This window comes from Blautia sp. BIOML-A1, from assembly GCF_009883055.1.
Classification (GTDB): Bacteria; Bacillota; Clostridia; order Lachnospirales; family Lachnospiraceae; genus Blautia_A.
On the sequence record NZ_WWVR01000034.1, the window covers coordinates 1 to 57,671 of the forward strand.

Below are 57,671 nucleotides of genomic sequence, written 5' to 3' on the forward strand. Positions count from 1 at the left end.
AGCAGCATTCCTCTTCCTCCTTCATACACTCTTACGGATGGAAATTTATAATCCACCTTGAATTAATACGACTTGCTCTGATGCTCAATATAACGTCGAATATTTTCCTCAGATACAGATCCGATTGTTTCCACATAATAGGAATGGTTCCACAGCTCTCCTTTCCACAGCTGGCTTCTTATTTCTGGAAAACGTTCAAACAGTTTTCTGCCGGTGATCCCCTTCAGATACTTGACAATTGCTGTTATGGACAGCTTTGGTGGAGCTGATACAAAACAGTGGACATGATCACCTTCACCACATTCAAATAAGTGAACAGTAAAACCCTTATCCTCTGCAATCTACTGCACCAGTTTCTGAAGATATTCCTCAATTTCTTGGTTTAATATTTTCCGCCGGTATTTCACCGACCATACCATATGGTAGTTGATATTACACACACAAGTTCTATAATGTATTAGATTTTCTTTCATACATATAGTATAACATGATGAATGGAAATGTGCAACAAAACCCCAAACATATTTTCGATTGTTTGTATGCCGGTTACGGCACTAATATCAGGGTGGGGGAGGAATTATTATATTTTTTCAATGTGCAGATATGCACAATCCTGCGCTTTCATCTCGGTAATTGAATTGCCGAGGATTCCCGCTTATTATCCTAAGATTTATATCACGAAAAAGAGAACAGTCTCCTGACTTTTTGACACGCGGCATTTCCGGATTCTTCCCGCGCATCTATCGATGACTGCTTTTGCAAACTCGCACCTGAAGGTGCTCAGACAGTGCAACGCAGTCATCATTAGCGCAGTCAGAATCTGCGGAAATTTGCTAAGTCAAATTTGTCAGGAGGCTGTTTCTTTTTCTGTATAGATGTCATTTAAAAGTATACTATACGCCTTTTCTTCTGCTGTATATATGTATCCTGCCCTCGTCTGGCATGGTATCATCTTTGTGGTGCCACCACGCCCCGGGGGAATCGCCGCGGCCTGCGGCCGTGATCCAATAAGGTGCTCCCGATTACGGAAAACAATGAACTAACCAGCAAACGGGGCACACATCCCGTTGCGTCATTTAATCTCATTGTTTATCTTATTCATGAGTTCCACCAGCTCGCTGTATTTCCCGGTTACATATCCATAATTCTTTGCTTTATGTGGCAGCTGGCAGTTCGTGCAGTCCTTGATCCCCTTTTCGGTAATTCTGAAATTTCCGCCGCATTTATCGCCGAGAGCATATAACGGGCAATAACAGAACAGGCAATTAAAATTCTCCGGATCCGCACCCTTATGGCACGGAAAATACTCACATTCTTTGTTGCTGAAAAAAGCGTAATGCTTTCCTTCCCAGTATGGTTTTTCCATCATTAATATCTCCTTTGGCTATATCAGATGGGAGTATCGACTCCCACCACTGATACTGATTTGTTGCTCGCTACCTAGAGATGTGGGAGTCATCTCACATCTGATATAATATAAAGTAAAAAAAAGCAGCTATGATATAAATCATGCTGTCAGTTCAGATTCTTATTTAAGAGGATTGCGATGCTACTCCGGGGTAGACAATGAATCCGTTCAAATATGCGGAGGGAACGAATGCATCCGGAGTAGTATCGCCTGCCATTTAATCATACCCTTAAAGGGCTACATGCTCTGCGGTGGCCAACGCAACAAAAGCATGCTGGTATAATTCATACGAACAGGCGAATTCCATAAAAAAATGCCTGCTTCCAATTAAGCAGACAACGCTTCGAGACTGCGGATATCTCTCAGTTGGTTGTTACACTTTACACGGAAGTTTAACCTCGCCATACAAAGCAGGTTTCCTGACTTCAGGATCATCGCTTCCTCTCCCCTTCTCATACAACGGTCGTACAATGGGATAAATGAAAGGTCGCTCCTCTGTTACAGTGACCGGATCGCTCAGGATTCTCACCTGATTCCCTCTTCTGACTGCTACGCGGAAACAGCCAGCACTTCATATGTTCAATATGGAATTATACTGACATTATAATAACATAAGTGTTGTTTATTGTCAACTGTGCCTGATACTTTTTTCACAATTTTATGAACCGGATGTTACTTCACCGGTAATATTCCGCGAGGCGTTTTGCCATGACATAATTTATTTTTTCGTCTGTTCTTGCATTTTTTCAGTCTCCGTCCTATACTTATTTATATTTTTTACTCAGGCAGGAACAAAGCGGACAAGTCCGTTTCAAACTCCCTGAATCCCTCAATCTTTGAGGGACTTGTTACGCTTAAAGTAAAAAAAATACAAAAGTATTTTCAGGAGGAGTTTTATTATGATACAGGATATCGCACCACATGTTTACCACAATGAATACAAGCCGGTTCCACCAACGGCAGACAGCTTTATTCTTTCCTTTGAAGATAAGAAAATACTGTTTCATCAGGCCGGTCCGGAGACGGAAATTTCCTTTCTGCGTTTTCGGGAACTGGAAGGAAAGCTTCCTTCTCTTTATGAGAATTATATTTACCTGTTCTCTATAGATGACAATCATTTTTATCTGATTCCAAATCTGGATATCAGCCTGGCTGACAATTATGAACTGCACAGCATACGGGAACTCCGCACCGCCGCGCCGCGTCATCTTGCCTTTGCCGGCATCACCGGACACCAGATTTTCCAGTGGTACCAGAGCCGTCGATTCTGCGGCTGCTGCGGAACACCGATGAAGCACGACACAAAGGAGCGAATGATGCTCTGCCCTTCCTGTGGCCGTCATGAATATCCGGTTCTGATGCCCGCAGTTATCGTGGGAGTCATCAACGGAGATAAACTTCTCCTCTCTAAATATGAAGGAAGAAATTTCAAGCTTCATGCTCTGATCGCCGGATTCGCAGAGATTGGCGAAACCATTGAAGAAACCGTCCACCGGGAAGTCATGGAAGAAGTCGGTCTGAAGGTCAGAAACCTGCGCTACTACAAGAGTCAGCCATGGTCTTTCTCCGGTACACTGCTCTTCGGATTTTTCTGTGATGTAGACGGTGATGATACACTCACCGTTGACCACGAAGAACTTTCTATGGCCCAATGGTTTGACCGTGATAAGATCACCGGACAGGGAAATGACATCAGCCTTACCAATGAGATGATGATGCTATTTGCCGCCGGAAAAGAGCCAAGATAATATGCAGCAAAGCTCTCTGTCATGCAGATTCGTGTGTGGCAGAGGGTTTTGTTATTTGTACCGTATTTTCCCTGTGTCAATTCTTTATTTTTTGGTATATGGAACATATCTTTTTATGATTATCCATGCTATAGTAACATCATCAAAGCTGTTCAGTTATTGCTTACTCCAAACACAGTAGGTAATTCCTCTAAATTGTTTTTTATATCTCGTTTACCAGCTGAACAGCTTTTTATCATTACCACAGGGGGTTTTAGTTTATGAAAGTTGTTGTTGCAGTTGATTCCTTTAAGGGAAGCATGACTTCCATGGAAGCCGGCATGGCCGTCAAAGCAGGTGTACTTGCCGCGCATAAAGATGCTGAAGTAATCGTTAAGCCACTGGCAGACGGCGGTGAAGGAACCACCGATGCCCTGATCGAAGGCCTGAACGGAGAACGTATTGATGTCACTGTTACCGGTCCGTATCATGAATCTGTCAATGCTTATTATGGTTATCTCAAGGATACCAATACCGCTATCATGGAAATGGCTTCGGCTGCCGGGATCACGATTTCCGATCAGAAAGATCCTATGACTGCCACTACTTTTGGTGTAGGAGAAATGATTCTTGACGCTATCGGCAGAGGAATCCGCAATTTCATTATCGGAATCGGCGGAAGTGCTACCAATGACGGTGGAATCGGAATGCTCCGTGCCCTTGGTTTCACCTTCCTTGATAAAGACGGAAATGAAACCGGCGAAGGCGGACAGGCACTTGCTAAAGTCGCTTCTGTGAAACTTTCTGACAAAACAGAGCTTCTTTCCCAGTGCAATTTCAAAATTGCCTGTGATGTCACCAATCCGCTCTGTGGTTTCCAGGGCGCAACTTATATTTACGGTCCACAAAAAGGTGTTACCTCCGAAATGCTTCCGGTTCTGGATGCAGGAATGGAAAACTATGCAAAAATTACTGCTGATGTGATTGGCAGAGACAATATGAATGCCTCCGGTGCAGGTGCAGCAGGTGGACTTGGGTTTGCATTCTTAAGCTACTTAAACGGAGAACTGACTCCTGGAATCCAGCTGATCCTGAATGCGGTTCATCTGGAGGATGAAATGAAAAATGCTGATGTTGTCGTAACCGGAGAAGGCCGTCTGGATCATCAGACTGCCATGGGCAAGGCTCCTGTCGGTGTTGCAAAACTCGGCAAAAAATATGGTGCAAAAACGATTGCTTTTGCAGGAAGTGTTACAAAAGAAGCCGTTGCCTGCAATGAAGCCGGTATTGATGCTTTCTTCCCGATTGTTCGTGGAATCTCTACTCTTGAAGAAGCCATGAATCCTGCTACTGCAAAGGCAAATATGACTGCTTCCGCTGAGCAGGTATTCCGTCTGTTTTAATTTAACCAGCCCTTTTCCTTTTTTACCCGTTGGTCTTCTCGTAACTGTTCACAGTAACGTCTTCTCCCTGACCAGCGGGTTTTTTGTATACAAGAACCCGCTGGTATTTTGTCCCAGGATTCGTTATAATGTTGCCAATGGGTTTATTTATTGATGCAGACCAGAAGATGTACTCTGCAAAGAAAGCACGCAAGGCAGCACGGAAAACTGCTGCCTATTGACCAGGAGGAACGCAAATGACGCCTTATATCACCAGAGCCCTTGCACAGCAGATCGTAGATACCGTCCGGGATCTCTGCGGACAGAACGTTAATTTTATAGATTGTTCCGGGACAATTTTTGCAAGCACAGATGAAAGCCGGATAGGAACCTTTCATGAGATCGGACGGGAAGCTGCTGCAAGCGGCAGTGTGATCGAAGTCCGTGAAAATGACCATTTCACCGGCACACAGCAGGGGGTCAATCTTCCCATCTATCACAATCACAAGATCATCGCTGTCATCGGGATCACCGGAAATCCCGATGATGTGCAAAAATATGCCAGGCTGGCTGAACGTATCACCCGGCTTCTGATCCGCGAGAAGGAACTGGATGCCTTCAACCGTACAGAATCCGAAAAGAAAAGTTATATTCTCCGTGGTCTTATCGATCATGAGGACATCCATCCTGAGTATCTTCGTGAAAATCTTTCCAGATGGAATATCGATGAAAAAAAATCCTGCCAGCTTCTTCGCCTGAAAATCCATTCTGACAACAGACCTGTACTCTCCGCTTCTCTGGACAATGCTGTCTCACAGCTTTTTAAACAGCTGGACTGCCAGCTTTTTACCTTTGTCTATCCGGATGAATATCTTGCAGTGATTGAAGAGGCTGTTTTCCAACGGAAACAACAGTTTTTGATGGATTTTGCACAGAAATACAAAGACGCATTGTGGATTGCTGTGGGAAACCCTGCTTTTATCCACGAGATTTATGATTCCGCTTTTTCTGCCGAGATTGCTCTGAAATCCATGCCCGCCGGATGCAGCTATGTTGAGGCCGCCTCACTGGATCTGGAGCTGATCCTCGCCTCCATAAATTCCCGCAGCAAAAAGGCCTTCCTTGCGAAAACTCTGGATAAGCTTTCTTCGGAAGACCTTAAATTGCTTCATATTTATTTTTCCTGTGACATGTCCCTCAAAAAGACCTGCGAGGAAACATTTCTCCACAAAAATACTGTCCAGTACAGACTGAACCAGATTTATAAAAAATGCGGCTGCAATCCCAGGGAATTTCGGGATGCCGTGCGATTATATCTGGCATTGAAGATGTAACAATTCTATGCCAGCTGACTGATCAGTTTAAGAATCCTGCCTGCACAGGAACGGATTTCTTCTTCTGTAAGATCTCCGTTTCTGTATGCTTTACGAATACTCTCGGCATCTTCTGTATTTCCAGGCATGATAATGTCATTTCCTGCCGCAGCACATTTCCATGCAACACTTCCATCTTCCGGTACGGTTGTATTCCAGTCAGACATGATAACTCCATCAAATCCCCACTCTTTCCGGGCAATTCTGGTACACAGATCTTTGCTGTTCGCCGCATGCACTCCATTGACAAGATTGTAAGAAGACATGATTGCTGTCGGCTGCCCCTCTTTCACTGCAATTTCAAATCCACGAAGATAAATTTCTCTGAGCGTCCTCTCTGAAATCTTTACATCCACCCCCATACGGTTATCTTCCTGATTATTGCATGCAAAATGCTTAATTGTAACGCCGCATCCCTTATGGCACTGCACACCTTTTGTTACAGATGCTGCCAGCGTTCCTGAGAGGAACGGATCTTCTGAATAATACTCAAAATTTCGTCCACAAAGAGGATTTCTGTGGATATTCAGACCCGGTGCCAGCCACAGATTGACGTGAAATGCTTCCATCTCAAGTGCAACCGCTTCTCCAAATCTCTGCATCAGATCTCTGTTCCAGGTCTGAGCCATTACAGTTCCTACTGGGAATGCAGTGCAGTACTGATAATACTGGTCAGCACCCTCATGCTCTTCTCTGTCTACCAGGAAGCCGTTCTCCAGAGCCCCCAGTACACCGATTCCATAAACGGTATCTGTTGCCCTGTCCACTTCATAGTGCTGCTGCAATCGGATACCTGCCGGTCCGTCTGCCATGATCAGCGATGGAATACCATACTTGTCAAGAAGTCCTTCTGTTGTCTCACCTGCGGTTCCCGGAACGCGGATTCCTGCTGCCCCCAGAGTACTTGTTGTTTCTGCAATATTTCCGTAGAGAAGAGGAATCAGATCTTCTGCCATCTGTTCCGTGGCATAAGCTGATCTGTATATTTTTTTCTCTTCTGGATGCGGTGTAAAAACAATACAATGGCTGTTATCTGCCGTTGTTTTTCTGCATTCGTACGTTTTCCACAGTTCTTCTTCTATCTCTGCTGTGTTTTCCAGGACACAGGTATCCTCCAACGATACACTTTGCTCTACTTTCACAGTGCTACTGTATTCGAGAGATACAGAACTGTTTCCGGTCCAGATACCATAGTTTCCTTTTTCTACGATCCACTGATGTTTTTCCTCAGAAAAATATGCCAGTTCTTTCTGTCCAACTGTGATCTTCAATGTTTCAGCTTCTCCCGGCTGCAAAAGCTTTGTTTTTGCATACCCAACGAGACGGCGATATTCTTTCTTTACCTCTGTCTGAGGAAGAGATGCATAAATCTGCACAACTTCTTTTCCTGCATAAGTATCTCCGATATTAGTAACTTTCATTTCAACTGTAAGTTCTTTCTCCGAAGTCTCAATCCCTTTGAATTCTATTTTAAACTCTGTATAGGACAGTCCGAATCCAAACGGAAACAGTGGCTTTTTGCCAAAGCTGTCAAAATAACGGTATCCGACAAAAATCCCTTCTTTGTACTCTTCAGTATCCAGATTTCCATTCAGATAACTGTAATCCTCTGCAAAGGGGCAGTCTTCATATCTTCTCGCCCAGGTTGTCGTCAGTTTCGCACTTGGTACACAGTTTCCCAGCAGGATGTCTGCAACCGCATATCCACTCTCCTGCCCCGGCTGGGAAATATTAAGGATTGCCTTTATGTTCTCTGTATTTTCCAGAATGTCAGTCAGTTCGATCGGACCACCCGCATTCAGAAGCAGGATGACCGGAATCTTTTTTTCATTCAGGAAAAAAAGATCTGCTGCTTCTCTTTCACTCAGATAATAGTCTCCTTTTACCCTGCGGCGGTCTTTACCCTCTCCGGAAATACGGCTGAGCACATACACAGCTGCTTTTGCATCTGCGATATCCCTTGCTTCAACAGCCCGTCCTTCCGGAAGAATAAAAGGGTTGTTTGCGTATGCATCAAATGGATTATCTACGTGCTTTGCATCCTCAAGGATTTTTTCTTTCCAGACATTTCGTGCGTTTTTATAACGTTCTTCATAATCCTCCAGCCAGTCCTCGCTGGTAATAGTCACACCTGCTTCTTTCATTCCCTGATAAATGGAAATATTTTCTCTGTTATTTACATCACCGGAACCAATTCCGCCTTTAATAGTCTTTTCTGCCCCACTTCCAAGCAGTGCAATAGCTGAAGCTGTGGAAAGAGGAAGTACTCCTTCGTTTTTCAGAAGTACAATACCTTCCACCGCCGCTTCTCTTGCCAGAGTCCGGTGCCTGATTTCAAGTTCAGACAGACTCTGATCCATACTTCCACTGTGTCCCCATACATCTTTCATATATAATCCTCCTGCTAACGTTTGAATTTATTTTATACAACAAAAGAACGACAGCATTCTTTATCCTTTATGCAAGAATATCCTGCCGCGTTCTTCTGACTGATGATAACTTTTATTTTTTACTCTTTTACGCCACCCAGCGTAACACCTGCGATGATATATTTTGACAGAAGCAGATAAACAATAATGATCGGTACGATAGCAACAGTGATCATCATGTAAATCTTACCCATATCAAAGTTCATGTAATCAGCACCTCGTAATGTTGCAATCAGGATCGGAACCGTCATCTTGTTCTTGGACTGGATAACCAATGCCGGTACGAAGTAGTTGTTCCATGATCCAACAAAGGTAAAGATTGCCTGAACTGCGATCGCCGGTTTCATGATTGGAAGTACAATACGGTTGAATGTATGGAACTCTCCAGATCCGTCAATTCTGGCAGCTTCCACCAGTGACAGCGGAAGAGAAGATTGTAAATAACTGTACATAAAGTAAAATACTGCCGGTGAAGCAATGGACGGAATAATCAGCGGAAGAAGTGAATCATACATTCCCATCTTTGTGATCAGTCTCAGGAATCCCATTGCAGTTACCTGTGTCGGCATAACAAGGATTGCCATTATAAAAGTAAAAGCAACTTTCTTTCCCTTGAAATCATAAGCATAAATGCCATATGCAGTCAGGGAAGAAAAGTATGTACATAATGCTGCAGAGCATCCGGACACGATCACACTGTTAATGATTCCTCTGAACATTGGAAAGCTTCCATCATTTGCCACACTTCTCAGGTTATCCAGAAAATGTTTACCCGGAATGATAGAAAAGCCTTTCTGCAGTTCTGCATGTGAATGCGTTGCATTGATAAGCAGAATCGCAAAGAAAAACAGACACATAAAAGATAAGAGAATGAGTACAATATGTGCGAAAATGCTCATCACACGTTTTCCTGAATTTGTTTTCATGATCTTGCTCTTCTCCTTTCTTCTTTTGCACGTTTCTTAGCTGCCTTTTTTGAACCATCTGGATCGTTGTCATTGGTCATTCTGTAAACAAAGAAGCAGAGGATACCACTGATGATGAACAGGTAAACAGATAATGCACCTGCCATTCCATAATTCTTGCTCTTCAGATGACTGTTCAGGAACATGATCAGTGTCATGGATGTTCTGTCCGGGTTACCCTGTCCGTTTGTCAGAATCTGAGGAACATCAAACATCTGAAGACCACCGATGATAGATGTGATCAGTGTGTATGCAAGGATCGGACGGATCATTGGCAGTGTAATATAGAAAAATCTCTGAATTCCATTGCATCCATCCAGATCAGCAGCCTCATAGACCTCCACACTTACACCCATAACTGCCGCCATCAGCATGATCGTTGTATTTCCAAACCACATCATAAAGTTCATAAATCCGATCAGTCCTCTTGTTCCCAGAACAGAACCCAGGAAATCAATCGGTGCTTTCAGAACGCCCAGAGACAGCAGAATAGAGTTGACCGGACCATTGGTAGAGAACATCGTAAAGAATAATAAGGCAAATGCAGACGCCATGATCAGGTTCGGCAGATAAATAACTACTTTAAAGAACTGTTTGCCGTGGATCTTCATTCGAAGATCTGTAAACCAGCAGGCAAGTACAAGTGCAACCACGATCTGCGGAACAAAACCGATCAGCCACAGGATCAATGTGTTTTTTCCATACAGGAACATATCTGATTTCAAAAGACTGATGTAGTTTTTCATGCCGACAAAATTCGGACCTACTACCTTGATACCCGAACGATAATATTCGAAAAAGCTGTATCTTACAGTATCGATCAAAGGAATAAGAGAAAATATCAGATACGCGATAAAAAATGGAAGAATAAATAACAAGCCCCATTTTCCGTAATCAATATTTTTTTTCTTTTTTTTCATAAATGCCTTTCCTTTCCAATAAACAGCAGGGCACTCTGTACCCTGCTGATCTGATCATTTATTCCGGCCACTGTACTTCTGTGATTTCCGGATAACGTTCCATGATTGCTGTTTCAAAGTTTGATTTTGCTTTGTCAAACTCAACATTTCCCTGGAAATAATCGCTGAAAGCATTCTGGATCAGCTCTACACAGCCCTGATCATAAGGGGAAAGCGGGGCAATTTTGATGTTTTCTGCAACCGGTGCAAAATATTCAAATGGATTCTGTCCACCGAGGAAATCAGAAGCGAATGCATCGTCAGAAGCAGCCTCCTGCATACCGGATTTTGTATTTGTAAAGTCAGCATAGTCTTTGGAAATCTTTAACAGGTTGTCTTTGTTTCCAGTCAGAGCAAGGATAATATCTTTTGCATGTTCCGTGTTGTCTGTTCCTGTTGCTACATGGATATAAGATCCGCCCCAGTTGTATTCCTGCGGTGGGTTTGTAACAGCCCAGGCACCGTCTTCGCCATCCCAGTTTGGTTTCAGGGTAAAGTCAATTCCCCATGCCGGGAACAGAAATGCGAATACTTTGGAGTCAGAGCTCATAGCTTTGTTCCAGTCATCGTTCCACTGACCTTTTACAGTTTTGTTCAGATATCCTGCATCCAGCCATTCTTTTGAATCACTTATCCAATCCATGATCTTCTGGTCAACTTTGATCGTTGTGCTTCCCGGCTCTACCCATGAACTTTCGATGCTGTTTCCATACAGACGGAATGTATCTGCATAAGAAGAAAATGTGTAGTATCCTTTTGCTTTCAGTTCTTCTGCTGTTGCTTTTGTTGTATCCCAGTCCTTTAATTTCTCGCCTACTGCTTCCGGATCATCTGTTCCAAATACATCTTTTGCGATGTCACGACGATATACCAGAGTTCCCGGGCAGCACTGCCATGTAGAACCTCTCTGTACTCCATCAGTGTCAGATGCTGTTGTTTTTGTAAAATCATACTGATCTGCAAGATCTTTGTCAGGATCAATTCCGAGGTCTTTAAGCGGAATTGCCACATCTGCATCTTTGTCTGTATATTTATTTACATAGTCTGTCTCTGACAGGAAAATATCTACTTTGTCATCGTCTGCCGCATCCGCCTGGTTCATCAATGCTTCATCCAGTTTTTGCTGGTAAACGCCATCCTGATTCGGGTTAATGACCCAGTGGATCTCTGTTCCATCTTTCAGTGTTGTAACTGTTCCATCCTTTGATGTAGATTCTACTTCCGGATATACAGCTTCCAATCTCTGACGAAATTCATCATTCCAGGAATAAATATTAATCACTTTTCCTTCTCCGGAATCCGCACTTACTACAGTTGCTGCTGAGAGTGTTCCTGCAACAACTGCTGCTGTCAGGATTACAGATACAAATTTTCTTTTCATTAAAAATTCCTCCTTGTTCAAAGCATTTTTCACTGTTTTCTCTTTGATGATGATACTATATCATTTTTGACATTCAAAATATATTATTAATCTTAACAAAATGTCAGATTCATGTCATAATATAAAAAATCAACACATTAAGGAGTGATGTTTATGGCAATTTCAAAAGACTGGTACCACACTGAAATGAAAAACGATGATATGGAGATCCTGCACCGTTCTCCCTCCGTAGAATACTCTTTTTATAATGCAGTCCGAAGCGGAGACATGGAGACTGTCACTGCAAACTGCAAAAACGATTCCTTTCTTCATCTCGAAGGAACTGGTGTCCTTTCAAGAAATCCTCTGACCAATATCAAATATCATTTTGTGGTAACTACCGCCATGCTGACCCGTTATTGCATTGACGGAGGACTGGAACCGGAGCAGGCCTATCGCCTCAGCGACTTCTATATCTTAAAAATGGATTCCTGCACTTCAGTCCGTGAAGTTGCAGACCTCCACCATATTATGGCAAAAGATTTTACCGGAAAAATGCTTCTTCATAAAAAAAGTTCTGTTCTGTCCAAACCTGTCATTGAATGCATCAACTATATCTACAGTCACATAAAAGAAAGAATCACCATTCAGGATCTGGCTGAACATACAGGGCTGTCCTGCAATTATCTTTCCCGTATATTCAAGCAGAATCTTGGTGTATCGATCAGTGACTACATCCGTGAACAGAAAATAGAAAAAGCCACTCATCTTCTCAGATATTCTGATCAGTCTATCGTGGATATTGCGGCGTATCTTTCCTTTTCCTCACAGAGTCACTTTATACAGATTTTTGAAGGCTATATAGGATTGACACCAAAGAAATACCGCGACAAATACTACAAATCCATGTGGTAAACCAGCAGACATGCCTCTGTCTCTCCCCGGCACTGAGAAAAGCAGAAAACAACCCGGCATTATGTCATTTTACTACATAATGTCGGGTTGTTTTTATTGTAATACTATAGTAATATTATGTGTCTCATCTGAAGACAACTGTTCAATCGTCTCTTTTTTCATACAGGCACTTCCGTCTGCTCTTTTTTCTATTTCTTTTTCGTCACAGTACGCCTGAACGATCTGATATTCTCCATACTCCTTTTTGTCTGGATTGGAAATGCAAACCTCAAATTTCTTTCCTGCAAATTCCAGATAGAGTGATGCATTTCCTTCTTTATCAAACTGTTCTGCCATAAGTGCTGGTGCGATCACAAGATTGCCAATCTCTCCTCTTACTCCAAAAGCTTCTGTGATCATGGTCAGCATATACCAGCTTGCTGCACCGGTAAGATATGCATACAGCCCTCTTCCATCACTGTCAAAATATTCAGGAAGTCCTGGATACATATAGCTGCTTTCAAAGTTCATTGCCGCATGAAGAAGTGTATTGAGCACTTTATATCCTTCTTTTACAAATCCCTGACTGTACAGAGCATTTGCATACATGACTGCCATGTGAGAGAAAACAGCTCCGTTTTCTTTTTCACCATAGGCAAAGCCGAACATTCTGCCGAGATCAAATTTCTCTTCTCTGAAATTTGTATTCAGTCGATAACCGCCTGCTTTCTCATCGAACAGATATTTATCTGCACTTCTGCTGATCGCGGCAGTCTGCTCTTTTGTTGCAGTTCCGCTCATGATTGCGAATACCTGGCTGGTCAGCATCATGCGTACACGATCTTTTTCGCAGCACTCTACCGGATTCTTGTGGTCATCATAATAACCATTGAACCATCCGTCTCCACCATCTGTGATCCATTCATTCTTTCGGATATTTTCCATCATCCATTCTGCTTTTTCACGCAGATTTCTGACTATCTCATCAATTCTGACAATCACTGTGTCGCCGCTGATGTTATGTGCACACTTTTTGGTGTAAGAACCCAGCAGTTTTCTTTTTTTGTCTGCATTCTCATATAGATCTCTTCCACAGGAAAACAGACATTCCATTTCACTGGCAATCTCAACCCGGTTAATTCCGCTTATGCGTTCCAGGTTTTCCAGGCAGTCTGCAATGTTATTCATATTTCCTGCATAGGCACAGGTAAACGCCACACTCTCACCATTGTCCCACGCCATATCCATGGCATCGTTCCAGTCGGCTCCATGGAGTTTCATTTCATTATGCTCACCTACATCATAAAAAGCAGTTAAATTCTGCAGAAGAATATGCTCCAGAATTGTTCCGAAATAAATATCTCCGCTCTCTACTTTCTGCTGTTTTCCGTAAGCTGTATTCCATTCTTCATCGTGTGTTGTTCCTCTTCCTGACTGAAGATCTTTGAAATATGGAACTTTTTCAAACAGAATATCCATATCGCCGGTCTGGTCGATATACAGCTTCGTCGTTCCAAACGGCCAGAATGCATGATCCATCCAGACACGGGCAATATTATTTCTGTCCGCGATAAATTCTCCCTGTTTATTTCCAATAATCGTGGCATTTGTTCCGTCAATGCGGACACCGCCATAGTTGGCAACAATCATCTGACGCACTACAGCCGGATTCATGATCAGGAGTGCAAGACAGTCCTGCCAGAGATCTCTCCAGCCCCGTCCGCCTTTTCCATAGTCGTGGTATGGGAGAAAAGAACAGCCATAGATTCTTCGCAGTACCGGCTGAAAGCTGATCCATTTCATATAGTTATCAGCATCTGCATCACCGGTTTCATAAGATACATTTACTTTTTTCTGCCAGTAGGATTTCACCTCTTCAAGAACGTTCTCCACCTGCTCTTCTGTTCTGTATTTTACGACAGTTTTGGCAATACTCTCTTTCTTCTCTGTCAGTCCTGCCAGTATGATAAAACCTGCTGTTTCCTGCGGCTTTAGCTCAACATCCGCAAAGCGGATGCCTCCCATTGCCTCTTTTCCCTCAGCTCTGCTTCCTGCCATTCTGCCTGGCTTGTTCTTTCTTACTGCTTCTGGATTCAGATAAGTACCGCCCTCTCCTATAAACTCCTGCACAGTAGGATAAAACGCCTCCGGCGCATCGCCTTTTTCTGAATATCCATATACAAAATAGGTGGTATGATTCTTCTGATGACCTCTTTCATCAAAAGACAGAACCGGTGTGACTTCCACACCATATTCTGTTGTATTGATTCTGTGAAGAAGCGATGTCACATGACGATGATCTCGAATATTGTCCGCGCTTCTTCCATAAAGTGGTATTGCAGCGATCGGAGTTATTTTTGTCACTTCTTCAGATATATTTTTTATTCTGACCAGTTCAATCTCTGCTGCTCCGTCCACATCAACAAAAGAAGTGATTTCTGACTGAAGACCATATTTTGCAGAAGTTCTGGTCACTTTCTGCCACATAAAACCGGCTTCCAGAATGCTTTTATCCTGAGCTTCTGTAAATTTCTGTAATTCCTGCTCTGCTGAAATTCCCGTTGCAGACCAGCATCCCTTACCTTCTATACGACACCAGAAATTTCTGGTACTGCGATTATTGTGAAGATTTTCAATACTTACCGGTTCCAAAAGAAAATGGTTCTGATCTGTCTTGCTGTCTCCTCCAAGGTTCGGAGTGATACTGGATTTCAGTCCTCCATCACCCGCCAGCGGAAAATACAGACCACTGTAGTTTTCCGGACTCTGAATGGTAAACGTTCCTTTTTTATCCTGAAATTTTATATATTTCATGCTGTCTCCTTTTTATGACATGAACAGTTCTACTTCTGTAATCTCTGTAAGCTTTTCCTGAGGAATATAATTTTCTCCCAGTTCTTCTCCATTGACGATCATCTTCTTGAAACCAGATTCCACATGTCCCGGATTATGGACTGTAATATGAAGTTTACATCCGCGGAAATCTTTATCAATTTCAAATTTATCCCATTCTTTCGGAACAGATGGTGCAATTCGCAGTCCGCCAAAGTCAGGACGCATACCAAGAATACCTTCTACACACCCTACCATAACGGTAGATGCTGTTCCTGTCAGCCAATGTACATGAGAGCGTCCGAAATTCGGGCTTGCTTTTCCCTCTGTAAACTGTCCATAGCAGTATGGTTCCAGCCTTCGGATCTCTGCCCTGTCATTCTGTGCCGCAGGCGCATTTTCCATAAAGTAGCCAAAAGCTCTCTCTCCATGTCCTCTCAGAGCTTCTGCAAGAATGATCCAGCCCTGTGACTGTGAGAAAATCCCTGCATTTTCCTTGGTTCCCGCATTATAGATCACAGCCAGTGCACCCTCGAATGCATGAGCATGATATGGAGGATCCATCAGGATTGCTCCATATTCCGTATTCAGTCTCTTATAAACCATATCCAGTGCAAGATCTGCCTGTGCATCGTCTGCAAGACCACTGATCACCGCCCAGCTCTGCGGATTCAGCCACATGTTCGCTTCCGGATCTGTGCGCTTTCCAATCACAGCTCCATCTTCTGTAAATCCACGGATAAAGCGGTCTTCATTCCAGCAGAGATCCTGGATCAGTTTTCCAAGTTTCTTCTGACTTTCGTTAAGATATTCAATATATTCTTTATCCTCTTTGTAGTCTGCAAATTCTCTGAGGATCGTCATTGCATAATAATACTGCAGTGCTACAAAAGTTGACTCTCCATCTTTTCCAAGTCTGAGACAGTCATTCCAGTCTGCATAAAGACCTGCCGGCATTCCATGTTTTCCAAGATGGTTTTCAGAAAATGCAATTGCACGTTTCAGATGTTCATATACGGTTGCCTCACCTTTGTTTGCAAACGGAATCACTTCATCCATGAATGCCACATTGCCTGTTTCTGAAACATATTTATAGACTGTAGGGAAAAGCCACAGTGCATCATCTGCACGATAAGCCGGATGTCCTGTTTCCTGTACATAGGAAGCATCGTCCGGAGTATCTTCATGTCCCGGGTTATGTGTGAATTTTACAAGCGGAAGTCCACCGCCGTTATCCACCTGTGCTGAAAGCATGAATCGGATTTTTTCCACCGCCATCTCCGGTGCCAGATGAATCACTCCCTGAATATCCTGAACTGTATCGCGATATCCATATCCATTGCGGAGTCCACAATAGGTAAAAGAAGCTGCCCGTGACCAGATAAAGGTCATAAAACAGTTGTATGCATTCCATGTATTGATCATGGTATTAAATTCCGGACTTGGGGTTCTGATCTGGAAGTGAGAAAGCTGACCATGCCAGTATTCGATCAGTTCTTCCAGTTCTCTTTTACATACATCCTGGCAGTTTTTGTAATGCTCCACGATCTCGCCCGCTTCTGCATCACCTTTCATTCCAACAAGAAAAGTGATTTCTTTTGTTTCCCCCGGAGCAAGGCTTAAAACTGTTGAAAGTGCTCCACAGCTATTCTCATTATAATTTCCCTTATTGCTGAGTTTTCCCGTGATCACGCCCTCTGGATTGTTATATCCGTGATATCTTCCAAGAAAGCTTTCTTTGTCTCCGCACCAGGAATTCACGTCAGCTCCTGCCAGTCCGAAGAATCTGTTGAATACATTTTTGTTATCAATGTTTTCACCTTCTTCCAGACGATCCAGGTTTGCGTGGATCATCTGACGTACACGGTTCCCTCTGAAAACCGTCTGTGTGATATACTGAGAATACTGAAGATTTACCTGATCCTGTTCATAGTTACTGTTGTTGGTAAATTCCGCATATCCCGTTACTGTAAGTTCACGTTTTTTCTCAGAATAATTTGTTACTGCCAGACTCCATACTTCATAAGACCGCTCCAGCGGCACATAATATCTTACTTCTGAGTGAATTTCACTGTAATCTGCCATCATTTTTGTGTATGCTGTTCCATGATGACATTCACTTTTGTACGTCTCCAGATCTTTGCCTACCGGCTGCCAGGATGCAGACCAGTAATCTTTACTTTCATTATCGCGAAGGTAAATATACCGTCCCGGCTGATCAAACTGATTGAAAATATATCTCAGGATTCTTCCATTTGCTCCGGATTTTGCAAAACTGTATCCTCCTGCATTATTTGAAACGATTGCCCCATACTCTGGTGAGCCAAGATAGTTTACCCACGGTGCCGGTGTATCCGGACGTGTGATCACATATTCCTTTTTTGCTTCATCAAAATATCCATATCTCATATCTCTCATCTCCTGTTCCAGCTATTCTTCGCCTGATTTTTCTTACACTATACCCTATATCATATTTTGAATATACAAAATACAAGCTGAAAATATCAGATTCGTGACATGAAAGTCTTTGTTATAGTCAAAATTGCGGAATATTACCTGTAAACAGTTACTCCGGTCACAAATTTCTTCGTGACCGGAGTTCTTTATTTTTCCAGAGTTTCTATTCTCATTTTTACATCTGTCTCTATTTCTTTGCCCAGATCATACACGGTATTGGAAATTACCGCTTCACCGTCATTTACAAAGACTTCAATCAGGTTCGGGTTTACATATACTTCAAGCTCAAATCCTTCTTTTAATTCAGGTGTTGTAAATTGTACTCTGTGATTCGTAAATTTTCTGTAGAGGCTGCTTCTGTCAGTACAAATCCTGCTGCCTTCTCTGTAAATAATGTATCCGCCAATGTTTACCTTTTCACCATCTTCCAGTGAAAATCTTACACGATATCCGCTTTCATCTGCTTCATACGGTGCGGAGATTTCTCTTGTATATGCTGCCTGAATATTCGGATGGATACGAAAATAAATGTGATTCTCTTTCGCTTCTACAACTCTTGGAATACACATCATTCCCTGCCATTTCCCATCCACCGGCTCCGGCATGCGAAGCCACGCAGTCAGGATTCTTCTTCCCTCCTCATCGAGGGTGCTCTGTGGTGCATAAAGATCCATTCCATAGTCCATAAGCTGGTACTCATCCGGAAGTTCCATCTGACATGTTTTCTCATCAAATTTCACCTGCATACAGACCGCCTGTGCATCATCTGCTTTTCCGTCTTTCAGAAATCCCATTGGTGAAAAGATTACTATCTGTTTTCCGTCCACTTCAAAGTAATCCGGGCATTCCCACATCCAGCCGAAATTCTCTTTGCTGACAGAATTTTTAAAATTCCACTTTTCTCCGTCATCGCTGGTAAAAAACAGAAGTCTTCCCTGTCTGTCACCTATCGTACTTCCAAGCATCATATACCATCTGTCGCCATTTTTCCAGACCTTCGGATCTCGGGTATGTCTCGCATCACCGGTTTTTGCATCATGGATGACCGGAAGAACTGTTTTCTTATCCCCAATGTTATCAAAATCAAATCCATTCTCAGAAGTGATCATCAGCTGTGCGGATACAAACTGCTCATCTACACAGTGATTGATATTCTCAGGATTTTCAACCAGATAATTTACTCCGGTAAAATACAGCTGCATCTTCCCATCATTTTCAACAGCTGTTCCAGAAAAACACCCACTTCTGTCATCTGTTTTACTTGGATACAGCGCTATTCCCTGATCTTCCCAGCTTACAAGATCTTTGCTGACAACATGACCCCAGTGCATTCTTCCCCACTGCGGTGCATAAGGAAAGCACTGATAGAACAAATGATACAGACCTTTGAAATAAATAAAACCATTCGGGTCATTCATCCAGCAGTCTTTTGGTTTTACATATATTTTCTGCATTATCACATTCTCTTTCCTATTCTTCAGTATATTTACGAATTATCTGCAGAGCTTTTTCTGCTTCGGCTCCCTGTGCATGAATTCTTACATTGACCGGTTTGGACAGATCTGTACTGAAAATTCCCATGATAGATTTTGCATCGATCACATATCTTCCAGAAACAATATCCACATCGCATTCCAGATGACTCACTTCATTCACAAAATTTTTGACTCTCTCAATCGTACCCAAAAATATCCTGATTTCTTCCATTACTGTCACTCCTATAAATAATTTACCTCAGTTTCCTTATCAAAGAAATGAATTTTGGACGGCATAAATACAAACTCAATTTCATCTCCGACCTGGCTGATCTCATACTTTGAAACTCTCGCAACTGCCTGGCAGCCTCCAAACTGGAAATACAGGTTATTTTCATTTCCCATAACTTCCGTATCTGTGATCACAGCTCTCATTTTATTTTCTTTATATAATTCCAGATTCTGTGCATCCATCTTGAGATCCTCACCACGGATTCCAAGTGTCATTTCACCTTCTCTGCCGTTCAGTTTATTGATGATAGCTTCCGGAAGTGTAAGTTTATTTCCGTCCTTAAATGTAACTTCCTTTCCTTTTACTGTCACGTCAAAGAAGTTCATCTGCGGAGATCCGATAAATCCAGCTACAAATTTATTTACCGGATGATCATAAAGCTCCATTGGTTTTCCAACCTGCTGGATCACGCCCTCTTTCATGATGACGATACGATCTGCCATTGTCATTGCCTCAACCTGATCATGTGTAACATAAATTGTAGTTGCTCCCATCTCACGATGAAGTCTGCTGATCTCTGTTCTCATACTGACACGGAGTTTCGCATCCAGGTTGGAAAGAGGCTCATCCATCAGGAATACTTTCTGATTTTTTACGATGGCACGACCAAGTGCAACCCTCTGTCTCTGTCCACCGGAAAGATTCTTCGGTTTTCTGTAACGAAATTCCTGCAGTCCCAGAATATCAATCGCCCAGTCTACTTTTTTCTTGATCTGATCTGCCGGCATTTTCATATTCTTCAGACCATATCCGATATTTTTCTCTACTGTCATATGCGGGTACAGTGCGTAGTTCTGGAATACCATTGCAATACCTCGGTCTCTCGGAGCAGTTTCGTTTACTTTTTTTCCATCAATATACAGATCACCTTCTGTAATCTCCTCAAATCCGGCTACCATACGAAGTGTTGTTGATTTTCCACATCCAGATGGTCCGACAAATGCAATAAATTCTTTTTCATTGATTTCCAGGTTGAAATCACTTACGGAGTTCTTATCTGCTCCTGCATATTTTTTTCCGATATGTTTAAATTCTATAAAACTCATAATTCATTAACCCTCCTTGGAACCGGTTGAAGTTACACCTTCTACAATCTGTTTTGAGAACAGTGCATAAATGATAATAACAGGAATTGTGATCAGGGTGATCACTGCAAGTGTCTGACCCATTGTTGTATTGTCATTGGATGTGATTGAGTTCAGACCGATCTGTGCGGTCAGAAGATCACTGGATGTGAATACAAGTGACGGCCAGAGATAATCATTCCATACTCCGAGGAATGTAAAAACACTTACTGTTGCAACAACTGTCTTTGACATCGGCAGCACCATTGTGAAGAAGTATTTTACCGGGCTGCAGAAATCAAGCTGAGCTGCCTCGTAAACGTCATCCGGAAGGCTTACAAACACCTGACGGAAAAGGAAAATATTAAATGGATTCACAATCATTGGAAGTACATATCCGATAACTGTATTCAGAAGACCTGCTTTTGCAATGATCAGAAAGTGAATCGTGATAACTGTTTCTGTTGGTACGATCAGAAGCATCATAATAATCAGAAGCCACTGGTCACGAAATGGAAAATTAATCTTTGCCAGTGCATAACCGGCAAGCCCGTTGACGATCACGCCGAGTACGATCAAAAGTGCCGCATATCCTAAAGTATTAAGCATATAACGGAGGAAATTGGTGTCCGTAAGAATCGTAATATAGTTTTCAAAATAATTTCCGTTTAAAGCAGGCGGAATAAATGCTGCCACAGAATTCATATCCGCTGTGATCGCTGCATCCGGTTTAAAAGAGTTTGCAAGCATCCAGATTACCGGAAACAGGAAGAATATGGAGAGCAGCAGAAGAAAAACTGCCAGAACCCAGTTAAATGTTTTTTGCTTTTTTGTTAACATGTTTTTTCTCCTCCTTTCCCTTAGTCAGTACATTCTGTATGATAGTCAGTACAACAACAAAGACTGTAAAGACAATTGCCATGGTAGATGCAAGTCCCATCTCCCAGTTCATTGTACCAGTTTCATAAATATCATATACCAAAGTGTAGGTTGAATGGTCCGGACCACCGCCGGTCATTACCATCGGCTGTACTAACATACGAAATGCTCCGATTGTAACTGTGATAAATACGAAAACGCAAAGAGGTTTCAGTTCCGGAAGTGTGATGTCTTTAAATTTCTGCCATCCACTTGCATGATCCATCTCTGCTGCCTCATAAAGTGCCGGATTGATATTCTGAAGTCCGCCAAGGAAGATAATCATCTGATATCCGACACCCTGCCATACACTCATAACTGCGATGGACGGAAGTGCCTGCTTTGCACTGTGGATAAAAGGCTGTGCACTGATTCCAAGGTGTGCAAGCATTGTATTCAGGATTCCCTCAGGGCTGTAAATATCCATCCAGAGTGTGGATACAACCGCCAGAGACATGACAACAGGGATAAAAAATGCTACTTTAAAATATTTCTTGCAATGCGTAACTTTGTTGATTGCAAGTGCCAGAACAAGTGCTCCGATGCACTGGCAGGGAACGATGATAATTACAAATTTTACCGTGTTAAAAAATGATTTTACAAATAATTCGTCTTTAAAAATATTTATGTAGTTTTCCAGGCCTACAAAATGTGTCATATCCGGATTCAGTGCAAAGTAATCGGTAAAACTGAACACCAGTGTCAACACCATCGGCAGAAATAAAAACAGTATAAGAAGTACCAGTGCCGGGCCAAAGAAAGCCATTCCTAAGATTGATTCTTTTTTCTTCATTATTCTCTCGTATAACGTTCCAGTTTCGCGTTAATCCTTTCTACAGATTTATCCAGTTCTGTCTGTGCATCCTTGCCGCCAAGTCCGACACTTTCAAGTGCCTGCTGGAAGGATGTACTTACCTGTGGATATACAGGAGTTTTTGGTCTTGGGTGTCCGTATTTACTCAGCTGCTCGTACAGTGCTTTGTAATTTTCGTCTGTCTGGAATATATCGATCTGATCAAATGCCTTATATGTTGATGGGAGTGATTTTGCTTCATTCCAGATTCTGACACCACTTTCCACACCACTCATCCATTTGACCAACTCTGTTGCTCCTTCAATATTATCTGTCGCAGAAGAAGCCGCAAATGCCCAGGATCCTGTCGGTGTATATCTCTCACCATCCCAGTCATCACCAACCACATAAGGTGCAACTCCAAGATTTATATCCGGATAGTTCTCATATATGGTATTGACTTCCCATGCACCATCAAATTTGAAGGCTGCTCTTCCGCTTTCAAAAAGCTTTTCGACCGGAGCTTCTGACATATATTTGTTCTCTACAATCTGATGGAAATAATTCATAACCTCAACGTTTTTCTCTGAATTAAAATATCCATCTACAGTCATTCCATCATCACTTACCAGATTGCCGCCATTTGCCCAGATAAATGGTGCATAATAATAAATACTTGCTTCACCTACCGGGAAAGTCATATCAATCGGATATCCCTTCTTCTCATCCATTATTGGCTTCAGTTTTGCCAGAATATCCATAAATTCCGTTCTTGTCCATGGATGGTCGGCATCCGGCACTTCAATCCCGGCCTCCTCAAGAATATCTTTATTGTAATAAAGGCCTACACTGGATTCCATGACTCCAAGTGCATAGAGCTTGTCATCATAAGTTCCCTGCTCCAGAATGGATTCCAGATACTCGCCCCTCTCCTCCTCTGTCAGGTCTGCCAGAGGCTGGATGATACCGTTCTCTGCATATGCAGCAACATTCGGTCCGTCCAGTGTAAGAACATCCGGAAGGCCTCCTGAGAGCACCGATGAATTTACCTTATCCGAATAGCCGCCGCCGCTGTCATTTCTCGGAATAAATTCAATATCTGCAAAATATTTGCCATTATATTTCTCGTTAAAACTGTCTACAGATTCTCTGTACACCTGTCCTTCCGGAGTGTCTTCAATACTATGTACCCAGATTGAAAGATACTGCTCTCCTTCATCATAACCTGCCACATCGCCAGGCTTCACTTCTTTTTTCTGACATCCCGTCAGACTGACTGCCATTGCCAGGCCGGCAAGAAGAATCAGTTTTGTTTTTTTCATGTTCTCCTCCTTTTCTATCTCTCCGTTCTTAGCAACCGGTAAAGTAACCGGTTACTTCATAAGATAATAATATCATACACTCATTTATTCGTCAAGTATCCTATTGTTTTTCATTAATTTTAACAATTTTTATATTTCCATTTTGTAGAACTCGTGTGAAACCGGTTACTTAACCACTTCTGTTACTGGTTATCCTTGTTCTGTTTTTCTTTTTCTGTTATACTGATAACATCTATATTACAGACTTTATCGAAAGGACACTAATATGGGCAAAAAAAATATAACCTTCAGCGATATTGCCAAATATACAGGTTTCTCCAAAACAACCATTTCCAGATATTTCAACAACCCAGATTATCTGACACTGGAAAATCAGCAGATTATCTCGGACGCACTTGATAAACTGAACTATCAGGAGAACAAAGTAGCCCGGATCCTGGCAAACGGCAAAACGGAATTTATCGGGATCGTCATCCCAAACCTCTATTTACATTACTATTCTGAAATGTTAAACCAGATACTGAAAACTTATGATACATATGGCTACAAATTTCTTGTTTTTACCGGTGATGACCATGAAACAACTGAACGAAAATATATTCAAGAACTTCTGTCTTATAAGATAGAAGGAATGATTATTTTAAGTCATACCATTCCTTCCAGAGAACTCGCTTCCTACAATCTTCCAATTGTGACGATCGAGCGTGAAGATCAGTTTGTAAGCAGTGTCAATACTGACAACTATATGGGTGCGGTGCAGGCAACCAGCCTTCTTGCCAAGACAGGAGCAGATGTCCTGATCCATATCAATGCCGAATTATCTCCACAGATTCCATCCTATGGCCGTATAAAAGGCTTCTCTGATATCTGCGAGGAATATCAGATTCCACATGAGCTTATTCTTACAGCTACCGGAAGCAGTTATGAGGCAAGCTCTCAGATTCTCAAAGATTTGCTGGAAACAATTGATTCTAAATATCAGGGCAAAACAAAGGGAATTTTTCTTCCAAACGATACATTTGCCAACATAATGCTCAATCATCTGATTCAAAAGTATGGACAGTTTCCAGATGACTACAAGATCATAGGTTTTGATGATTCTCCTGTTTCCAGGGAAGCTATTGTTCCCATCAGTACTGTCGGACAGCAGATTGACAGAATTGCCGCATCCGCTATGGAAATCCTGCATGAGCAGATTACAGAACGACATAAAAGAAAACCGGCTCTGTCTTCTGAGCCGGTTCACAAAATTATTCCGCCGATTCTGATCAAGCGAGAAACGACATAAAACTATTAGAAGATTCTTTCTTTCACACTTTCCAGATCCGAGGCTTCCGTCAGTTCTTTAAATTTCTGCGGGTCCGTATCCGCATCGAACTGTCGGATCACCTCCATCAGGTCATCACAGCTGTACGCATTTTCATAAATTCCTGTCGCATAACCATACAGTTCAATATATTCTTCTTCTGATTTTGCAGTCCAGAGATCCTGGTACAGACGCACTGCCTCTCCATCCTCTTTTACTGCATCTGCACTTCCTGTGATGGCATTATAGATCATCGCAAATGCAGGACCTGCCATGGAAGCATATTTGCCGCGTACATAGTCAATCGGTGCATTTCCAAAAGAGTCTTTTTCTTTGAAGATTTCAAAATTCTGCTCAGAAAAACTGTCGATCGCACCCACCATGATATTACTGTTCTGTTCTTTTTCTTTGGCTGAAATCTTATCAAGATATGTGGATACATGGAATGCACTCATAAGAGTGTTGCAGTTTCCAGAGGACAATACCGCTTCAAGATTCTTAAGACCGTTCCCGCCTTCTGTATATCCCGGACAGATCGTAACATGTACCATTCCATCTTTATCTGTGAGTTCTGTGGTCTTATCTGTTTTTGAAAGTTCTTCTGCCGATTCCGGAAGTACAAGTCCTGCTTTTTCTTCCAGCGTGTTGAGCATTCCCCAGGTTCTGACCTGATGAAGACGATTTCCAACGGATGCACCACCAGACATGATCACAATATTTCCGGCACCTTTGTCCAGGAAAAATTCCGTCATATCGCATCCGGCTTCATAAACCGCCTCAAGATCCGGTCCGACACTTCCCATATACCAGGGATTATCCCTGATCACTTCGTAGTTTTCATCACTCACGCTGTTAGAGCCGAGTGCATAGTAGATTTCATCTTTTTCACAGGTTTTTATGACATCCTGAAGTCCATCCGCAAATCCGGCAAAAGAAATGATTCCCTCTGCTCCGTTTGCTTTCGCTTCATCAATAAAATCACACTCTGTCTGTGTATCTGCGATCTTTCCGGAAAAGATAAATTTCACCGGAAAACCTGCTTCAATATAATCCCGGTAATAACTTGCAAACATTTCCATCTCTGCTGAATCCGGATCATACATTGCCACACCAATCGTATGAATTTCTCCTTCACTGTAGGTCTCTGCCGAAGCCCATGCCATCTCCTGTGTTCCATTCAGAAGTGCCGCACACAGTATCAGACTGAGTATTTTTTTCTTCATATTATTTGCTTCCTCCCGTCTGTTTTTTTGCTTTTTCTACATAAAAACAGGCTGCTTCATGACCCTTTGAGATTTCTTTCAGTTCCGGCATTTTTTTCTTACATATTTCCATACAGTGCTCACAGCGGTTCTGGAACGGACATCCTGTCGGCACGTCCAGCGGACTTGGTGCCTCGCTTTCAATGCTTTCAAGCTTTTTGGATGGATCCATATGAACAGAAAACTGTGCTCCGACCAAAGCTCTGGTATACGGATGCACTGCATTACCGGAAACATCTTCCCCCGGAAGTATTTCTACAATATGTCCCAGATACATGACTGCAATCTGATGTGCAAAGGATCGGATCAGTGCCAGATCATGACAGATAAAGATCATACAAATATTTTTTTCTTTCTGCAGACGTACCAAAAGTTCAATGACGGACTCCTGTACAGAAACATCCAGTGCAGAGGTTGCCTCATCACAGACCAGTATCTCCGGTTCCAGAGAAAGAGCTCTTGCAATGCTGATCCTCTGTCTCTGTCCACCACTCATATTGTGCGGATAACGGTCAACAAAGTCTTCCGGAAGCTCTACCATACGGAGAAGCTCCTTTGCTTTTGCAGTTCTCTCACTTCTTTTGATTCTTTTATAATTCATCAGAGGCTCTGTCAGGATATCTCTGATCTTCATCTTTGGGTTAAAAGATGCAAGCGGATCCTGAAAAACCATCTGCAGATTCTGACGGTTTTCCCAGGTTTCCTTCTTTGAAAGTCCCGTGATATTTTTGCCATGATAAAGGATTTCTCCACTCGTTGGCTGATCCAGAGAAATCACCATACGGACAAAGGTTGACTTTCCGCATCCGCTTTCTCCTACAATCCCCAGAGTCCGTCCCTTATACATGGTAAGGTTGACATCATTGCAGGCAGTCAGGGTTCTGCCGTGGGAAGCAGGGAACTGTTTTACAATATGCTTGGCCTGCATGATGATCTCATGATTTTCAGACATATCGTTTTCCCTCCATTTCCGGAACTGACTCCAGAAGTTTCTTTGTGTAATCACTGGTCGGGTGGTTCAGAACTTCTTCTCTGGTTCCATGATCAACTACTTTTCCATGACGCATGACGATCAGCTGATCTGCCATATAGGCAGCCACACCGATGTTGTGCGTAACAATGATAATACCTGTTCCAAAATCATCCCGAAGCTCCATCATCTGACGGACGATCTGTGCCTGTGTGGTGACATCCAGCGCGCTTGTCGGTTCGTCCGCCAGAAGAAGCTCCGGATTAAATGTCATTGCCATGGCAATGCCGACACGCTGACGCATACCACCGGACAGCTGATAAGGATAGCTGTTCATGATATTCTCCGCATCCGGAAGACGCATTTTGGAAAGCATGGAAACCGCCTTCTGCCATGCCTCTTTTTTTGCCATAGGCTCATGTGTACAGATATATTCTACATACTGACTGCCAATCTTACGAATGGGATTCAGAGTTCCTCCACAGTCCTGAAAGATCATGGAAATCTTGCTTCCGCGAAGTTTTCTCCAGTCACTTTGGGAGTTTTTAAGGAGGGATTTGCCGTGAAAGAGAATATCTCCGCTGGCAACCCTGCCCGCTCCGGGGAGAGCTCCCAGAACGGCACGGATCACTGTCGTCTTTCCACTTCCACTCTCTCCTACGATGCTGATGATCTCACCCTTTTTCATGGAAAGATCAAAGTGTTCAATCGTAGGAATCTGATTTCCATACTGTACAGCCAGATCTTTAATTTCCAGCATACATAGACTCCTTTATTACTCAGCCATCTTCATATCAGCAGTTACCCAGTAGTAATCCATCGGATACATTACCAGTCCTTCTACTGTTGATTTGGAGATAAGGAAGGTATTTTCATATCCGAAGAATACAGTAGCTGCATCGTCCATGATCGCCTGCTGGATCTTCGCGATCAGTTCTTTTCTTGCATCTGTGTCAATAGTTTCTGCCAGTTCATCCAGCCATGCGTCTACATCTTTGTTTGCATAACCTGAAGTGTTGTTTGCAGATGTACTGTACCAGTTCTCACGAAGATAGTTTTCCGGATCTCCTGTATTGGCAACAAGCACGTTCCAGATCAGCAGGTCATACTGTGAAGAATCACGACGGTCAAGAAGTGTCTCGTAGGATACACAGTCAAGCTTGATGTTGATGCCGATCTCTTTGAGACTTGCCTGAGCTGCCTGTGCATATACACCAAGCTCTGCACGGCTGTCATAGTATACGAAGGTAAGCTCCAGCGGCTCTCCGTCCGGAGTTTCAACATAGCCATCACCGTCGGTATCTTTGTATCCTGCATCTTCAAGAATCTTCTTTGCTCCATCTGGATCATAGGAGTTCTCATCGTTCAGATCATCATATCCATAATCCAGTGTCGGAGGTACCGGTGCTTTTCCAGGTGTTGCGCCGCCTTCAAGCAGAACACTTGTATAGGTTTCTTTGTCAAGTCCGCGGAGAAGCGCCTGACGAAGCGCCTGATCTCCAAGTGCACCGTTTTCATTCATAAATGCATAAGTGGAACGAAGGGATTCCAGGGACTGGATAGTGTAGTTATCATTTCCTTCAAATTCAAATACGTTTTCTGTCTTTAAGTTATAAGCCACATCGATCTCACCGGACTGCAGAGCCATGGAACGAGTGGTCTGATCACCGATGATACGCAGTGTCACGCTGTCATTCGGAACCTCTCCGTCCCAGTAGTATTCATTGCGGACAACGACGGTATCTCCGTCCGGATCAAAGGACTGGAATGCGTACGGACCTGTACATACCGGACCTTCTGTCGCAATGTTGGAATTATCAATGCTTGTATCCATGATCAGAAACAGCGGATCAGCCAGACAGCCTGCCATATTCGCGTTTGCTCTGTTCAGATTGAAGATGACATTCTGACCATCAACATCAATACCTGCAATGTCAAAGAACTCCGGTACACGGTTTGACATCTCAATCGTACGTTCCAGAGAAGCTTTTACCAGCTCCGGTGTAAGATCATTGCCATTTGAGAATTTTACACCGTCACGGATGGTAAAGGTCCAGGTCTTTCCGTCTTCACTGTTTGTCCACTCTGTTGCAAGACATGGTACCATGTTTCCTTCTTCATCAAATCTGGTAAGTCCCTGTCCGACACCATAACGTGAAATGACCCAGCTGAAATACTGCTCTGTAGGCTCCAGCGTATCTGCAAAGCTTGTTACACCGATCGTCATTGTCTTTGCATCTGCTGCCCATACCGGAGCTGTTGATGTGAGTGAGATTGTCATAAGTGCTGCCATTGCTGCTGCGGCAAGTTTTTTTGCGATTCTGTTTTTCATATATTTTCTCCTTTATCTCTCTTGTCTCGGGTCCAGAATATCACGGATACTGTCACCAAGCATATTAAATACAATTACTACGATTACGATGGCAATACCAGGTGCGATCATCAGCCATGGTGCCTTTGCCATATAGGTTCTTCCTTCATTCAGCATCAGTCCCCATTCCGGTGTCGGTGCAACTGCACCAAATCCCAGGAAAGAGAGAGATGCCAGTTCCAGCATCATGGTTCCCATATCTGCCGCTGCCGTTACCGTCATGGTCGTCAGCATATTCGGAAGAATGTGTTTCCAGAGAATTTTTAATGTACTGGTACCGTTTACAACTGCAGCTTCCACATACAGGTTTCGTTTTACTTTCAAAACCATACTTCTTGCCAGACGGGCGTATTTTGTCCAGCTTACCGCAGTGATGGCGATAACTCCGTTTCGAAGGCTTGGTCCGAGCATACCTGCAATCGCGATCGCCAGGATCATTCCCGGAAAGGAGATCATCATATCTGCGATTCTCATGATCACCTGATCGATCCAGCCGCCAAAATATCCTGCGATGATTCCAAGTAAGGTTCCCACAACAAAGATCGTCGCTACAAGGATCAGAGTGGAAACCAGAGAAGTTCTGGTGCCATAGATCACACGGGAAAGCAGATCCCGCCCCAGTTTGTCAGCACCGAGCGGGTATTCTGCACAGGGTGCTTTCAAAGAGTCCAGCATCACGGCTTCCAACGGATCCTTCGGTGCAACCCATGGTGCAAAAACAGCCACGCCGACAATGACAAGTGCAAGAATAAAGAATAAGGTAAACTGTTTATGAGCCAGGAAAAAATTCTGCTTCTTCACTTTATTTGACCTCCTTTATTCTTGGATCCAGATAAGTATAGGATAAATCAACAATGATGTTGATGACCATATACATAACTGCGATCATAAGTACATATGCCTGCACCATCGGATAATCTCGACAGGCAATCGCCTTGATCGCCATACTTCCCATTCCCGGCCAGTTGTAGATGATCTCAACAACAGCCGTTCCTCCAAGCAGCGATCCCAGCGAAAGTCCAAGAAGGGTAACGATCGGAAGCATTGCGTTTGGAAGTACATGTCTCCAGAGGATCACGCTCTCTTTGATACCTCGCATTCTGGCTCCGATGACATAGTCCTGACGAAGTTCCTCCAGAACTGCATTCCTTACCTGTCTGGTATATTTTGCCGACATGGACAGAGCCAGTGTCACAGCCGGCAGGATCATTGCCTTGAAATCCGTCGTACCTCCGGCTACATTGATCCAGCGAAGCTGGACTCCAAAGATACTCAGAAGAATCAGACCGATCCAGAAGCTTGGGACAGATACTCCGAAAAAAGTAATCCCACGGATCAGATAATCCGGCCACTTATTCTGATACACTGCCGAAAGAATTCCACAGGGTATGGAAAATAAGATCATCAGCAGAAGCGCGAACAGTGACATCTGAAGCGTTGGCCAGAAACACTTCATCAGTTTTTCAGTTACAGGAACTTTAAACGCATACGAAGTTCCCATGTCTCCGGTAAGTACTCCTTTTACCCAGGATCCGTACTGTACCAGAAACGGCTGGTCAAGGCCCAGTTCATGTCTCGTCTGTTCGAGGAGTTCCGGTGTCGGCAGATTACCACACTCAGTCAGCATGATCTCTGCGGGATCTCCCGGTGAAAGATAAGTAAGCCCGAATGTAAAAAAACTTACACCGATAAGAACGATCAGAATCTGCAGGAGCCTTTTTCCGATTTGTTTTTTTGACATTGTTTCTCCTTCCTACATTAGTAGAGGTTTTTTGTTACTGTTCACTCCGTTCGCAGTAACTTGGTCAAAATGCATTCCAAATCACCTTCGGTGATGGCATTTTGCCCCGTATGTCTCGGGATTTTGCCATATTCATGGCAAAACACCTCGCGGGATATTACCTGTGAACAGTTACGGTTTTTTACCAGATGCGATTCAAAAAGGGCAGGGGAAAATACGCTTTTGAGTAAAAGCGCAGAAAAAAACATCCGCATAGACTACGGATGTTTGCACACGAAAAAACAATGCTTCCTATCTACCGTAAGAATCATATCTAATCATTTGCAAGCAGGTCTCCTGACTTAAGTTCCTCGCTCCAAAACCCCTTCCCGGACTGACTTGCGCCTTCCCAGTGGTCAATTATGTTTTGCAGCTCCCTATCACAGTGATGGGATCGTACCGGATTTACACCGGTTTCTCTTTTAATCTGTCCGGAATCCACATTTCAAGCTAAACGGATATTCAGACAGAACTTACAAAGGCTGGTTCAAAACCAACAAATGTTATGTATTTACAACTTTATAATATCTTACATTTTTTTCCATGTCCAGAAATGTTTCTTTATAAATTGTATTTTTTTATATACAAAAGTAAAAAACTTTCCTGTTTTTGCGTGGCCAAAATGGGGGAGTCTGAGGGGGACTTTCGGCCTTCGCAACTTTGAGATAGTCCCCCTCAGGGTTTTATGTTTGTCAAACAGACGGGCCGCCGGGCAGTTCCCGGCTCAGGCATTTCGGAATCGACTCAAAAATTCCTTCGTCATTTCTTTCTGCGGATTTTCAAAAATCTGCTGTGAAGTCCCTTCCTCAACAATAACACCATCACCCATGAAGATTACATGCTTTGCCACATCTTTTGCAAAAGCCATTTCATGTGTGACAATAATCATTGTAAGTCCGTCCTTAGCAAGCGTTCTCATAACCTCCAGAACTTCCCCTACCATCTGCGGATCCAGTGCAGAGGTCGGCTCATCAAAAAGCAGGATTTCCGGTTCCATCGCAAGTGCTCTTGCAATCGCAACCCTCTGCTTCTGTCCTCCGGAAAGCTGCTTCGGCTTCGCATTGATATACGGTGCCATGCCAACCTTTTCGAGATACATCATTGCATTTTTTTGTGCTTCTTCTTTGCTTTTTTTGAGAACTTTTTCCTGTCCGACTGTACAGTTCTTAAGAACCGTCATGTTGCTAAAAAGATTAAAGTTCTGAAACACCATACCAACCTTCGAACGATACTCCGGAACATTCACATGTCTGTCCATGATGTTTGTTCCATGATAACAGATTTCACCGGATGATGGTGTCTCCAGAAGGTTCATACAACGCAGAAGTGTGGATTTACCGGAGCCGGAAGGACCGATAATGCAGGTAACATCTTTCGGTTTCACAGAGAAATCAATATCTTTCAAAATCTCATGCGTTCCGAAGGATTTTCCCAGATGCTGTACTTTCAGAATTGTCTCATTCATTCTCTGCTGTCCTTCCTTTCCTTGTAAGAATACATACCACTTGTATGTGTCAGGGTATCTGCAGTAGCCAGATCATAGTTATCCGGTCCGTCCATCTTACGCTCGATCACACGCAGAATTCTGGAGCAGGTAAATGTCATGATAAAATAAATGACCATAGCTATTGTGAAGGACTCAAAGTATGTATACAGTGCACCTGCCACACCCTTAGTCGTATAAAAAAGTTCTACCGTACCGATAATGGAAAGTACACAGGTATCTTTGATATTGATGATCAGGTTATTGCCGATCTGCGGCATGATGTTTCTGAGTGCCTGCGGCAGAATAACATGAATCATAGTCTGTACATGTGTCATGCCGATTGCCTTGGCACCCTCTGTCTGTCCCGGATCGATTGAGAGAATACCGCCGCGGACAGTTTCTGCCATATATGCACCTGTGTTGATGGACACAATAAAAATTGCGGCAAACCACATGGACATATTAATATTGAACAGATATGCACTACCGAAATAAATAAACATTGCCTGTGCCATCATAGGTGTTCCACGGAAAAACTCCACATAGCAGGCAAGAATAAATTTTACGATTTTGACCAGTATCTTCTTAGCTGTGGAATCGTTTCTGTCTATTGGAATCGTCTGCACGATACCTACAAGAAATCCAATGATGCATCCAAAAAGTGTTCCGACCAGAGCCAGCCACATGCTGACTCCGGCTCCCTTTGCAAAAGAAGGACCGTATTGCTGAAGAAGATAAATGATTCTTCCTCCAAAACTCTCAGGCAGCATTTTGCTCCTCCTTTATGATTCGCTGGACAGAGGCTGTACAGAAATTGCCTCATCCATCATCTTGCTGTAATCATCTTCGGTCATCTCGCTTAAGACTCCGTTGATGGCATCTTTGAGTTCATCATTTCCTTTTTTCAGAGAAATACCAATGTTGATATCCTCATCAGATACTTCAAAAGCTCCCTCTGTATCACTAAAATCAAGAAGTTTGAAATCCGGATAAGCAACGCAGGCTGCTTTTCCTGTCGGCATATCGGTTACAACAGCATCACATTTGCCGGATTCCAGAGCGACAAGCATCGCCGGTGCACTTTCCTGTGCAGGAAGAATGTTGGCATCCGGGATCTGCGGCAGACAGGAATCATACCAGATCGTATTCTGCTGAGATGTCACAGTTGCTCCTTTGAGGTCTTCAACACTTGCTGCGTCTTTATAATCTCCATCCTCTTTTACAAGAGTGATGATAGATGCATAATAATATGGGTCTGTAAAATCAACCATCTGCTGACGTTCCTTGGTGATGGACTGTCCTGCAATGACACAGTCAACCTGTCCGGACTGTACTGCCGGCACAAGGGAATCCCAGTCAAGCTTTACAATCTCCAGATCATAGCCAAGCTCATCCGCAATCTTCTTTGCCATCATGACATCATATCCATATGCATAATCAGAGCTTCCTGAAATCTGTACCGCACCGTTGGAATCATCCGGCTGAGTCCAGTTGTATGGTGCATAACCGCACTCCATAGCAACCTTGAGTGTCTTTTTATCAGCCGCGCTTACACTCTGCACTCCAAATACTCCACATGTCATAGATGCTGTTACAGCCGCTACCGTCAACATTCTCCACATTTTCGTCTTCCTCATTTTCGTTTCCTCCTAAAATATACCTGTAAAGTAAAAAAAAGCGCACGGAACCACGAAGTGCCCCATTGCGCTTTATGCCATTCTAATACTTTATTGTTGGAAAGTCAATCTTTTTGTTCTGTCAAAAGATATAGAAAATATAAGTAAAAAAACGGCAGCTTCTCGCCGCCGTTTTTATAAATTATTTTATGAAGGTCTTCTTACAGAAAGAATGGTTCTGTAAGTTGCATCGTTGCTGATCTTGATACCATCCTGGGAGTTGGATGCGTGAACGATCTGTCCGTTGCCCATGTAGATAGCTACATGACCGCCATAGCAGATCAGATCACCTGGCTGTGCATCTGCATAAGAAACCTCAGTTCCCCAGTTCTGCTGCTCGTAGGATGTTCTCGGAAGGCTGTAACCAAACTGTGCATATACACTCTGTGTAAATCCAGAGCAGTCCGCACCGCTTGTAAGGCTTGTTCCACCCCATACATATGGGTTTCCGACAAACTGCAGTGCATAGTCTACGATAGAAGAGCCAGAACCACTGGATGAGCTGGAAGAACTGGATGAAGTATCTACATCCTCCGGATTTACAGTGTTGTCACTGTCGATCACATTACCATATTCATCATATTCTACCCCATCACTGCTGTCAGATGTACTCTCGTCATCGCTGCTGTCGGTATTTTCGTCATCAGAAGAGTCTTCACTGTCAGAATCCTCATCCTCTGTGTATCCATCATCTTCTGTATACTCACCATCCTCAGAAATCTCTTCCTGATCTTCTTCATCAGTATTCTCATCATACTGATCTTCCTGATTTTCCTGCTCCTGTGCAGCCTCTTCCTCGGCTTCCTGTCTTGCAGCTTCTTCTGCTGCTGCAGCTGCTTCTGCCTCTGCCTGACGTCTTGCTTCTTCCTCAGCTGCAATTCGCTCTGCCTCAAGCTGCTCGATCTCTGCCTGCTGCTGAACGATGAGGTTGGAATACTCTGTCGCCATCTGCTGTGCATATGCAATTTCATTGTCACAGTCAGCAGAATTAGCTTTCTTAGTATCAATCTGTGTCTGAAGGTTTACTGACTCAGACTCATATTCCTGCTTCATGCCTTCCAGCTCAGCCTTCTCCTGCTTATACTGATCACCAAGCTGTGTTACCTGTGCGATTGTATTTGCATATTTCTCAAGGCTCTGTCTGTCATACTCATACATCTTCTGTGTATATTCTGCTTTTGTCAGAAGATCAGAAAGATTCTCTGCATCCATCATCATCTGGAACCATGCAGCATTGCCGCCCTTCTCATAGATATACTGGATACGCTCTTTCATTGCTTCGTACTGCTTTGTCTTTGCATTCTGTGCTTTCTCAAGAGCAGTCTGTGTAGTCTGAATGTCAGTTTCTTTATTGCTGATATCCCCTTCAAGGGTCTGAATGGAAACCATGACATTTACAAGATTTGCATCCAAAGCATTAATTTCATTCTGTAACTGCTGCTTTGCTGAATAAAGCTGATCAATCTGTGCATATGTAGCATCCAGCTGTGCACTGGTAGCTGCCTGTTCTTCTCTCAGCTCATCTTCTCTTGACGCGCTTACACTGACAACCTGTGCTGCTGTCATCATTAATGCCAACGTCATGCAAACAATTCGTTTCTTCATGTTTTCACCTCATAATCTAAATCTATCTATTTTGTAACATTTCCGAAATATCTTATCGAACTTCTTTTACATATTAACATATCGTTCTCAGGAACGCAAGAGTAAATAATTAAAAATTTTAAAATTTTGTAACATTTATTAAAGAATACGAAAAAAAGAGAGACGTTCTTCTGTAACAAAAACGTCTCTCTTCTATATTCAATATTTAGCTTCAACTGTAAAGATCCGCAAGAATCTGTGCAGCTGTCTTGTTCTTATATCCCTCCGGATCAGAAAGTGTACTGCTGTACCATCTCAGATAATTACCTCTTCGGATATAGTTACCACAGGATGTATGGTAATTATACTTTGTAAATCCTTTATATCTGGACATATAAGTCTTGGCAAGTGCTACTGCCTGACTGTCATAATCTCCACTCGGTGTGCAGGTTCCTGCAAGCTGGCAGCCAGCCTGCGGTGTGGAATGAATAACTACCGCACTCTTATCCGGACACTGTCCGAGAATGATCCAGGTATGCCCGTCATCATAGCCAATATCTCCCGGCTGCATCTTCCAGCCACTCTGTGACAGATAGTTCTGATTTACAATCTTACCCCATTTCAGAGTATTCTGATAATAAGAACCGATATCTCCTGAGACAACTGTATAACCACCGCTCTCTCCTGATTTTGTGTGCATGACCTGATAAGATGCCCAGCCTACAAATCCGGAACAATCCAGACCCTTGGCTCTGTTTGCATCACTTAAATCTCTGTAATTATTGTAATCATAATTGCTGTTCTGACTATTATACCAGGAAATCCATGTCGGACTTACGCCCTTTCTGTTGGAATCATTCCAGCCTCCGCCCCATACATACAGAGCCTGACCTACCGGCTGCAATGCTCCTGCAAGATAATTCTTGATCGTTCTTGCAGAGGTCGGTGTAGTTGGACCTGAATTAGAAGATTCCTTATAAGAATCTGTCAGCACTCCATTTGAATCAAACACATAATACGTACCATCGATCAGCTTTTTGCCCGTTGTTATTGTGGTGGTACTTGGATCAATATAATATTTCTTGCCATCAACGCTTATCCATCCGGTACTTACAAGTCCGGTTTTGGGATTAAAGTAATATTTCTTGCCATCAACACTCTTAAATCCCTTGTACATAACTCCTGTATTCTTTGCGAAATAATAGCGACCGCCTTTACTGTTCTTGAGCCATCCCGTCGCCATTATGTAAGTCTTGCCACGAAAATAACGCACATTTCCATTGGCTGCTGTCAGAAATCCGCTCTTGGTTGCACCAGTGCTTCCATCAAAATAGTAATAATAAGAACCAATTTTCTTAAGTCCTCTGTACATCACGCCATCTGACGGTCTGAAATACCACTTCTGCCCTTTGCTGTTCTTCATCCAGCCGGTTGCCATTGTATAAGTACCGGGCGAAAAATATCTCACAACTGTCTTCGAAAATCTGACAAACCCACTGACCGTATATCCTGTAGAAGGTTTGAAATAATAGTAGTTTCCTCCGACTTTCTTAAGCCCCTTAGACATAACTCCTGTTTTGGAATCAAAATATCTCTTCGGCCCTTTGGAGCTCTTCTGCCAGCCTTTATAAAGAACTCCAGTCTTTGTATTCAGAAAATACTTATTATTGCCAAGTGTAAGCCAGCCCTTGACCCTCTTACCATTCTTATAATAGTAAGTCTTGCCGTTGATCGTACGAAATCCTGTTATCGCTGCTGCCTGGGTTTCTACGGTTGTCGCCTGCAATGTAAAACCAACTGCAAAAAGCATAATTCCCAAAAGAATGCCCCAGATCCCGGCTCTTTTACATACCTTCTTCATATATTATCCTCTTTCCGAAAAATTAGGTGGTAACTGTCCGGCATACAGTTCACTGTCCTCCGAATAATTACATTCATTGTTACTTTTTTCGTTATATTTTTTTACAATATTATTACAATACCATGTAGGTATTATATCTCAAGATTTCCTGTACGTCAATACATAAAAAAAGGCAGGAATCTGCACCAAAGTATTGTTACTGTTACATAAAATACCTTTGGTACCGATCCCTGCCCTTAAACTTTTTATTAAAGAAGATGTTTACGAAGTTCTGCTCCATCCTTTGCACTTAAGTAAGCCGGTGCAACATCAAAAACTGTCTTGCAGCCTTTCTGTCCTTCCTGGCTCATGCGATATGCAGCTCTTGCATAGGCAACGATGACAGAAGAAGTGAATTCCGGATTGGAGTCCAGCTTCAGGCTGTATTCGATCACATGGCTGTTCTCATCATTCCAGCCTGTTTTACCGGAACGAATAACAAATCCCCCATGTGGAATACCACTGTGATCACGTTTCAGTTCTTCTTCAGAAATGAAATGTACGGTTGTATCATAGTCAGCAAAGTAGTTCGGCATGGTTTTAATCTCATTCTCGATACGGGCAAGATCTGCACCCTCCTCAGCTACTACAAAGCACTCTCTTGTATGCTTCTGTCTTGTTGTAAGATCCGGATTTTCTCCGTTTCTTACAGATTCCAGTGCTGCTTCCACCGGAATTGTGTACTGCTTGCCGTCCTTTACTCCATCAATTCTGCGGATTGCATCGGAATGTCCCTGACTTACGCCCTTGCCCCAGAATGTATAATCCTTTCCATTGGTAAGGATTGCATTCGCATACAGTCTGTTCAGAGAAAACATTCCCGGGTCCCAGCCTACAGAAATGATTCCAACATGTCCGCTCTCAGAGGCTGCCTTGTCTACATTTGCAAAATGCTCCGGTACCTTCGCATGGGTATCAAAGCTGTCTACAACGTTGAACCACTGTGCATATTTCGGAGTCTGCTCCGGAAGATCTGTAGCACTTCCTCCACAGAGAATCAGAACATCTATCTTGTCTTTCATTTTTTCTGCTTCATCTACATGGTAAACAGCTGCTGTCTCTGTAAGGATTTTGACAGTTGCAGGATCACGGCGTGTAAAAACTGCTGCAAGTTCAAGATCCGGATTATGTTTGATCGCACATTCCACGCCTCGTCCAAGATTACCATAACCTAAAATTCCAATACGAATACTCATCTAAAAATTTCCTCCTGTACTTCTCGTTGTACGTTACTGTTCACTCCGTTCACAGCAACTTGGTCAAAATCCATTCCAGATTACCCTCGGTGATAGGATTTTGCCCCGTATATACTTTATCACAGCAATACAATAACATGATAATATCACAGCCTTCAAATGTCAATCCGTTCATTTATATTTTCTTTGTAACTGTTGTTACTGTGTTACTGTTCATTCCGTTCACAAGAACCTGGTCAAAACTGCCAAAGAACTTTCTCAACAGCAGAATACACCTCCGCCAGGACAGCACAGCCCACAGAGCATATTTGCAAGACAGAGCTTCATGCAGTAATCACTTCCATCCATTGGCATTCCGCCAAAAGGATTCTGCTGTTCCTGATACCAGGTCCCGCCGCCTTCCATTCTCTGAAGGAGCATTCGATACTGCATATTGTCCGGTTCCATATTCACAGCAGTACGGATGTCATTGAGTGCGTTGACATTATTGCCAAGCCCCATATTTGTCATAGCTGAAAGATAATACCATTCACCGTTTCTGTTCTTCAGTGAAGACAGTACATTCATTGCCTCCTGAAAATGGCGACTCTGGATATAATTGGCTGCCGCCTGTCGACGGATTGCCTCCTCATCCTGATATCCACTGGTCTGACGACCGGTAAATCCACCATATCCGCCTCCATAGGATGAGCCATATTCCTTTTCTTTCATAATCTGCTCATAGGCCTGCTGAACTTCCTTGAACTTCTCTTCCGCCTGTTCTTTGTTTGGATTATTGATATTGGCATCCGGATGATATTTCCTGCTCAGTCTCCGGTATGCTTTTTTGATTTCTTCATCGGATGCATCCCTGGATACCCCAAGGACACTGTATGGATCAAACATGTTCTTTCTCCTGCTCTTTCTTCCTTTTGCCGGATACTGCCTCAAATCTGCACCAGACTCCGGAATACAGAATATTCCGCAGTATATCAGTATATTTGATGATAGGAAGCTTTTCGAATTCCCGGCAGACCTCTGCCATCATCATGATCAGCATCTGTCGTACTTCCTCATCAAACCCTTCCATTATATACCTTGTGGAAAAGGGATTGTAATTTCCCTTTTTGACATCATCTTCTACATCATCATAAGCATCCATAAGATAAATAAATTTCCCCAGAAAAAATCCCATTCTGCGAAGTACAGGTTCCCACATATCTTCCCTGTATGCAAAAATCTCTTCCATGATCTTTCCAAAGCATCCGGAAACTCGATCAACATCCTGTTCTTCGGATTTTTCCATTTCAGAAAGCTCATGCAGAAGAGAAACAATACGGTCAACCTTCCTGTACCATCTCTCCTCCGCCTTTTTTTCTTTCTCTCTTAGAAGCTTTCCATACAGAAAGCTCAAAAGTTTCTTCTCATCTTTCCAGTCATCCTCACATTTATAATATGCCAGAAAAACATTCATATCTGCTGCATATTCTGTGACAGCATTTTTGCGGACGGGCTGCTTTCGCACAGGATGAATGACACACCGTGTTGTTCCCTTTCTCGTCGGAGGCTCATAAAGCCCACTCAGAAGAAGAATCACAAACGTCATATCATATGTCAGGGATATCTGTCCTGTAACCCCATAGCGTTCTCTCAGTTCCCGGCAGAGACCGCAGTAAAACGAGCGGTACAGGTCAAAATCTTTGAATTTGATTTCAGGCTTGTTCATTACTATATAACCAAACATAGAACCTCCGGCCATACTCTGCCCTCACCAGGCATTCAGCTTTTTTTGATAAACTTCTCGTGACATTTCGGACAGTCGATTTCTATCCTGCCCTTGCCCTTAGGTATACGGATCTTCTGTTTGCAGTTTGGACAGGAATAAATATGGTATTCCTTTCTCTGCTGCATAAGATTCTTTTCACGACAGAACCATTGTCTTATACCGGAAGTGATCGAAAGATATTTCTGATTCTCGGCATAACGTTTCTGTATATCTCTGGAGAGCATTCTGTAATAAGTATAAAGAATTGCCAGAAGTCCCAGCGTATCACACGCTGCACCCACTCGATTCCGTATAAACATAGACAGAATGATTGCCACAAATGCAAAACCCATCGTGAATTTTGCAAATGCATCTACACCATAACGTCCTTCCATAAACTTTATAAATTTTTCTCGCATGCAAATCCCTCTTTCTTTCATGCTGACATCAATAATTCCAACATCAGATTCCTTTTTTTATCTGTCATTACATACCTGGAAGATGTAGAACTTAAGATAATAAGATTCGTCGGATGACCACAGGATTGGATGATCCGGAGCCTGTGTCCTGTATTCCACCTGACGCAGTCTCTTATGTGCACTTCTTGCAGCCTGTCCGATCGTCCTGGTAAACAATTCATAATCCATGAAATGTGAGCAGGAACAAGTTGCCAGAAATCCTCCGTCCCTGACCAGTTTCATACCTCGAAGATTGATTTCTCTGTAACCTTTGACCGCATTTTTGATGGAACTGCGGGATTTTGTAAATGCCGGTGGATCCAGGATCACAACATCATATTTCTCATCATCCTCCGCCAGCTTCGGAAGCAGTTCAAAGACATCTTCACAGATAAATTTAACCCTTCCCTCCAGACCATTTAACCTGGCGTTCTCCTGTGCCTGGCGAACTGCCAGCTCTGAGGCATCCACACCTGTAACTTCTCTTGCTCCTGCAATTCCTGCATTCAGTGCAAAGGACCCTGTATGTGTGAAACAATCCAGAACTCTTGCATCCTTACATAACTTCTGAATCGCAAGACGATTATACTTCTGATCCAGGAAAAATCCGGTCTTCTGTCCATCCTTGACATCAACCTGATATCTGACACCATTTTCAACAATTTCAACCAAAGTTGGGAATTCCGGTCCGATAAATCCCTTGTGAAGCTTCATTCCTTCCTGCTTGCGGACCTTGGCATCGCTTCTTTCATAAATACCGCGGATTTTGATTCCATCCTCTGCAAGTACGCTCCTGATAAGTTCCAGGATCATTTCTTTCCAGCGATCGATTCCCAGTGCCAGAGACTGTACAACCAGCACATCCTCAAATTTGTCAACGGTAAGTCCCGGTAAAAAATCAGCTTCGCCAAAAATCAATCGACAGCTCGAAGTATCCGTTACCTTTTTTCTGTATTCCCATGCATCTCTTACTCTTCTTTCAAAAAAATCTTCATCAATCCTCTGATTCTCATCTCTTGTTAGAAGGCGTACCGTAATCTTGGAATTCGTATTGATAAAGCCTCTTCCCAGCGGATATCCGTCAAAATCATGCACCAGCACGATATCTCCGTTTACAAAGCTTCCCATGATACTGGAAATCTCATTATCAAATACCCACATTCCACCAGATTTGAGAAGTCGACCCTCTCCCTTTTTCAGTGTAACCACTGCAAGACTCATATTATTTCCCCTTTCGGCTATCATTCTCTATCATTTTCCCAGTAAAAAGATTTCCTTTTATTCTATCACAGATGTTTTTAGATTTCCAGTTTTTCACAGACCTCACAGAAAAAACTCATTTTTATCGAGTGAATAACAAAGTAAGCTAATTTCCCGTAAAACACAGAAAACCGCAGTCTCCCAAACATTCAGGAAACTGCGGTCACCGGATTCATTCATTAATATCTATAACGATTAAATACACTCCTAATCACGGATCAATATGTTTCTTCGTTATAGGTTTCTTCATTATAAGACTCTTCATTGTAGGATTCCTCGTCATAAGAAGCTTCTCCTGCTGACTCCTGCTGTGCAGAATCATCTGTGGTTTCTCCATAAAGCTTCTCAAAGAATTTCATCGTATCATTGTACAGAGTCTGTCTCTCATCGGCTGTTCGTGTCACAAGAATATCATCTGCTGCCGGCTCAGTTTCAATGCTGAAGATCTTCTTCATATCATTGTTGATCATATTGAGCTGTGCAGTCATATAAACATCTGTATCAGCCGGTACATAAGAAACTCCGCCATCCTTAAGCACATTCAGATAAGCTTCAAGAACCTTTCTGGTAAGCTTAGCAGCTGTATCTGCGTCAAGTGTAACTGTCGGCTGCTGTGCGTTTTCTACTACAGCCTGCAGAACTGCAAGATCTCCTTTATACTCTCCCTGACAGAACTGCTTAGCCTGTTCGAACTGTGCCTTGGATGCATCATCGAGAGAGTCTGTATTTAAAGCATCCTCTGTTCCTTCTGTGGTTGTCTGATCGGAAGAATCCGTATTCTCCTCGGTAGTCTCACCATTAGATTCATCTGTGGAACCTGTCTCTTCACCGTTTTCCTCCGGAAGTCCTGTTCCATCATCTGAACTGCTGTCAGATCCATCCGCTGAATCTGTCTCTTCCGGTGTTTCTGATGGTTCTTCATAATAGTCATCCTGCGTGCCGTCCTCTGTGGCATCCGGAATACCCAGACCCTCATCAGAACTGTCAGAATCATCACCATTCTCAGATTCTGTCATTCCAGTTGCCTCTGCCATTCCTGCATCCTCTGTATAAGATTCCTTGACATCATCCCCCAGAACATCTGTATTCACATCTTCTGTAATATCTTCGCCATCGCTGGAATCTTCGTCTGCCATATCGTCTTCTGACTCAGAAGAGTTGTCATCATCTGAAGTCTTATTCAGATTCTGCTGAATACTTTCAAGTGTCTGCTTCATATCCTGAATATCATAGTTCTGCTGCACGATTTCCTGAAGAAGTGCTGTGATAGTAGTCAGTTCATCAGAACTCAGAGAAACATTATTCTGAACTGCAATATTGTTGACAATATTATAGATCTCATCTGCATTCTGAACATTGTCACCGATGATCTGAAGCTTTGCCTGGTTGATGATGTTGGTCGCATTATCACCGCCAACCTGCTTTGCAACATCTCCGGTAACTACTACCTCCTTGGTTGCCAGATCCTTCTTGGTAGAATCAAGCTGCTTACCACTGGCTGACTCATAGGCCATCATAACGCCTGTAAGAGCACCGGTTCCGGAAACCTCATAAGGGCAGGCTGCAACAGCCTCACAGTTGGAAATACCTGCTGTGGAAAGTGCATTGGCAAGCATATTGCAGGTTACATAGTTAAGGTTTGCTGTACGCACCTTGATACCGCCGGACTGTGTTGGCTTTACATAAGCACAGCTTAAGGTTCTTGTACCAATCTGTTCACTGGAAATATATTTGCCGAGATAATTTCTCTCATCCTGATTGTTTACTGTAATGATCTGAACTTGATTTGCATCCGCCTTGAAATATTTCATCATGGTATTCTTCTGCTCATCTGTCAGATCAGCTCCCAGCGTTACTACCTTTGATGCATCGGCCATTACCGGCATCGGGGTACTGACTGCAAGACACATGCTGCACAGTGCTGCTACGATCAAGCTTCTTTTTTTCATATCCATTCCTCCATTATAATGTGATTCGGCAGATCAAAATCTGCCTTCATAATTCTTCTTTAACAAGTGTCTTCATTATACCACAACATTTTGCAGAATTGTATTTTTAATTTCATTAACTGTCAATGACCTGTTTTTGCATATTTACATAATGGCACCTGCAGCTGCTATATCCGAAATCCAGAAAGTTGCTGTTTTGTTGAACGGTATCGCAAACAGGACCACATTTTACACAATCATAACAATACCTGCAATATTTCCCAGATCATTGTTTACACCGAAGATTCCGTGTTTACTCATTTTAAGAGCAACATAATGGTAACTGTTCACAGGTAATATTTCAGGAAAATGAATTCGTCTCGATTTCATTTATCTCTTCCTCTAATAAGGCTATCTCTGAATAAATAGCATTGATTTTATTTTTCTTTTCATCAATGGACTTCTGTGCGTTATCGCGTTCAGTCTCTGCCTGTTTCCGTGTCTTATCACTTACTTTTCCTATAAATCTTCCAATAAGCAGATTAATGATCGCATAAATAATTCCCGCAGGAATGGCAATCACTACAAACCCACAGCATAACATAAACACACCAAATGCTATCACACACACAACCAACATAGCTACAACGCTCAGTATGTTTCCTATATCCAGTCCTCCATCCGTCTTAAGCCCCCAGAATTGTTTAACAGCATCCCACGTTATTTTTCCATCAAATCCATATCTGTAAATTATATAGACAATCAGGGATATACAAATAATCCATGCTATAGTCGTTGTTTTTTTATCTGCTTTTGCATCTTTTTCTATCAGTTCCCTGCGTTCTTCTATAATTGTATGTAATGTATTTATTTCATTTTGCTCTTTTGAAATTTCATCCTTCATATATGCCACGGCACTTCTTAAATCGCTCAGCTCTTTCTGACCGGCTTCCTCTGCCGGCTCCTTTTGCGTATTGTGGGAGATTCTCCATTTTTTTGTCAGCCTGGCAGAGACCTTCGCCAGTGTTCTGTGATATATATAATCCATTGTTCTGCCATGCCCGCATTCTGCACAGATTTCTACCATATCTTCATTTTCTTTTTCACAACGTATGCATTTCCACATGTAACTTTACTCCTTCGTTTCTCTTGTCCAATATATTCCCCGCATTTTTTCAGTGTCATTTTTGTTTATTGTTTCAGGAAATGATCCATGTTAATTTCTGTAAATGACCGTATCACTGGATACTTTGTCTCCATATCTGGTTCTTTTTCCTGAGTATACCAGATACCTCGAAGACCGCTGTTCCAGGCTCCTTCCACATCTTTCTTGTAATTATCACCGATGAATGCACATTCAGCCGCCTGTACACCGGATTTTTCCACACAGATTTCAAAAAGATGCGGATGCGGTTTTTCTACCCCTGCCTCTTCACTTGTAACAATGAAATCGATGTATGGGGAAGCGCCGATCGCCTCCAGTTTCCTGTACTGGATATATGCTGTCATATCGGTTCCGACTCCAATGCTGATTCCACATTTCTTCAGTTCTCTCATAAAGTCCAGTACACCGGGAGATGGCTTTAACTGACGAATCAGTGTATCCCAGTATGCATGGTACATATTCCGTGCATGCGGAAAAAGCGGTTTTTCCCAAAGTTCAAGCATACATTGCATACGCAGGAGACGGCTGTGGATTGCAGCTGTGTCTGTACCGATTCTGCCAATCATGATCTCTCCTGCCTTTTTGTAACAGCTTTCCATTTCCTGTTCATGGATTCCAAAAGCACTCTCACAATAATCTGCCAGTGCCTTCATTCCGTATACATGATTTTCATCATAGCTGTATAAAGTATTATCAATATCAAAAATCACTGTTTTTATGGAAGGTCCGGAATCTGAAGTGTTTCCTTCTGAAGAAGCAGTTACTGCTGGTGTCCGGACCAGATCCTCAAATTCCATCTGAAGACCGGATGCGATCTTGCACAGAACACCAATGGATGGATTTGCCTGACCTCTTTCGATCTGTGCCAGCATGCTCTTGCTGACCCCTGTCCTGTCAGCCATCTGATCCAGGCTTATACCCCTGTACTGACGAAATCTCTTTAAATTTACTGCTATATTATTTGCTAAATAATCCATGGCCGTCATCTCTTTCTCTTAAGTAACGAATATTGTTATGCTGCTTTCCTGACTCTTATCTTACCTTATTCTTCTCTGTTTGACTATACCAAAAATGCCGGCATATCTCTGTTTTGGTACAGACATATGCCGACATTGACTGACTCTGTTCTTCTGTGAATGATCACTCCAGGATATGCTCTCTTCCCATGGAAATGATCATTCGCACATGGTCATCTGCCAGAGAATAAAAGATAGATTTTCCTTCTCTGCGGTTCTTAACCAGTTTGTTCTGTTTGAGGATACGGAGCTGATGGGACACTGCTGACTGAGTCATATTGAGGACTTTTGCCAGATCGCAGACGCATACCTCTGATTCAAACAGGACAAACAGGATGCGGATACGGGTAGAATCTGCAAAGACCTTGAACAGATCTGCCAGATCATATAATTCTTCCTCATCCGGCATCGTTTCATTTACAATCTTGAGCAGGTCCTCATGTATCTCCTCACATTCACAGCTGATCACTTCTCTTTCTTCTGCCATAATCGTCTCGCTTTCTATATTGTTTCTGTTACAGTTTCTTTACAAACAGGGTTCTGATCGCATTGAGTACTGCAAGCACCATGACTCCGACATCTGCAAAGATCGCTACCCACATGTTTGCAATACCAACTGCACCCAGGATCAGGCAGATCACTTTGATACCGATCGCAAAATAAATATTCTCATATACGATACGCATGCATTTCCTTGCGATCCGGATTGCCTTTACAATCTTCATCGGATCATCGTCCATCAGAACTACATCTGCTGCCTCAATCGCTGCATCAGAACCAAGAGCCCCCATTGCAATTCCGATATCGGCTCTGGAAAGTACCGGTGCGTCGTTGATACCATCACCGACAAAAGCAAGCTTCTCTTTTTCTGATTTTTTCGCGAGAAGTTCTTCGACCTTTGTCACCTTGTCAGCCGGAAGGAGTTCACTGTACACGCGATCAACGCCAAGTTCTGACGCAACCTGCTGTGCAACTCTGTCAATGTCTCCTGTCAGCATGACAGTTTCTTTAATACCGTTTTTCTTAAGTTTTGCAATCGCCTCTCTGGAAGTCGGTTTTGGAACATCCGAAATCAGGATATGCCCTTCATAAACACCATCAATTGCCACATGGATAACGGTACCTGCAGAATGGCATTCTATCGGCTTCACATAGATGCGTTCCATCAGTCTTGCGTTTCCGACTGCAACAGAAACACCATCCACCTTCGCCATAACACCATTTCCGCTGATTTCTTCTACATCAGACACTCGATTCTGATCGATTTCCTTACCATAGGCATTCTTTAAACTACGGCTGATCGGATGTGTGGAAAAACTCTCCGCAAGTGCTGCGTATTCAAGGATTTTTTGTTCTTCCATCTTGTTATGGTGAACACCGACTACCTCGAACACACCTTTTGTCAGTGTACCGGTCTTATCGAATACAACATATTTTGTCTGGGCCAGTGTCTCCAGATAGTTGGAGCCTTTTACCAGAACGCCTGCATTGCTGGCTCCTCCAATCCCGGCAAAAAAACTGAGTGGAATACTGATCACCAGAGCACACGGACAGCTGATTACAAGAAAGGTCAGTGCTCTGTATATCCACTGTCCCCACTGCGGTGCTGCATGAAGAATTCCCATACTTACAAGTGGCGGAAGAACAGCCAGGGCAAGTGCTCCATAGCAGACTGCCGGAGTATAATAGCGGGCGAATCTGGAAATAAAGTTTTCAGATCTGGATTTGCGGGAACTGGAATTCTCCACAAGTTCCAGGATCTTGGAAACTGTAGATTCACCAAATTCTCTGGTCGTGCGGATCTTGAGTACACCTGTCATATTGATGCATCCGCTGATGATCTCATCTCCGGGCTTTGCGTTTCTCGGAAGACTCTCTCCCGTAAGTGCGCTGGTATTCAGTGTGGTAGTTCCTTCCAGGATCACGCCATCGATCGGAACCTTTTCTCCAGGCTGTACAACGATGACTGAACCGATTTCAACCTCATCAGGATCTACTTTTTCTAATTTACCGTCCTTTTCTATGTTGGCATAGTCCGGCCGGATATCCATAAGTTCGCTGATATTGCGACGGCTCTTTCCGACAGCATAACTCTGGAAAAGCTCACCGATCTGGTAGAACAGCATAACCGCTGTCCCCTCTTTGTAATCCCGAAGGAGAATTGCGCCTATGGTCGCTACTGCCATCAGGAAATTCTCATCAAATACCTGTTTGTTACGGATTCCCTTGAATGCCTTCTTCAGAATATCATAGCCGATCACAAGATATGGAATCATGTAAAGTGCAAATTCCAGATATCCGTCGATCGGAAGCAGTGATAAAACTACAATCAGTGCAAACGCTATGATGATACGGGTCAGCATTTTTTTCTGCTTTTTGTTCATATTCTCTTCTCCTTTGCCCGTCAGAAAATGTACGGAAAATGTCGGAATGCTCTGCCGCAGCAGAGCATCCTTAATACTTTCTTATAAGTAAATCTCGCAGTCGTCCTCTACCTTCTTACAGTTCTTAAGGACTTCTTTCATTACGCTCTTAGGATCCTGTCCTTCTTCAAATTCTACATTCATCTTGAGCATCATGAAGTTTACAGTCGCATCCTTGACACCAGCCGTATTCTTGGCAGCCTCTTCCATTTTGTTTGCACAGTTTGCACAGTCAACTTCGATTTTGTAGGATTTCTTCATGGTAGTATCTCCTTCTCTTAGATATTTTATTCACGTTTTCATATGAACAATTATTCATATGTTTGTTTGTATTATAGCATATGCCGTACAAATGTCAAGGTGGTTTTCCTGATTTCATCTGAATTTTGTAAAGAAAAAATCGTAACTGTTCACAGGTAATATCCCGAGACATACGGGGCAAAATGCCATCACCGAAGGTGATTTGGAATGCATTTTGACCAAGTTACTGTGAACGGAGTGAACAGTAACAAAAAATCCTCCCGGTATGATGACCGAAAGGATTTCCTCTTTATTTTTTCACAAAAACTGCCACTGCCTCTGTCCACACGGTTTCGCAGAACTGATCTACGCAGCAGGCTTTCTCGAGGCGATATCCTGCCTGAAGAAATGCCTCCAGATCGCGGGCAAGGCTGGTTGCCTTACAGGAAACATATACAATCCGATCTACTCCATAAGAAAGGATTTTTGGCAGTGCCTTCGGATGGATTCCGTCACGCGGAGGATCCAGAACGATCACATCCGGTTTCTCGTTCAGATCATCGAGCACCTTAAGAACATCACCTGCAATAAATTTACAGTTTTCAAGCCCGTTCAGCTTTGCATTCTCTCTCGCTGCTTCTACAGCATCCTCCACAATCTCCACACCGATCACTTCCTTCGCTACCGGTGCAAGGAGCTGTGCGATCGTTCCGGTTCCGCTGTACAGATCAAACACTTCCATTCCGCTGGTATTCTGAATGTAATCTCTGACAACATTGTAGAGAACTTCGGCCGCCAGAGAGTTTGGCTGGAAGAAAGAAAATGTACTGATCCGGAATTTCAGGCCGAGCAGTGTCTCATAAAAATAATCCTGCCCATAGAGGATTCTTGTCTCATCGCTCTTAACCACATCAGAAAGAGAATCATTGATGATGTACATGATTCCAACGATTTTTCCCTCCAGTGGAAGTGCCAGAAGCTGCTCTTTCAGCGGTTCCAGATCATATTCCTCCTGACTGGTGGTAACCAGATGCACCAGAATCTCTCCTGATGTCACGCCGCGTCTCAGCATCAGATGGCGAAGATAACCGACATGCTGAAGTTTCCGGTAATAGGAGGCTTTTTTCTCCTGAAAAAACTCTCTCACACAGACCAGAATATCCGTCATATCCCTGTGCACCAGCTTACAGTCATCTGTATTCAGGATATCATAGGTGCTGCCCTTCTTGTGCAGGCCCAGAGAAAGCGGACCATCCTTATATTCATCACCAAAAGAAAATTCCATTTTGTTGCGGTAACCGAATTCAATCGGGCTTCCGTGGATTCCTTCCCATTCAAAATTGGCCCTGCCTTCTGCATCCGTCTGTCCACCCTGGATCAGTGCATTCTCCAGAAGCTCCCTGATCTGTGTTTCCTTCATCTTAAGCTGATTCTCATACGACATGGTCTGATACATACATCCGCCACAGGCCGGAAAATTACTGCACACCGGCTCCCTTGTCTCCTGCGATGATTTCTCCAGAACTTCAAGAATACGCCCCTGAGCTCTTCCCGCACGCTTCTTCTGGATCATAAAACGTACTTTCTGTCCGGGAATTCCGTTTTTGATCAGCACCTTCTGATTCTCCACCAGAACATATCCTTTGTTCGGAAAGTCTACTTTTTCAATTATACCTTCGTAAATTTCACCTTTTTTCATGCTATACCTCATATTTATTTTCTGCTGTATCCGTTATATGAGCTGACAGTAAAACAGCCCCGGTATCTCTGCCGGAGCTGTATCATACATGGTTATGATGCACTTACTCTTCTTCGTCATCCTCAAAATAGTCATCGAAATCATCATCAAAATCTTCTTCGAAGTCCTCCAGATAATCCGGTGTAAAAAGACGATATACTGCAAATGCAATACCTGCTACAGCAGCAACTGCACCAACAATTGCAAGTACCCAAAGAACAGTATTCTTTTCTTTCTCGTCTTCTTTCTTCTTAAGGGTTGAAAGTAATTCTTCAATTTTGGCATTCATATTCAGATTGTTGAGATTATTCAGATTCATTCTATGCACCATCCTCTCGCTCGTTTTTATATCCCATAGTATATCACTATTTGCTTTGTTTTACCATATCTTCTCAAAAATTTTAGTTTTTACCTTTTCCGATCCTTGAACCGATCTGCACCTTTGTCTCAATCCCATCTGCTGAGTTTATCAGGATATCCATATCCGGAAAAACCTTATCCTTCTGAGTCATATAGATGATCGTAGATCCACCGAACGCAAAGTTTCCTTTTTCCTGGCCACGCCTTACATGGCTCATCACCGGACGGTTCTCAATCTTTCCAACCATCAGAGCGCCGACCTCCATCATCAGAAGCGTTCCGAAGTGCTCCGATTTCAGAAGTGAGTACTCTCTTGTGTTCTCCTTGTAGATCGGACAGACATCATTTGCCACAGGATTCACGGTGTGCAGAACTCCCGGTATCCGTCTGCGCACGGATTCTCTTCCATTATCTACATAGATATACCGGTGATAATCGTCTACACTGAGTCGGAATACCCAGAGATATCCATCTTTAAAATGCTCTGCAAGCCTCTCATCTCTGAGCAGGCTTCCGACGGTATAACAGGTATTCTTGATCGTAACTTCCATCTGAGGTTCGATTGGATAAACGCTTAAACGACAGTCGCATGGACTGATAAAGTGTCTCTCATCCATATCCATCTCACGTGCACCCTGTCTCAGTTTCCTTGTAAAAAAATCATTATATGAAGAATATTCTTTTTCTTCATAATCCTCCCTATTGATTCCATTCCTTCTGATAAAAGGTTCCACAGCAAGTACGGATATCCGGGAGTCCAGTATCCTGCCTCCCAGCTTCGAAACTACCGGTGATACGAGTGGTCTGAGGATACATCTCCCCACTGCACTGCCATAGAGCTTCTCAAGGAATTTATCCTGTCCAGTACTCTCCTGCCATTTATGCCCCTCACGATCCGCTGTATATCGCATAAACTCATACTCCTTTTAATCTACGTATGCGAAGGCCGTATTTTGTCCACCAGCCTTCCTTATAAAACAGAATAAAAAGAACTGCCACTCCCACAACTGATACAAGAACAACCAGTTCCTGATTTGTCGGCTTTCTGAAACGGAAATCAAAAATAAAGAGAAAGCCTACCAGAAGCATTGCTATATGAAGACAGCCAAGAAAATATCTGAATCCCGGGAAGAACACAGAAACCACAAACAGAAGCGGCATGATCACGGACATGGATGTGATCGGAAGTCCCTGATAATATTTGCGGTTTTCACTTGTCTTACTCTGTCTCTTGGCTTCCATGACATTAAAATATGCCAGACGGATGACTCCTGCCACCCCATAAAAGGAAAGGATCACAAGACTGTATATTCTGCACATGCCAAGCTTATATCCGAGAATAATCGGAAAAATTCCAAAGCAGACAATATCACAAAGGGAATCTATCTGAATCCCAAACGATTTCTCATCATCTGTACGATTCTTTTTGGTTCTGGCAATTTTGCCGTCAAACATGTCGCATAATCCGGAAAATGCAAGGCAGAATACCGCAAACGGCAGTTTCCCGTCTATTGCACAGAACATCCCCATGATCGAAGAGATCAGGCTTATGTATGTTAACACTACTGTATAATCATAAAATCCAATCATTTATACTACTCCCTGTTTTCATTTGTTTGCTTAACTGTTCCATACAGTTACGTTTTCTGACCGATCGTCAACTGTGCCACCACCGTAAAAAACGCACTGATCAAAAGTTCACCATAGTATCCCAGTCCCCTGCTCAGTACCATTCCGGGTAGCAGACAGCTTCCAAAAACCGGTACAAAAATATTCAGGAACAGTGTCTCGCTGATTCCCATTCCTCCCGGAAGGGGCAGCATGTCTACAGAAACAGAAATCACGGCCTGCAGAAACAGGATCGTCCAGAATCCTGTCCCACTCAGTGACAGTGCCCGATACACAAACCAGGTAACAGCAAATAAGGCCATTCTCTGTGCAAATGTGATCAGAATCACATTAAAGATAACTCTCGGATGTCCCTTAAGATACGCTGCAGTCTCTCTGTAGGTATCCATAGAATCTTCCAGTTTCTTAAGCCTGCTTTCTCTTTTGCGGAGAAGGTGCAGTCTTTCCAGTATTTTGAGTCCCTTTACCAGAAAATTTCTGGCAAGATCCGGATGAAACACAAGCACAGTCATAAAAGTAACACAAAAGATATTCAGTCCCAGTCCCAGATAGAAGACCGGAAGGATCCCCTCCAGATACTGATGAAGGAAGCCTCTTCCAAAAACTGCAATGCCGACTCCGATCGCCACCAGTACAAACTTATATGTGATCGTAACGATCATCAATATGACCGTTGCCACCGGAATGGAAACCTTTTCTTTCTTCATGTAATAGATCTGCATTGGCTGCCCACCGCTCGCAGACGGTGTGATGCAACTGAAAAAAAAGCCCACCGATGAAAAAAGGAAACAGGATGTTTTCTTCAGATGAATACCATAAGAACGCATCATATACCAGATGATGACTGATTCTCCCCAGATAAAAAAGGCTACCAGTGCGATTCCCGGCAAAAGCCAGCGTTTGTCCGCATTCTCAATAACCTCTATAACATCTCCGAGGTCCTCCCCATGAAAAACGCCATAGATCGTCAGGACGAATACAAGCAGTAGAAATACAGTGTTGAAGATGATTTTTTTGTTTTTTTTCATAAAGACTTCACCCTTCTGTAAACTCTAGGATTTTCTGCTCAATCCTGCTGCCAAATTTTTCGTATATTCTGTACAGTTCTGTCTTTCTGCCGATACAAAAACACAATTCTGCCAGAATAACTCCTCCTGCAACATCTGCAATTACATGCTGTTTTGTCAGAAGCGTTGATACAAACACAAGAACTGCTATCACCATGGACACTCTCTGATACCATACTGGTACTTTCTGGTTTCCCCGGATGCCAAGATAACAGAACCAGCTTACCAGACAATGGATTGACGGAAACAGATTATCTGCCGCATCTACCGAATAAAGCCAGAGTGCCGCCTGATTCCACAGACCGGCATCTGTGATCACCGGTCTTGTATTGGTTGTCGGATACACGAGAAAAAAGACAAGGCAGATACATCTTGACAAAAAATCTCCCGTAAAAAACTGATACACTCTGTGTCGTTCCTGTCTCGCGATCAGAATATAATTGACAGCCCAGAAAAGATAGCATCCAAAATAAACTACAAGAAACTGCGGGACAAACGGAAGGCTTCTGTCCAAGCCTGTTTCTATATTGTGGTGGTACCATCCTCCCGCGATCATTCTGGAACCGGAGTATACAAGACAATTGAATATAAACGAAAAAACAAGTGGAAAAACTCCGTAAGCAGGGAGCATTCTGGTGACGATCCTCAAAGTTGTTTTCATTCTGTACTCCCTTCTGTATTTGCATACGCTCAGTATAACATTCCCTGTCTGTATAAGCAACCAAAGTCCAAAAACATTAAGAATTCTTAAGAAAAAAGTTAGATTTTTTTCAGTTTTGCGAAGCCTGCAAACATCTTTTTGACACCAACTTTGTCAAAGTCTACGGTCACTTCATAATCTCTTCCACCTTCTGCAATAGCTTTGACAATTCCTACACCAAATTTGATATGACGGACGGTATCCCCTACTCCATAATCCAGAGACGCCGCCTTGGTAACTTTAAATTTCTGCGGATCAAATGCCTTTGCCTTAAATGTCTGTCGCATCTGCATATAACTGTTTTTTGGTGAAGCTGTCTCCTGCACAGATGGTTTATGTTCCTGAATAACGGTCCCAAGTTCTACCAGTTCCCGCGGAATCTCACGGACAAATCTGGATACTTTGTTGTACTGTACCTCTCCCCTCACAAGACGCTGGCGTACACTTGTCAGCGTCAATTCTTTCATCGCCCTCGTAATACCCACATAGCAGAGTCTGCGCTCTTCTTCCATATCTGTAGGATCATCCGAAAAAATACACATACTGCTCGGGAACATTCCATCCTCCATGCCTGCAAGGTAAACATAGGGGAATTCCAGGCCCTTTGCGCTGTGCAGGGTCATAAGAAGAACATAATCCTGAGCCGGATCTACCGTATCAATATCTGCGATCAGTGCAATCTCTTCCAGGAAACCGGAAAGCATTGCCTCTCTTCCCTCTGCCTTCATAGCCTCCTCATAAGAAACCGTCTTGGATATCAACTCATCAATATTCTCAATCCTTGCTCTGGATTCCTCCGTATCCTCTGCCTTAAGTTCATCCACATAACCGGTGAGATCTATGACCTCTTCCAGAAGTTCTGTGACGCTGTATGCCTGTGCTTTGCTCTTAAGTGACTGTATAAAGGTAACGAAACCTTCTATCTTGGAAAGACTTCTTCCGATTGCCGGAACCTCCTCCGCCACTCTGAGTGCATCATAAAAGCTTACATTCATATAGTCTGCATAGTCCTGTACTCTTCCTACTGTTGTTGCACCGATGCCTCTCTTTGGCACATTCAGGATACGTCTGACTGCCAGGTCATCTGCCGAGTTATCGATCGTCTTGAGATAACAGAGAAGATCCTTGATCTCTTTGCGGGCATAGAAGTTGATTCCTCCCACGATCTTGTATGGAATATTGGCTTTCAGGCACTTTTCTTCAAAAAGCCGGGATTGAGCATTGGTTCTGTAAAGGATCGCACATTCTCGGTAGTCTGCCAGATGCTCTCTCTTTTTCTTTGCGATATCTCCGATCACGTATTCCGCTTCCTCGAATCCATTCATAAACTGTCGGAAGTGTATTTTCTCTCCCTCTGCGTTTTCTGTCCAGAGACGTTTCGGTTTACGTGCTGTGTTGTTGGCGATGACCTCGTTTGCCGCATTCAGAATGTTCTTTGTAGAACGATAGTTCTGCTCGAGTCGGATTACCCTTGCATCTGGGAAAACACGTTCAAATCCGAGAATATTTCCAATGTTTGCCCCGCGGAATTTATAAATGGACTGGTCATCATCACCCACTACGCACAGGTTTCCATATCTGGCAGCCAGAAGGCTTACAAACTTAAACTGTACGGTATTGGTATCCTGATACTCATCTACCATGATATAGCGAAATCTTTCCTGATAGGCTTCCAGCACATCCTGACACTTCTCAAAAAGGTCTACGGTTTTGACCAGAAGGTCATCGAAATCCAGAGCATTGTTTCTCTTAAGTGCCGCCTGATATTCACGGTAGACCGCAGCTATCTTTTTCTGGTTAAAATCTCCCTTTGCCTCACGCTCCATATCATCCGGTGTGATCATTTCATCCTTTGCATGAGAGATCCGTGCCAGAAGAGCCCGTTCCTTGTATTTCTTGGTATCGATATTCAGCTTGCGGCAGATTTCCTTCATCAGGGTCTTCTGATCATCCGTATCATAAATGGTAAAACGGTTATCATATCCAAGCCTGTCGATATAACGCCTGAGAATGCGGACGCAGGTAGAGTGAAAGGTTGACACCCAGACGCTCATTCCGTCTGCGCCGGTCAGTTTATCCACACGTTCCCGCATCTCCTGTGCAGCTTTATTTGTAAAAGTAATGGCAAGAATATTGAACGGATTCACACCTTTATCTCCGATCAGGTGAGCGATCCTGTGCGTCAGTACTCTTGTCTTGCCAGATCCTGCTCCCGCAAGGATCAGAAGAGGTCCTTCTGTATAAAAGACAGCCTCCTGCTGAGGCTGATTCAAGGTATCATATATGCTCATAAATATAAATCTCCTGTTTCTGCTGATAAGTTAAACAAAGCGAACTGATGTTTTTCGGTCTTTTCTATTATACATGAAAGTACTGTACGGGTAAAGCACATTTCTTATGCATACAAAAAAGCCCCACAGACCTTTCATTTTGGGGGTCTGTGGGGTTTTACTTATTTCATTACAATATGGTAATTCCAGCTCTGGTATTCTTTCTTTGCCTCCTCGAGAAGAAGTCCTCCATGCATCAGTGCTCCGCCAGGATATTCCACTCCATTTACCAGATACATCTGGTTTTCTTTCAGGCCGCGAAGTTTGATTCTCACTCCCGGATCATTTGTACGTACTCTGGAAGCTACCACACTGACCAGTGCCTCACTTCCGTCTTCTTTTGCAAATTCCCATGCAGCATATGGACCTTCTTCCATCGCATTGGTCAGTCTGTAATAATTTCCAAAATGGATCACATCATAATATTTCTTA

At 43.0% G+C, this 57,671-nt stretch carries 48 protein-coding genes, 1 pseudogene and 2 riboswitches (1 of these 51 running past the window's edge); of the genes and pseudogenes, 5 read left to right on the forward strand and 44 right to left on the reverse strand.

Annotated features, from left to right (window positions below; all coding sequences use genetic code 11):
- Positions 1–62: 62 nt before the first annotated feature.
- Positions 63–473 (reverse strand): annotated as a pseudogene (gene tnpA / locus GT674_RS13250) (IS200/IS605 family transposase).
- Between the two features lie 599 nt (positions 474–1,072).
- Positions 1,073–1,366: a cysteine-rich small domain-containing protein gene (locus tag GT674_RS13255; RefSeq protein ID WP_161286206.1), complete on the reverse strand. Its 294-nt coding sequence runs from the start codon at positions 1,364–1,366 to the stop codon at positions 1,073–1,075.
- Positions 1,367–1,800: 434 nt separating this feature from the next.
- Positions 1,801–1,997, reverse strand: a riboswitch (cobalamin riboswitch).
- A 310-nt stretch (positions 1,998–2,307) separates the two neighbouring features.
- Between GT674_RS13255 and nudC the strand changes: the two genes are divergently transcribed.
- From nudC to GT674_RS13270, 3 genes are all read left to right on the forward strand, one after another.
- Entirely contained in the window at positions 2,308–3,156 is an 849-nt protein-coding gene (gene nudC, locus GT674_RS13260) for an NAD(+) diphosphatase (RefSeq protein WP_161286142.1), read from the forward strand.
- Positions 3,157–3,416: 260 nt separating this feature from the next.
- Positions 3,417–4,538: a glycerate kinase family protein gene (locus GT674_RS13265; protein WP_161286143.1), complete on the forward strand. Its 1,122-nt coding sequence runs from the start codon at positions 3,417–3,419 to the stop codon at positions 4,536–4,538.
- A 236-nt stretch (positions 4,539–4,774) separates the two neighbouring features.
- Positions 4,775–5,851 (forward strand): CdaR family transcriptional regulator, encoded by a 1,077-nt coding sequence (locus GT674_RS13270; protein ID WP_161286144.1) that lies wholly within the window; start codon positions 4,775–4,777, stop codon positions 5,849–5,851.
- 5 nt (positions 5,852–5,856) lie between these two features.
- On the opposite strand, the gene GT674_RS13275 is transcribed toward GT674_RS13270, so the two are convergent.
- The 4 genes from GT674_RS13275 to GT674_RS13290 all read right to left on the reverse strand — a co-directional run bounded on the left by GT674_RS13275 (position 5,857) and on the right by GT674_RS13290 (position 11,624).
- Positions 5,857–8,280 (reverse strand): glycoside hydrolase family 3 protein, encoded by a 2,424-nt coding sequence (locus GT674_RS13275; protein WP_161286145.1) that lies wholly within the window; start codon positions 8,278–8,280, stop codon positions 5,857–5,859.
- A gap of 119 nt (positions 8,281–8,399) precedes the next feature.
- On the reverse strand, positions 8,400–9,245 hold the full coding sequence (locus GT674_RS13280; RefSeq protein WP_118697955.1) for a carbohydrate ABC transporter permease: 846 nt from the start codon (positions 9,243–9,245) through the stop codon (positions 8,400–8,402).
- Positions 9,242–10,204, reverse strand: coding sequence for a carbohydrate ABC transporter permease (locus GT674_RS13285; protein WP_022215751.1), 963 nt, complete (start codon positions 10,202–10,204; stop codon positions 9,242–9,244). The genes GT674_RS13280 and GT674_RS13285 overlap by 4 nt, the downstream gene beginning before the upstream one ends.
- Before the next feature lie 58 nt (positions 10,205–10,262).
- Entirely contained in the window at positions 10,263–11,624 is a 1,362-nt protein-coding gene (locus GT674_RS13290; RefSeq protein ID WP_161286146.1) for an ABC transporter substrate-binding protein, read from the reverse strand.
- 153 nt (positions 11,625–11,777) lie between these two features.
- On the opposite strand from GT674_RS13290, the gene GT674_RS13295 reads away from it, so the two are divergent.
- Positions 11,778–12,518: a helix-turn-helix domain-containing protein gene (locus GT674_RS13295; protein ID WP_161286147.1), complete on the forward strand. Its 741-nt coding sequence runs from the start codon at positions 11,778–11,780 to the stop codon at positions 12,516–12,518.
- Between the two features lie 93 nt (positions 12,519–12,611).
- Here GT674_RS13295 and GT674_RS13300 read toward each other — a convergent pair whose 3' ends face one another.
- The 8 genes from GT674_RS13300 to GT674_RS13335 all read right to left on the reverse strand — a co-directional run bounded on the left by GT674_RS13300 (position 12,612) and on the right by GT674_RS13335 (position 23,650).
- Entirely contained in the window at positions 12,612–15,311 is a 2,700-nt protein-coding gene (locus GT674_RS13300; protein WP_161286148.1) for a GH36-type glycosyl hydrolase domain-containing protein, read from the reverse strand.
- A 12-nt stretch (positions 15,312–15,323) separates the two neighbouring features.
- Positions 15,324–17,738: a GH36-type glycosyl hydrolase domain-containing protein gene (locus GT674_RS13305; RefSeq protein WP_161286149.1), complete on the reverse strand. Its 2,415-nt coding sequence runs from the start codon at positions 17,736–17,738 to the stop codon at positions 15,324–15,326.
- A gap of 194 nt (positions 17,739–17,932) precedes the next feature.
- Entirely contained in the window at positions 17,933–19,240 is a 1,308-nt protein-coding gene (locus tag GT674_RS13310; protein WP_161286150.1) for a glycoside hydrolase family 32 protein, read from the reverse strand.
- Positions 19,241–19,256: 16 nt separating this feature from the next.
- Positions 19,257–19,493 carry an HPr family phosphocarrier protein gene (locus tag GT674_RS13315; RefSeq protein ID WP_161286151.1) on the reverse strand — a complete coding sequence of 79 codons (237 nt, stop codon included), beginning with the start codon at positions 19,491–19,493 and terminating at the stop codon, positions 19,257–19,259.
- 11 nt (positions 19,494–19,504) lie between these two features.
- Positions 19,505–20,599 (reverse strand): ABC transporter ATP-binding protein, encoded by a 1,095-nt coding sequence (locus tag GT674_RS13320; RefSeq protein ID WP_022215744.1) that lies wholly within the window; start codon positions 20,597–20,599, stop codon positions 19,505–19,507.
- 6 nt (positions 20,600–20,605) lie between these two features.
- Positions 20,606–21,457: a carbohydrate ABC transporter permease gene (locus tag GT674_RS13325; protein ID WP_022215743.1), complete on the reverse strand. Its 852-nt coding sequence runs from the start codon at positions 21,455–21,457 to the stop codon at positions 20,606–20,608.
- Positions 21,429–22,328, reverse strand: coding sequence for a carbohydrate ABC transporter permease (locus GT674_RS13330; protein WP_118252041.1), 900 nt, complete (start codon positions 22,326–22,328; stop codon positions 21,429–21,431). The genes GT674_RS13325 and GT674_RS13330 overlap by 29 nt, the downstream gene beginning before the upstream one ends.
- Positions 22,328–23,650, reverse strand: coding sequence for an ABC transporter substrate-binding protein (locus tag GT674_RS13335; protein ID WP_161286152.1), 1,323 nt, complete (start codon positions 23,648–23,650; stop codon positions 22,328–22,330). The genes GT674_RS13330 and GT674_RS13335 overlap by 1 nt, the downstream gene beginning before the upstream one ends.
- A 265-nt stretch (positions 23,651–23,915) precedes the next feature.
- On the opposite strand from GT674_RS13335, the gene GT674_RS13340 reads away from it, so the two are divergent.
- The gene (locus GT674_RS13340; RefSeq protein ID WP_161286153.1) at positions 23,916–24,938 is read left to right on the forward strand and encodes a LacI family DNA-binding transcriptional regulator; all 1,023 of its coding nucleotides are present in this window, start codon (positions 23,916–23,918) and stop codon (positions 24,936–24,938) included.
- A 5-nt stretch (positions 24,939–24,943) separates the two neighbouring features.
- Here the strand turns inward: GT674_RS13340 and GT674_RS13345 are convergent, their stop codons facing one another.
- The 30 genes from GT674_RS13345 to GT674_RS13490 form a co-directional block, all read right to left on the reverse strand.
- Complete coding sequence (locus GT674_RS13345; RefSeq protein ID WP_161286154.1) at positions 24,944–26,179, reverse strand: hypothetical protein; 1,236 nt, start codon at positions 26,177–26,179, stop codon at positions 24,944–24,946.
- A 1-nt stretch (position 26,180) separates the two neighbouring features.
- Positions 26,181–27,170 (reverse strand): oligopeptide/dipeptide ABC transporter ATP-binding protein, encoded by a 990-nt coding sequence (locus GT674_RS13350; RefSeq protein WP_161286155.1) that lies wholly within the window; start codon positions 27,168–27,170, stop codon positions 26,181–26,183.
- A complete protein-coding gene (locus GT674_RS13355; RefSeq protein WP_161286156.1) occupies positions 27,163–27,948 on the reverse strand; it encodes an ABC transporter ATP-binding protein in 786 nt (261 codons plus the stop codon). The genes GT674_RS13350 and GT674_RS13355 overlap by 8 nt, the downstream gene beginning before the upstream one ends.
- Positions 27,949–27,963: 15 nt before the next feature.
- On the reverse strand, positions 27,964–29,520 hold the full coding sequence (locus GT674_RS13360) for an ABC transporter substrate-binding protein (protein WP_161286157.1): 1,557 nt from the start codon (positions 29,518–29,520) through the stop codon (positions 27,964–27,966).
- 12 nt (positions 29,521–29,532) lie between these two features.
- Positions 29,533–30,360 (reverse strand): nickel transporter permease, encoded by an 828-nt coding sequence (gene nikC / locus GT674_RS13365; protein WP_161286158.1) that lies wholly within the window; start codon positions 30,358–30,360, stop codon positions 29,533–29,535.
- 1 nt (position 30,361) lies between these two features.
- Entirely contained in the window at positions 30,362–31,300 is a 939-nt protein-coding gene (gene nikB, locus GT674_RS13370; protein ID WP_161286159.1) for a nickel ABC transporter permease, read from the reverse strand.
- Between the two features lie 320 nt (positions 31,301–31,620).
- Positions 31,621–31,819, reverse strand: a riboswitch (cobalamin riboswitch).
- 244 nt (positions 31,820–32,063) lie between these two features.
- A complete protein-coding gene (locus GT674_RS13375; RefSeq protein WP_161286160.1) occupies positions 32,064–32,804 on the reverse strand; it encodes an amino acid ABC transporter ATP-binding protein in 741 nt (246 codons plus the stop codon).
- Positions 32,801–33,592 (reverse strand): amino acid ABC transporter permease, encoded by a 792-nt coding sequence (locus GT674_RS13380; protein ID WP_173902322.1) that lies wholly within the window; start codon positions 33,590–33,592, stop codon positions 32,801–32,803. Before GT674_RS13380 ends, GT674_RS13375 begins: the two co-directional genes overlap by 4 nt.
- Before the next feature lie 15 nt (positions 33,593–33,607).
- Positions 33,608–34,408: a transporter substrate-binding domain-containing protein gene (locus tag GT674_RS13385; RefSeq protein ID WP_227240306.1), complete on the reverse strand. Its 801-nt coding sequence runs from the start codon at positions 34,406–34,408 to the stop codon at positions 33,608–33,610.
- A 240-nt stretch (positions 34,409–34,648) separates the two neighbouring features.
- Complete coding sequence (locus GT674_RS13390; RefSeq protein WP_161286163.1) at positions 34,649–36,106, reverse strand: C40 family peptidase; 1,458 nt, start codon at positions 36,104–36,106, stop codon at positions 34,649–34,651.
- A 211-nt stretch (positions 36,107–36,317) separates the two neighbouring features.
- Complete coding sequence (locus tag GT674_RS13395; RefSeq protein ID WP_161286164.1) at positions 36,318–37,946, reverse strand: N-acetylmuramoyl-L-alanine amidase family protein; 1,629 nt, start codon at positions 37,944–37,946, stop codon at positions 36,318–36,320.
- 248 nt (positions 37,947–38,194) lie between these two features.
- Positions 38,195–39,181: a diaminopimelate dehydrogenase gene (locus GT674_RS13400; RefSeq protein WP_161286165.1), complete on the reverse strand. Its 987-nt coding sequence runs from the start codon at positions 39,179–39,181 to the stop codon at positions 38,195–38,197.
- A gap of 258 nt (positions 39,182–39,439) precedes the next feature.
- Complete coding sequence (locus GT674_RS13405) at positions 39,440–40,066, reverse strand: J domain-containing protein (RefSeq protein ID WP_161286166.1); 627 nt, start codon at positions 40,064–40,066, stop codon at positions 39,440–39,442.
- Positions 40,059–40,904 carry a DUF5685 family protein gene (locus GT674_RS13410; protein ID WP_161286167.1) on the reverse strand — a complete coding sequence of 282 codons (846 nt, stop codon included), beginning with the start codon at positions 40,902–40,904 and terminating at the stop codon, positions 40,059–40,061. Before GT674_RS13410 ends, GT674_RS13405 begins: the two co-directional genes overlap by 8 nt.
- Positions 40,905–40,939: 35 nt before the next feature.
- The gene (locus tag GT674_RS13415) at positions 40,940–41,344 is read right to left on the reverse strand and encodes a hypothetical protein (RefSeq protein WP_161286168.1); all 405 of its coding nucleotides are present in this window, start codon (positions 41,342–41,344) and stop codon (positions 40,940–40,942) included.
- A gap of 57 nt (positions 41,345–41,401) precedes the next feature.
- Positions 41,402–42,604 carry a class I SAM-dependent rRNA methyltransferase gene (locus tag GT674_RS13420; RefSeq protein WP_161286207.1) on the reverse strand — a complete coding sequence of 401 codons (1,203 nt, stop codon included), beginning with the start codon at positions 42,602–42,604 and terminating at the stop codon, positions 41,402–41,404.
- Between the two features lie 257 nt (positions 42,605–42,861).
- On the reverse strand, positions 42,862–44,592 hold the full coding sequence (locus GT674_RS13425; protein WP_243149130.1) for a DUF1002 domain-containing protein: 1,731 nt from the start codon (positions 44,590–44,592) through the stop codon (positions 42,862–42,864).
- 340 nt (positions 44,593–44,932) lie between these two features.
- Positions 44,933–45,697, reverse strand: a complete 765-nt coding sequence (locus GT674_RS13430; protein ID WP_161286170.1) for a hypothetical protein — start codon at positions 45,695–45,697, stop codon at positions 44,933–44,935.
- A gap of 65 nt (positions 45,698–45,762) precedes the next feature.
- Complete coding sequence (locus GT674_RS13435) at positions 45,763–46,713, reverse strand: HAD-IA family hydrolase (protein WP_330585583.1); 951 nt, start codon at positions 46,711–46,713, stop codon at positions 45,763–45,765.
- A gap of 163 nt (positions 46,714–46,876) precedes the next feature.
- Positions 46,877–47,239, reverse strand: coding sequence for an ArsR/SmtB family transcription factor (locus GT674_RS13440; RefSeq protein ID WP_161286171.1), 363 nt, complete (start codon positions 47,237–47,239; stop codon positions 46,877–46,879).
- Positions 47,240–47,267: 28 nt separating this feature from the next.
- Positions 47,268–49,136 carry a heavy metal translocating P-type ATPase gene (locus GT674_RS13445; protein WP_161286172.1) on the reverse strand — a complete coding sequence of 623 codons (1,869 nt, stop codon included), beginning with the start codon at positions 49,134–49,136 and terminating at the stop codon, positions 47,268–47,270.
- Positions 49,137–49,217: 81 nt separating this feature from the next.
- On the reverse strand, positions 49,218–49,436 hold the full coding sequence (locus tag GT674_RS13450; protein WP_015542006.1) for a cation transporter: 219 nt from the start codon (positions 49,434–49,436) through the stop codon (positions 49,218–49,220).
- Between the two features lie 289 nt (positions 49,437–49,725).
- Positions 49,726–51,114, reverse strand: a complete 1,389-nt coding sequence (gene rlmD / locus GT674_RS13455) for a 23S rRNA (uracil(1939)-C(5))-methyltransferase RlmD (RefSeq protein WP_161286173.1) — start codon at positions 51,112–51,114, stop codon at positions 49,726–49,728.
- A gap of 103 nt (positions 51,115–51,217) precedes the next feature.
- Positions 51,218–51,472: a hypothetical protein gene (locus GT674_RS13460; RefSeq protein WP_330585584.1), complete on the reverse strand. Its 255-nt coding sequence runs from the start codon at positions 51,470–51,472 to the stop codon at positions 51,218–51,220.
- 82 nt (positions 51,473–51,554) lie between these two features.
- Positions 51,555–52,424, reverse strand: coding sequence for a phosphatidylserine decarboxylase (locus GT674_RS13465; protein ID WP_161286174.1), 870 nt, complete (start codon positions 52,422–52,424; stop codon positions 51,555–51,557).
- A 4-nt stretch (positions 52,425–52,428) separates the two neighbouring features.
- A complete protein-coding gene (locus tag GT674_RS13470; RefSeq protein WP_161286175.1) occupies positions 52,429–53,103 on the reverse strand; it encodes a CDP-alcohol phosphatidyltransferase family protein in 675 nt (224 codons plus the stop codon).
- A gap of 47 nt (positions 53,104–53,150) precedes the next feature.
- Positions 53,151–54,170 carry a lysylphosphatidylglycerol synthase transmembrane domain-containing protein gene (locus GT674_RS13475; RefSeq protein WP_161286176.1) on the reverse strand — a complete coding sequence of 340 codons (1,020 nt, stop codon included), beginning with the start codon at positions 54,168–54,170 and terminating at the stop codon, positions 53,151–53,153.
- A gap of 7 nt (positions 54,171–54,177) precedes the next feature.
- Positions 54,178–54,870: a phosphatase PAP2 family protein gene (locus tag GT674_RS13480; RefSeq protein WP_161286177.1), complete on the reverse strand. Its 693-nt coding sequence runs from the start codon at positions 54,868–54,870 to the stop codon at positions 54,178–54,180.
- 98 nt (positions 54,871–54,968) lie between these two features.
- A complete protein-coding gene (gene pcrA, locus GT674_RS13485) occupies positions 54,969–57,200 on the reverse strand; it encodes a DNA helicase PcrA (protein WP_161286178.1) in 2,232 nt (743 codons plus the stop codon).
- A gap of 161 nt (positions 57,201–57,361) precedes the next feature.
- Positions 57,362–57,671, reverse strand: the final stretch of a protein-coding gene (locus tag GT674_RS13490) for an alpha-galactosidase (protein ID WP_161286179.1). Its footprint extends 1,877 nt past the window's final position; only the last 310 of its 2,187 coding nucleotides appear in the window; the start codon falls outside the window, past its right edge; it ends in the stop codon at positions 57,362–57,364.

Coding starts and splice junctions, on each gene's coding strand:
- GT674_RS13255 (WP_161286206.1), bottom strand. CDS start 1,366: ATGGAAAAACCATACTGGGAAGGAAAGCATTACGCTTTTTTCAGCAAC.
- nudC (WP_161286142.1), top strand. CDS start 2,308: ATGATACAGGATATCGCACCACATGTTTACCACAATGAATACAAGCCG.
- GT674_RS13265 (WP_161286143.1), top strand. CDS start 3,417: ATGAAAGTTGTTGTTGCAGTTGATTCCTTTAAGGGAAGCATGACTTCC.
- GT674_RS13270 (WP_161286144.1), top strand. CDS start 4,775: ATGACGCCTTATATCACCAGAGCCCTTGCACAGCAGATCGTAGATACC.
- GT674_RS13275 (WP_161286145.1), bottom strand. CDS start 8,280: ATGAAAGATGTATGGGGACACAGTGGAAGTATGGATCAGAGTCTGTCT.
- GT674_RS13280 (WP_118697955.1), bottom strand. CDS start 9,245: ATGAAAACAAATTCAGGAAAACGTGTGATGAGCATTTTCGCACATATT.
- GT674_RS13285 (WP_022215751.1), bottom strand. CDS start 10,204: ATGAAAAAAAAGAAAAAAAATATTGATTACGGAAAATGGGGCTTGTTA.
- GT674_RS13290 (WP_161286146.1), bottom strand. CDS start 11,624: ATGAAAAGAAAATTTGTATCTGTAATCCTGACAGCAGCAGTTGTTGCA.
- GT674_RS13295 (WP_161286147.1), top strand. CDS start 11,778: ATGGCAATTTCAAAAGACTGGTACCACACTGAAATGAAAAACGATGAT.
- GT674_RS13300 (WP_161286148.1), bottom strand. CDS start 15,311: ATGAAATATATAAAATTTCAGGATAAAAAAGGAACGTTTACCATTCAG.
- GT674_RS13305 (WP_161286149.1), bottom strand. CDS start 17,738: ATGAGATATGGATATTTTGATGAAGCAAAAAAGGAATATGTGATCACA.
- GT674_RS13310 (WP_161286150.1), bottom strand. CDS start 19,240: ATGCAGAAAATATATGTAAAACCAAAAGACTGCTGGATGAATGACCCG.
- GT674_RS13315 (WP_161286151.1), bottom strand. CDS start 19,493: ATGGAAGAAATCAGGATATTTTTGGGTACGATTGAGAGAGTCAAAAAT.
- GT674_RS13320 (WP_022215744.1), bottom strand. CDS start 20,599: ATGAGTTTTATAGAATTTAAACATATCGGAAAAAAATATGCAGGAGCA.
- GT674_RS13325 (WP_022215743.1), bottom strand. CDS start 21,457: ATGTTAACAAAAAAGCAAAAAACATTTAACTGGGTTCTGGCAGTTTTT.
- GT674_RS13330 (WP_118252041.1), bottom strand. CDS start 22,328: ATGAAGAAAAAAGAATCAATCTTAGGAATGGCTTTCTTTGGCCCGGCA.
- GT674_RS13335 (WP_161286152.1), bottom strand. CDS start 23,650: ATGAAAAAAACAAAACTGATTCTTCTTGCCGGCCTGGCAATGGCAGTC.
- GT674_RS13340 (WP_161286153.1), top strand. CDS start 23,916: ATGGGCAAAAAAAATATAACCTTCAGCGATATTGCCAAATATACAGGT.
- GT674_RS13345 (WP_161286154.1), bottom strand. CDS start 26,179: ATGAAGAAAAAAATACTCAGTCTGATACTGTGTGCGGCACTTCTGAAT.
- GT674_RS13350 (WP_161286155.1), bottom strand. CDS start 27,170: ATGTCTGAAAATCATGAGATCATCATGCAGGCCAAGCATATTGTAAAA.
- GT674_RS13355 (WP_161286156.1), bottom strand. CDS start 27,948: ATGCTGGAAATTAAAGATCTGGCTGTACAGTATGGAAATCAGATTCCT.
- GT674_RS13360 (WP_161286157.1), bottom strand. CDS start 29,520: ATGAAAAACAGAATCGCAAAAAAACTTGCCGCAGCAGCAATGGCAGCA.
- nikB (WP_161286159.1), bottom strand. CDS start 31,300: ATGTCAAAAAAACAAATCGGAAAAAGGCTCCTGCAGATTCTGATCGTT.
- GT674_RS13375 (WP_161286160.1), bottom strand. CDS start 32,804: ATGAATGAGACAATTCTGAAAGTACAGCATCTGGGAAAATCCTTCGGA.
- GT674_RS13385 (WP_227240306.1), bottom strand. CDS start 34,408: ATGACATGTGGAGTATTTGGAGTGCAGAGTGTAAGCGCGGCTGATAAA.
- GT674_RS13390 (WP_161286163.1), bottom strand. CDS start 36,106: ATGAAGAAACGAATTGTTTGCATGACGTTGGCATTAATGATGACAGCA.
- GT674_RS13395 (WP_161286164.1), bottom strand. CDS start 37,946: ATGAAGAAGGTATGTAAAAGAGCCGGGATCTGGGGCATTCTTTTGGGA.
- GT674_RS13400 (WP_161286165.1), bottom strand. CDS start 39,181: ATGAGTATTCGTATTGGAATTTTAGGTTATGGTAATCTTGGACGAGGC.
- GT674_RS13405 (WP_161286166.1), bottom strand. CDS start 40,066: ATGTTTGATCCATACAGTGTCCTTGGGGTATCCAGGGATGCATCCGAT.
- GT674_RS13410 (WP_161286167.1), bottom strand. CDS start 40,904: ATGTTTGGTTATATAGTAATGAACAAGCCTGAAATCAAATTCAAAGAT.
- GT674_RS13415 (WP_161286168.1), bottom strand. CDS start 41,344: ATGCGAGAAAAATTTATAAAGTTTATGGAAGGACGTTATGGTGTAGAT.
- GT674_RS13420 (WP_161286207.1), bottom strand. CDS start 42,604: ATGAGTCTTGCAGTGGTTACACTGAAAAAGGGAGAGGGTCGACTTCTC.
- GT674_RS13425 (WP_243149130.1), bottom strand. CDS start 44,592: ATGAAAAAAAGAAGCTTGATCGTAGCAGCACTGTGCAGCATGTGTCTT.
- GT674_RS13430 (WP_161286170.1), bottom strand. CDS start 45,697: ATGTGGAAATGCATACGTTGTGAAAAAGAAAATGAAGATATGGTAGAA.
- GT674_RS13435 (WP_330585583.1), bottom strand. CDS start 46,713: ATGGATTATTTAGCAAATAATATAGCAGTAAATTTAAAGAGATTTCGT.
- GT674_RS13440 (WP_161286171.1), bottom strand. CDS start 47,239: ATGGCAGAAGAAAGAGAAGTGATCAGCTGTGAATGTGAGGAGATACAT.
- GT674_RS13445 (WP_161286172.1), bottom strand. CDS start 49,136: ATGAACAAAAAGCAGAAAAAAATGCTGACCCGTATCATCATAGCGTTT.
- GT674_RS13450 (WP_015542006.1), bottom strand. CDS start 49,436: ATGAAGAAATCCTACAAAATCGAAGTTGACTGTGCAAACTGTGCAAAC.
- rlmD (WP_161286173.1), bottom strand. CDS start 51,114: ATGAAAAAAGGTGAAATTTACGAAGGTATAATTGAAAAAGTAGACTTT.
- GT674_RS13460 (WP_330585584.1), bottom strand. CDS start 51,472: ATGAATCTGAATAATCTCAACAATCTGAATATGAATGCCAAAATTGAA.
- GT674_RS13465 (WP_161286174.1), bottom strand. CDS start 52,424: ATGCGATATACAGCGGATCGTGAGGGGCATAAATGGCAGGAGAGTACT.
- GT674_RS13470 (WP_161286175.1), bottom strand. CDS start 53,103: ATGATTGGATTTTATGATTATACAGTAGTGTTAACATACATAAGCCTG.
- GT674_RS13475 (WP_161286176.1), bottom strand. CDS start 54,170: ATGAAAAAAAACAAAAAAATCATCTTCAACACTGTATTTCTACTGCTT.
- GT674_RS13480 (WP_161286177.1), bottom strand. CDS start 54,870: ATGAAAACAACTTTGAGGATCGTCACCAGAATGCTCCCTGCTTACGGA.
- pcrA (WP_161286178.1), bottom strand. CDS start 57,200: ATGAGCATATATGATACCTTGAATCAGCCTCAGCAGGAGGCTGTCTTT.